Annotated in this window: 52 protein-coding genes, 3 tRNA genes and 1 pseudogene; 33 read left to right on the plus strand and 23 right to left on the minus strand. The window is 62.0% G+C overall.

Features of this window, described 5'->3' with window-relative positions; genetic code table 11:
* Nucleotides 1-218: 218 nt before the first annotated feature.
* Both Bravens_RS10395 and Bravens_RS10695 read right to left on the minus strand, forming a co-directional pair.
* A complete protein-coding gene (locus tag Bravens_RS10395) occupies nt 219-1,076 on the minus strand; it encodes an IS3 family transposase (RefSeq protein WP_244878114.1) in 858 nt (285 codons plus the stop codon).
* Between the two features lie 11 nt (nt 1,077-1,087).
* Complete coding sequence (locus tag Bravens_RS10695; protein ID WP_197456676.1) at nt 1,088-1,390, minus strand: transposase; 303 nt, start codon at nt 1,388-1,390, stop codon at nt 1,088-1,090.
* A 229-nt stretch (nt 1,391-1,619) separates the two neighbouring features.
* On the opposite strand from Bravens_RS10695, the gene Bravens_RS04245 reads away from it, so the two are divergent.
* The 4 genes from Bravens_RS04245 to Bravens_RS04260 all read left to right on the plus strand — a co-directional run bounded on the left by Bravens_RS04245 (nt 1,620) and on the right by Bravens_RS04260 (nt 5,387).
* The gene (locus Bravens_RS04245; RefSeq protein ID WP_062020598.1) at nt 1,620-2,534 is read left to right on the plus strand and encodes a phosphoenolpyruvate carboxykinase domain-containing protein; all 915 of its coding nucleotides are present in this window, start codon (nt 1,620-1,622) and stop codon (nt 2,532-2,534) included.
* Nucleotides 2,535-2,839: 305 nt separating this feature from the next.
* Nucleotides 2,840-3,583 carry a metal ABC transporter ATP-binding protein gene (locus Bravens_RS04250; RefSeq protein WP_062020600.1) on the plus strand — a complete coding sequence of 248 codons (744 nt, stop codon included), beginning with the start codon at nt 2,840-2,842 and terminating at the stop codon, nt 3,581-3,583.
* A gap of 2 nt (nt 3,584-3,585) precedes the next feature.
* Nucleotides 3,586-4,428, plus strand: coding sequence for a metal ABC transporter permease (locus Bravens_RS04255; RefSeq protein ID WP_061942160.1), 843 nt, complete (start codon nt 3,586-3,588; stop codon nt 4,426-4,428).
* Complete coding sequence (locus tag Bravens_RS04260) at nt 4,425-5,387, plus strand: metal ABC transporter solute-binding protein, Zn/Mn family (protein WP_062020602.1); 963 nt, start codon at nt 4,425-4,427, stop codon at nt 5,385-5,387. Before Bravens_RS04255 ends, Bravens_RS04260 begins: the two co-directional genes overlap by 4 nt.
* Nucleotides 5,388-5,411: 24 nt before the next feature.
* Here the strand turns inward: Bravens_RS04260 and Bravens_RS04265 are convergent, their stop codons facing one another.
* Nucleotides 5,412-5,849, minus strand: coding sequence for a hypothetical protein (locus tag Bravens_RS04265; protein ID WP_176745003.1), 438 nt, complete (start codon nt 5,847-5,849; stop codon nt 5,412-5,414).
* A 26-nt stretch (nt 5,850-5,875) separates the two neighbouring features.
* Here Bravens_RS04265 and Bravens_RS04270 point away from each other — a divergent pair, with 26 nt between their 5' ends.
* Nucleotides 5,876-6,751: a metal ABC transporter permease gene (locus Bravens_RS04270; RefSeq protein WP_019175825.1), complete on the plus strand. Its 876-nt coding sequence runs from the start codon at nt 5,876-5,878 to the stop codon at nt 6,749-6,751.
* A gap of 28 nt (nt 6,752-6,779) precedes the next feature.
* Nucleotides 6,780-7,436 (plus strand): metal-dependent transcriptional regulator, encoded by a 657-nt coding sequence (locus Bravens_RS04275; RefSeq protein WP_062020604.1) that lies wholly within the window; start codon nt 6,780-6,782, stop codon nt 7,434-7,436.
* 34 nt (nt 7,437-7,470) lie between these two features.
* Here Bravens_RS04275 and Bravens_RS04280 read toward each other — a convergent pair whose 3' ends face one another.
* Nucleotides 7,471-8,148, minus strand: coding sequence for a metal-dependent transcriptional regulator (locus tag Bravens_RS04280; RefSeq protein WP_062020606.1), 678 nt, complete (start codon nt 8,146-8,148; stop codon nt 7,471-7,473).
* 480 nt (nt 8,149-8,628) lie between these two features.
* On the opposite strand from Bravens_RS04280, the pseudogene mobF reads away from it, so the two are divergent.
* Nucleotides 8,629-12,173, plus strand: a pseudogene (mobF, locus tag Bravens_RS04285) (MobF family relaxase).
* A 116-nt stretch (nt 12,174-12,289) separates the two neighbouring features.
* Here the strand turns inward: mobF and Bravens_RS04290 are convergent.
* Complete coding sequence (locus tag Bravens_RS04290; protein WP_062020688.1) at nt 12,290-13,480, minus strand: integrase catalytic domain-containing protein; 1,191 nt, start codon at nt 13,478-13,480, stop codon at nt 12,290-12,292.
* A 383-nt stretch (nt 13,481-13,863) separates the two neighbouring features.
* Between Bravens_RS04290 and Bravens_RS10900 the strand changes: the two genes are divergently transcribed.
* On the plus strand, nt 13,864-14,100 hold the full coding sequence (locus tag Bravens_RS10900; protein ID WP_425304149.1) for a hypothetical protein: 237 nt from the start codon (nt 13,864-13,866) through the stop codon (nt 14,098-14,100).
* A 73-nt stretch (nt 14,101-14,173) separates the two neighbouring features.
* On the opposite strand, the gene Bravens_RS04300 is transcribed toward Bravens_RS10900, so the two are convergent.
* The 4 genes from Bravens_RS04300 to Bravens_RS04310 form a co-directional block, all read right to left on the minus strand.
* Nucleotides 14,174-15,190, minus strand: a complete 1,017-nt coding sequence (locus tag Bravens_RS04300) for a DNA-processing protein DprA (protein ID WP_062020692.1) — start codon at nt 15,188-15,190, stop codon at nt 14,174-14,176.
* A 50-nt stretch (nt 15,191-15,240) separates the two neighbouring features.
* The gene (locus tag Bravens_RS10870; protein ID WP_338076245.1) at nt 15,241-15,765 is read right to left on the minus strand and encodes a helix-turn-helix domain-containing protein; all 525 of its coding nucleotides are present in this window, start codon (nt 15,763-15,765) and stop codon (nt 15,241-15,243) included.
* Nucleotides 15,766-15,894: 129 nt separating this feature from the next.
* On the minus strand, nt 15,895-16,296 hold the full coding sequence (locus Bravens_RS04305; RefSeq protein ID WP_062020608.1) for a DoxX family protein: 402 nt from the start codon (nt 16,294-16,296) through the stop codon (nt 15,895-15,897).
* A gap of 278 nt (nt 16,297-16,574) precedes the next feature.
* On the minus strand, nt 16,575-16,844 hold the full coding sequence (locus Bravens_RS04310; protein WP_062020610.1) for a hypothetical protein: 270 nt from the start codon (nt 16,842-16,844) through the stop codon (nt 16,575-16,577).
* A 71-nt stretch (nt 16,845-16,915) separates the two neighbouring features.
* Between Bravens_RS04310 and Bravens_RS04315 the strand changes: the two genes are divergently transcribed.
* The 4 genes from Bravens_RS04315 to Bravens_RS04330 all read left to right on the plus strand — a co-directional run bounded on the left by Bravens_RS04315 (nt 16,916) and on the right by Bravens_RS04330 (nt 20,429).
* Nucleotides 16,916-17,626: a hypothetical protein gene (locus Bravens_RS04315; protein WP_062020612.1), complete on the plus strand. Its 711-nt coding sequence runs from the start codon at nt 16,916-16,918 to the stop codon at nt 17,624-17,626.
* Between the two features lie 134 nt (nt 17,627-17,760).
* The gene (locus tag Bravens_RS04320) at nt 17,761-17,979 is read left to right on the plus strand and encodes a hypothetical protein (protein ID WP_062020614.1); all 219 of its coding nucleotides are present in this window, start codon (nt 17,761-17,763) and stop codon (nt 17,977-17,979) included.
* Nucleotides 17,980-18,100: 121 nt separating this feature from the next.
* The gene (locus tag Bravens_RS04325) at nt 18,101-18,619 is read left to right on the plus strand and encodes a ferritin (RefSeq protein WP_062020616.1); all 519 of its coding nucleotides are present in this window, start codon (nt 18,101-18,103) and stop codon (nt 18,617-18,619) included.
* Between the two features lie 151 nt (nt 18,620-18,770).
* The gene (locus tag Bravens_RS04330) at nt 18,771-20,429 is read left to right on the plus strand and encodes a long-chain-fatty-acid--CoA ligase (RefSeq protein ID WP_062020618.1); all 1,659 of its coding nucleotides are present in this window, start codon (nt 18,771-18,773) and stop codon (nt 20,427-20,429) included.
* Nucleotides 20,430-20,587: 158 nt separating this feature from the next.
* Here Bravens_RS04330 and Bravens_RS04335 read toward each other — a convergent pair whose 3' ends face one another.
* Nucleotides 20,588-22,129, minus strand: a complete 1,542-nt coding sequence (locus tag Bravens_RS04335) for an AMP-binding protein (protein WP_244878115.1) — start codon at nt 22,127-22,129, stop codon at nt 20,588-20,590.
* Between the two features lie 144 nt (nt 22,130-22,273).
* On the opposite strand from Bravens_RS04335, the gene Bravens_RS04340 reads away from it, so the two are divergent.
* Together Bravens_RS04340 and Bravens_RS04345 are read left to right on the plus strand one after the other, a co-directional pair.
* Nucleotides 22,274-22,885 carry a PH domain-containing protein gene (locus Bravens_RS04340; protein ID WP_062020622.1) on the plus strand — a complete coding sequence of 204 codons (612 nt, stop codon included), beginning with the start codon at nt 22,274-22,276 and terminating at the stop codon, nt 22,883-22,885.
* A gap of 68 nt (nt 22,886-22,953) precedes the next feature.
* Nucleotides 22,954-23,181, plus strand: coding sequence for an amphi-Trp domain-containing protein (locus Bravens_RS04345; RefSeq protein ID WP_019175837.1), 228 nt, complete (start codon nt 22,954-22,956; stop codon nt 23,179-23,181).
* Between the two features lie 102 nt (nt 23,182-23,283).
* On the opposite strand, the gene Bravens_RS04350 is transcribed toward Bravens_RS04345, so the two are convergent.
* The 7 genes from Bravens_RS04350 to Bravens_RS04380 all read right to left on the minus strand — a co-directional run bounded on the left by Bravens_RS04350 (nt 23,284) and on the right by Bravens_RS04380 (nt 31,670).
* Nucleotides 23,284-25,050 (minus strand): dipeptide ABC transporter ATP-binding protein, encoded by a 1,767-nt coding sequence (locus Bravens_RS04350; RefSeq protein WP_062020624.1) that lies wholly within the window; start codon nt 25,048-25,050, stop codon nt 23,284-23,286.
* Complete coding sequence (locus Bravens_RS04355; RefSeq protein ID WP_062020626.1) at nt 25,047-25,979, minus strand: ABC transporter permease; 933 nt, start codon at nt 25,977-25,979, stop codon at nt 25,047-25,049. Before Bravens_RS04355 ends, Bravens_RS04350 begins: the two co-directional genes overlap by 4 nt.
* Before the next feature lie 3 nt (nt 25,980-25,982).
* Nucleotides 25,983-26,912: an ABC transporter permease gene (locus Bravens_RS04360; protein ID WP_062020627.1), complete on the minus strand. Its 930-nt coding sequence runs from the start codon at nt 26,910-26,912 to the stop codon at nt 25,983-25,985.
* A gap of 130 nt (nt 26,913-27,042) precedes the next feature.
* Nucleotides 27,043-28,680, minus strand: coding sequence for an ABC transporter substrate-binding protein (locus Bravens_RS04365; protein WP_062020695.1), 1,638 nt, complete (start codon nt 28,678-28,680; stop codon nt 27,043-27,045).
* Nucleotides 28,681-28,840: 160 nt separating this feature from the next.
* On the minus strand, nt 28,841-30,148 hold the full coding sequence (locus Bravens_RS04370) for a TRAP transporter large permease (protein ID WP_062020629.1): 1,308 nt from the start codon (nt 30,146-30,148) through the stop codon (nt 28,841-28,843).
* Nucleotides 30,145-30,624 carry a TRAP transporter small permease gene (locus Bravens_RS04375; protein ID WP_062020632.1) on the minus strand — a complete coding sequence of 160 codons (480 nt, stop codon included), beginning with the start codon at nt 30,622-30,624 and terminating at the stop codon, nt 30,145-30,147. The genes Bravens_RS04370 and Bravens_RS04375 overlap by 4 nt, the downstream gene beginning before the upstream one ends.
* Complete coding sequence (locus Bravens_RS04380; protein WP_062020635.1) at nt 30,621-31,670, minus strand: TRAP transporter substrate-binding protein; 1,050 nt, start codon at nt 31,668-31,670, stop codon at nt 30,621-30,623. Before Bravens_RS04380 ends, Bravens_RS04375 begins: the two co-directional genes overlap by 4 nt.
* Nucleotides 31,671-31,932: 262 nt before the next feature.
* Between Bravens_RS04380 and Bravens_RS04385 the strand changes: the two genes are divergently transcribed.
* Nucleotides 31,933-32,703, plus strand: a complete 771-nt coding sequence (locus Bravens_RS04385; RefSeq protein ID WP_062020638.1) for an enoyl-CoA hydratase — start codon at nt 31,933-31,935, stop codon at nt 32,701-32,703.
* A 130-nt stretch (nt 32,704-32,833) separates the two neighbouring features.
* On the opposite strand, the gene Bravens_RS04390 is transcribed toward Bravens_RS04385, so the two are convergent.
* Together Bravens_RS04390 and Bravens_RS04395 are read right to left on the minus strand one after the other, a co-directional pair.
* A complete protein-coding gene (locus Bravens_RS04390; RefSeq protein WP_244878117.1) occupies nt 32,834-34,111 on the minus strand; it encodes an MFS transporter in 1,278 nt (425 codons plus the stop codon).
* A 281-nt stretch (nt 34,112-34,392) separates the two neighbouring features.
* Entirely contained in the window at nt 34,393-35,400 is a 1,008-nt protein-coding gene (locus Bravens_RS04395; protein WP_157452703.1) for a hypothetical protein, read from the minus strand.
* 49 nt (nt 35,401-35,449) lie between these two features.
* Between Bravens_RS04395 and Bravens_RS04400 the strand changes: the two genes are divergently transcribed.
* The 3 genes from Bravens_RS04400 to Bravens_RS04410 all read left to right on the plus strand — a co-directional run bounded on the left by Bravens_RS04400 (nt 35,450) and on the right by Bravens_RS04410 (nt 37,876).
* Nucleotides 35,450-36,046 carry a hypothetical protein gene (locus Bravens_RS04400; RefSeq protein ID WP_061941660.1) on the plus strand — a complete coding sequence of 199 codons (597 nt, stop codon included), beginning with the start codon at nt 35,450-35,452 and terminating at the stop codon, nt 36,044-36,046.
* A gap of 184 nt (nt 36,047-36,230) precedes the next feature.
* The gene (locus Bravens_RS04405; protein ID WP_061941657.1) at nt 36,231-36,845 is read left to right on the plus strand and encodes a hypothetical protein; all 615 of its coding nucleotides are present in this window, start codon (nt 36,231-36,233) and stop codon (nt 36,843-36,845) included.
* Nucleotides 36,846-36,847: 2 nt separating this feature from the next.
* Nucleotides 36,848-37,876: an inorganic phosphate transporter gene (locus Bravens_RS04410; RefSeq protein WP_062020645.1), complete on the plus strand. Its 1,029-nt coding sequence runs from the start codon at nt 36,848-36,850 to the stop codon at nt 37,874-37,876.
* Between the two features lie 31 nt (nt 37,877-37,907).
* Here Bravens_RS04410 and Bravens_RS04415 read toward each other — a convergent pair whose 3' ends face one another.
* Nucleotides 37,908-38,549, minus strand: a complete 642-nt coding sequence (locus Bravens_RS04415) for a YitT family protein (RefSeq protein ID WP_231863979.1) — start codon at nt 38,547-38,549, stop codon at nt 37,908-37,910.
* 18 nt (nt 38,550-38,567) lie between these two features.
* Between Bravens_RS04415 and Bravens_RS04420 the strand changes: the two genes are divergently transcribed.
* From Bravens_RS04420 to Bravens_RS04475, 12 genes are all read left to right on the plus strand, one after another.
* Entirely contained in the window at nt 38,568-39,767 is a 1,200-nt protein-coding gene (locus Bravens_RS04420) for an MFS transporter (RefSeq protein ID WP_062020648.1), read from the plus strand.
* Between the two features lie 64 nt (nt 39,768-39,831).
* Complete coding sequence (locus Bravens_RS04425) at nt 39,832-40,650, plus strand: (Fe-S)-binding protein (RefSeq protein WP_062020651.1); 819 nt, start codon at nt 39,832-39,834, stop codon at nt 40,648-40,650.
* On the plus strand, nt 40,647-42,155 hold the full coding sequence (locus tag Bravens_RS04430; RefSeq protein ID WP_062020654.1) for a lactate utilization protein B: 1,509 nt from the start codon (nt 40,647-40,649) through the stop codon (nt 42,153-42,155). Before Bravens_RS04425 ends, Bravens_RS04430 begins: the two co-directional genes overlap by 4 nt.
* Nucleotides 42,152-42,805 carry a LutC/YkgG family protein gene (locus Bravens_RS04435; protein WP_062020656.1) on the plus strand — a complete coding sequence of 218 codons (654 nt, stop codon included), beginning with the start codon at nt 42,152-42,154 and terminating at the stop codon, nt 42,803-42,805. The genes Bravens_RS04430 and Bravens_RS04435 overlap by 4 nt, the downstream gene beginning before the upstream one ends.
* Nucleotides 42,806-43,047: 242 nt before the next feature.
* Nucleotides 43,048-44,340 (plus strand): MFS transporter, encoded by a 1,293-nt coding sequence (locus tag Bravens_RS04440; protein WP_062020698.1) that lies wholly within the window; start codon nt 43,048-43,050, stop codon nt 44,338-44,340.
* 258 nt (nt 44,341-44,598) lie between these two features.
* Entirely contained in the window at nt 44,599-45,387 is a 789-nt protein-coding gene (locus Bravens_RS04445) for an ABC transporter substrate-binding protein (RefSeq protein ID WP_062020659.1), read from the plus strand.
* A gap of 134 nt (nt 45,388-45,521) precedes the next feature.
* Nucleotides 45,522-46,337, plus strand: coding sequence for an ABC transporter substrate-binding protein (locus Bravens_RS04450; protein WP_062020662.1), 816 nt, complete (start codon nt 45,522-45,524; stop codon nt 46,335-46,337).
* Nucleotides 46,338-46,426: 89 nt separating this feature from the next.
* Complete coding sequence (locus tag Bravens_RS04455; protein WP_062020666.1) at nt 46,427-47,221, plus strand: amino acid ABC transporter permease; 795 nt, start codon at nt 46,427-46,429, stop codon at nt 47,219-47,221.
* 1 nt (nt 47,222) lies between these two features.
* Nucleotides 47,223-47,996, plus strand: a complete 774-nt coding sequence (locus tag Bravens_RS04460; protein WP_062020675.1) for an amino acid ABC transporter ATP-binding protein — start codon at nt 47,223-47,225, stop codon at nt 47,994-47,996.
* A 26-nt stretch (nt 47,997-48,022) separates the two neighbouring features.
* The gene (locus Bravens_RS04465) at nt 48,023-49,699 is read left to right on the plus strand and encodes an amidohydrolase (protein ID WP_062020679.1); all 1,677 of its coding nucleotides are present in this window, start codon (nt 48,023-48,025) and stop codon (nt 49,697-49,699) included.
* Between the two features lie 28 nt (nt 49,700-49,727).
* Entirely contained in the window at nt 49,728-50,963 is a 1,236-nt protein-coding gene (locus tag Bravens_RS04470) for a M20 family metallo-hydrolase (protein ID WP_019175862.1), read from the plus strand.
* Nucleotides 50,964-50,965: 2 nt separating this feature from the next.
* The gene (locus tag Bravens_RS04475; RefSeq protein ID WP_082791030.1) at nt 50,966-51,637 is read left to right on the plus strand and encodes a YigZ family protein; all 672 of its coding nucleotides are present in this window, start codon (nt 50,966-50,968) and stop codon (nt 51,635-51,637) included.
* 46 nt (nt 51,638-51,683) lie between these two features.
* Here the strand turns inward: Bravens_RS04475 and ybaK are convergent, their stop codons facing one another.
* The 3 genes from ybaK to Bravens_RS04490 form a co-directional block, all read right to left on the minus strand.
* Nucleotides 51,684-52,172 carry a Cys-tRNA(Pro) deacylase gene (gene ybaK, locus Bravens_RS04480; RefSeq protein ID WP_062020682.1) on the minus strand — a complete coding sequence of 163 codons (489 nt, stop codon included), beginning with the start codon at nt 52,170-52,172 and terminating at the stop codon, nt 51,684-51,686.
* 195 nt (nt 52,173-52,367) lie between these two features.
* On the minus strand, nt 52,368-52,742 hold the full coding sequence (gene trxA / locus Bravens_RS04485) for a thioredoxin (RefSeq protein ID WP_019175865.1): 375 nt from the start codon (nt 52,740-52,742) through the stop codon (nt 52,368-52,370).
* Between the two features lie 116 nt (nt 52,743-52,858).
* Nucleotides 52,859-53,212 carry a metallopeptidase family protein gene (locus Bravens_RS04490; RefSeq protein WP_019175866.1) on the minus strand — a complete coding sequence of 118 codons (354 nt, stop codon included), beginning with the start codon at nt 53,210-53,212 and terminating at the stop codon, nt 52,859-52,861.
* Nucleotides 53,213-53,389: 177 nt separating this feature from the next.
* On the opposite strand from Bravens_RS04490, the gene Bravens_RS04495 reads away from it, so the two are divergent.
* The 3 genes from Bravens_RS04495 (at nt 53,390) to Bravens_RS04505 (ending at nt 53,703) form a co-directional block, all read left to right on the plus strand.
* Nucleotides 53,390-53,462: transfer RNA gene (locus Bravens_RS04495), tRNA-Glu, on the plus strand.
* Nucleotides 53,463-53,494: 32 nt separating this feature from the next.
* Nucleotides 53,495-53,568, plus strand: a tRNA-Asp gene (locus Bravens_RS04500).
* 62 nt (nt 53,569-53,630) lie between these two features.
* Nucleotides 53,631-53,703, plus strand: a tRNA-Phe gene (locus Bravens_RS04505).
* Nucleotides 53,704-53,953: the final 250 nt, after the last annotated feature.

Here is a 53,953-nt window from a genome sequence, read left to right on the forward strand (position 1 = left end):
CCAGGTTCGCGGCTTCACGCCGATACTCCGGCGTGTACTTCTTGCGCTGTTGACTCACAATGAACATCCTCTCCTACGGACACAAGATCCGCACTAATAGGGTGTCCACTAAACGAGGGTAACCTCACTTGTTTTGCGCCGAGCACTGATTGGACTCGGTACCAGACTTCGGGGCCGACGAGTGTGGTGGACTTGCCCCCGTTTGTTGGACTTTGATTTTACTTTGGTTGGGGTTGTAGCGCTTGGTGGCGCTTTTCGGTTGGGGTTTGGCCTTTGAATTGGGTCTGTAGTCGTTGGGTGTTGTACCAGGTGATGTAGCTGTCGATTGCTTGTTCGAGCTGTTCGAAGCTGCTGAATTTCTGGTTGTAGTACATCTCGGTCTTCAGCTGGCCGAAGAAGTTTTCCATGACCGCGTTGTCAAAGCAGTTGCCCTTACGTGACATGGATTGTTCAGCGCCTGCTTGTGTGATGAGGTCGCGCCAGCTGGAGTGTTGGTAGTGCAGTCCCTGGTCGGTGTGGACCATCAGCCCCGGTGCTGGCTGGTGTTCCTTGATAGCCCTGTCCAGGGTTTGGGCAGTCATTGTTGTTGTGGGGGCTTTCGCGATGGTATGGACCAGGATCACCCGGTCGTGTAAGTCCATAATCGGTGAGAGATACAGTTTCTGGCCTGCCACATGAAACTCGGTGATATCGCTGACCCATGCGCTATTCGGTGAGTCCTGACGGAAGTTCCGTGCCAGCAGGTTCTCAGCGATATGGCTGGGCCTGCCCGGATGCGAGCTGTACTTCTTCGATCTTCTGATCACAGCCTTCAGGCCCATACGGTCCATCAGTTTGTACACCAGTTTGTGGTTGACGACCCAGCCTGCTTTGCGCAGTTCTAGAAGCACACGACGGTACCCATACCGGTGCTTGTTCCTATGGAACACTTCCACAATCGCTTGCTTGAGCACAGCATGCTTCTCACGCTGTGTGGGATCCAGCAGGCGCTTCTGGTGGTAGAAGTAGGTTGAGCGAGCCAGACCCGCAGCTTCCAGCAGGTCATCCAGGCGATGCTCTGACTTAAGGGCGAACACAGCTTCGGCTCTTACCTGCGTCCTTGGTTCCTTAAGTCCCTCAATTTTTTTAGATACGCGACCTCTGCCCGCAGCTTCTCAAGTTCACGTTTCATCTGATACGTCTCAGCCTCGGACAACGGTGCAGCCTTTTTCCTTGGTACGGCTTCCTCACCATCACGCTTACGCGCTTGTCGCACCCAATCCCTGACGATCTCGACACCGCTTAGATCGAACTCCTGAGCCAACTGCATCGCTGTCTCACCAGCGACGTAACGGGCAACGACTTCCTGCTTGACCTCATCCGGAACCCTGGGCCTTTTTCTCTTTTCCACAAGACACAGCCTGCCACGAACACGCCACCGCGTATGCAACAACGACACACTCCCAAAAGGCACATCCAGCTTCCGCGCCGCCTCTGTGGCACTGTAACCAGCCTCGAATAAATCAACACACGCCTCACGTTGCTGAACCGTCAACAAACTCGTCGCACGCATAAGAAAGTCCTCATCAGAAACAGAACTGAAACCACAGTCCAACTAATGGGGAGCAGTCCACTACGGCATGAACCCCGAAAACGGGATCTTTGGTGTCGCGAAAGACACCAACGAAACCACGAACCCTGTAGCTGTCGATGCAATGGGCCCCGGAAGCGGTGCGATCTTCACGAACGTCGCCCGCCACGACCTCACCGGGGAGGTGTGGTGGGAAGGCAAAACCCCAGAGCCGCCAACGCAGATCGAAGGATGGCGCGACTGGGCCGGTCACCTCATCACCGACCGCGACGAGCGCACGAGAAATGACCCCTGGGCGCACCCGAACAGTAGATTCGCGACCGCACTCACCAACATCCCCACGCTCGCTCCTGCCGCTGACCATCCCGCCGGAGTACCAATTGACGCGATCATCTTTGGTGGACGCACCAGTGACCGTGAACCCCTGATCCGCGCGATCACCGACCCCGCGGAGGGTGTCTACGACGGACTCACCTTGGGTGCCGAGGCCACCTTCGCAGCCGAGGGCCTCGACGGGCAATTGCGCTATGACCCGATGTCCATGCGACCCTTCCTCTCCTACCCGGAAGGGGACTATGCCCAGCACTGGCTCTCCATCCTCGGCAACCTTGCCCACCCGCCAATCTTCGCTCACGTCAATTGGTTCCAGCGAGATCCAGACGATGGCCGCTACCTCTGGCCGGGGTACCGTGACAACCTCCGTGCTCTCCTTTGGCTTATCGACCACCATCACGGACGCGCGACCGGGCAGCACACCCCGGTCGGTATTCTCCCCACAGCTGACGAACTCGACCTCGACGGACTCAACCTCCAAGCGGGCGATCTCGACCGGCTGCTTCATATCGACCGTGCGCGATGGGGTGCTGAGATGGGCCACCGTAGCGAGCATCTCGCCCAATTCCCGAACCTCCCCAAACCTATTCGTGACGTACACAAACGCATCACCACGCAACTTGAGGAGTAGTAAGTTCAGCGACCTTGAGAACAGAGTCGGGGCGACGTGACCAAAAAACACGATTGCTATGCTTTTCAACTACGGCATTCCAAACATATAAGTTTGGAAATCAAGAGAAAGATGTTCAATGCGCACTCAATCACGATTGGTGACCGGCTTGGGAGTCATGGCGGCAGCTACGCTCCTTAGCGGGCAGAGGGGTCTGCCTCAGAGGATCTCGTGCGCCCGTGTGTTTCGCGATTTAACGGGTGAAAGCGGAGGGTTTACGGTAGGAGCATCCAAAAAGTTCGGTGCACTAAACTTAAGGATTCTTCATGGCTAATCTCTCTGTGCCTGACCCGGTGGTCCGGGTTCGCGGGCTCCACGCCGGCTACCGCAATAACCCAGTACTTACTGACGTCTCCTTCGAGGTGCCCCGCGGTGTCGTGCTCGGCATTGTGGGTCCCAATGGTGCCGGGAAATCAACACTCCTCAAAGCCATGCTCGGCCTCCTGCCCGGCACCACCGGCGAGGTGCGGTTTCTCGATCACCCACTGTCACGGGTGCGCGCCCGCGTGGCGTACATGCCACAGTCCCTCACCCTCGACCCGAGCTTTCCGGTCACGGTGCGAGACGTTGTGCTCATGGGCACCTACGCCGGGCTCGGCTGGGTGAAACGCCCCGGCAAAACCGAGCGGGCACGCGCCGCCACCGCTCTCGACACCGTGAAGCTCACCCACCTCGCCGAACGACCCATCGGGGAGCTCTCAGGCGGACAACGCCAACGGGTGCTCCTCGCACGCGCGCTCGCAGGGCAACCCGAGCTCCTCGTCATGGATGAACCCTTTCAGGGGGTTGACGCAACAAGCGAAACCACGATTGTTGAAACGCTACGAGAATTGCGTGCCCAGGGGGTCACCATCCTCATGGTGCACCACGACCTCATGACGGTGCTCGACTACTGCGACTGGGTCGCCCTCGTCAACCACGGGGTGGCACGCATCGGGCCCGCGAAAGAAACCTTCACCGCAAAAAACCTCGAGACCGTGTTCGGCATTCCACACCTAGGGGCGGCATAACCATGCAGTTCTTCACCGACCTTTTCGCCTACGACTTTCTCCAAAAAGCGCTCATCGTCTCCGTGCTCACCGGCATCATCAGCGGGGTCATCGGGAGCCTCGTCATGCTCCGCGGCCTCGCACTCATGGGCGACGCGATCTCACACGCCGTCGTGCCCGGCGTCGCCGTCTCCTACCTGCTCGGCATCAACTTCTTCTGGGGCGCCATCGCGGCAGGCCTCCTCTCGGCGTTTGGCGTGGGGTTCATCCAAAACCGCACCACCGTGAAACAGGATGCGGCGATGGGCATCATCCTCGCAACCATGTTCTCGATCGGGATCGTGCTCATCGCGAAAGCACAAAGCGCGATCGACCTCACCAAAATCCTGTTCGGCAACATCCTCGCGGTAAAAACGGAAGACATGATCCTCTCAATCATCGTCGGCGCCGTCGTCATCGCGGTAGTCGCACTGCTCTACAAAGAGCTTGTCATTTCAAGTTTTGATGAGGCGAGTGCTGAAGTGTACGGCTTCAAAACCCGCAACCTGCAATACCTGGTGCTCGTGCTCCTCACCCTCGTCACGGTCACCTCGATGCAAACCGTCGGAGTGGTGCTCGTCATCGCGCTACTCGTCACCCCTGCGGCGACCGCATTTTTGCTCGTGAAACGCCTCACCCCGATGCTCATCATCGCCGCGGCCTGCGGGGCGGTGAGCTCCTTTGTGGGCATGGTCGTGAGCTTTGCGACGAACCTCCCCTCTGGGCCCGTCATCGCGATCATCGCCGCCGTACTGTTTGTGCTTGCCATGCTGTTTTCACCCCGCCAGGGGCTCCTCATCCCACACAGAAAGGTACAACCTCAATGACCCATCACCCTCGCCGCAGGGCCCGGCTCACCGCGGCTGCAGCCCTCATCACCGTTTCACTGCTCCTGGGTGCCTGCACCCAAGCTGCCGATAACGGTGAGCCACCCGCCTCGGGCGAGGAGCCACTGCGGGTGGTCACCTCGTTCACCATTTTGGAAAACATGGCCGAAGAGATCGGCGGTGACCTCATCGAGGTGCACAACCTCGTACCCACCGGCACCGACCCGCACGAATACGAGCCCCTCCCCGAAGACACAAAAGCGGTAGCAGACGCTGACCTACTCATCATGAACGGGCTGAACCTCGAGGGAGGAGACGCGGGATGGTTTGCGCGGCTCACCGAGTCAGTCGGCACCGACCCAGACACCGTGATCATCGCCTCTCACGAGGTGGAGCCGATGATGATCGGCGAGGGCACCGCCGAGAGTGAGATCAACCCGCACGCCTTCATCGACCCAACGGTCGGCATCATGATGGCGGAGGCGATACGCGACGGACTCATCGCCCACGAACCGGAACACGAGGCGGAATACACGGAGCGGGCGAACGTCTACCTCGATGAACTCGAAAAGATTGAGGCGGAGTACCGGGAAGGGCTGGACGCGATCCCCGAGGATCAGCGTGTGCTCGTGACGAGTGAGCGCGCCTTCCAATATCTTGCCGACCGCTACGACCTCACCGAATACTATATTTGGGAGATCGACACGGAAGAAAACGGTTCGGCTGAGCAACTCACCCGGCTCATCTCAAAGCTGAAAGAGGTTGAGGTGCCGTACCTCATTGTTGAATCCAACGTTGATACTCGACCGATGGAAAAGATCTCAGAAGAGACGGGGATCCCCATTTTTGAAGACCCCATCTACTCCGATGAGATTGGTGACGCCGAACATCCGGAGGCCAACACCTACGCGAAGTACCTTGAATACAATCTCAGGGTGCTCACCGCCGCGCTCGGGTAACTGCTGGAGTAGCTAACCGAGTAGCTATGCGGCGGCGCTCTCGCGGGCCCGGGTGATCGCGTCAAGCACCCGCACCCGCAGGGCGTTGCCGCGCTCCATGAAGCCGCGCTGCATTGCGGCATACTCGCTTTTACCCTCGGGCGTTTCAATTTTCACGGGCGGGAGACCGTACTCGCTCACGTCGTAGGGCGAGGCCTGCATGTCGACCCGCCCAATATCGAGCGCGAGATCAAAGGTGTCGAGGAGGAGTTCACCGGGCACGAGCGGGCCGAGCTTCATTGTCCACTTGTAAATATCCATTCCGGCGTGCAGGCACCGATCGCATTCGGCAACATACCCACTGGGCCACTGATCGTGCTCACCCTGTTCGCGATCTTCGTAGTTTCTCTGCTGTTTTCCCCGCGCCGCAGCATCATCACCCGTGTCTTCTCGCGCAGACGCGCACGCGCGATGCTGAAGCATGAACTCCTCATGGAAAGGACCGTGCAATGAGTTTCGCCATTGGCACCATGCTGCTCGCCGTCGTCACCGCCGTCGCCTGTGCGCTCCCCGGCACTTTCGTGGTGCTGCGTCGCGGGTCGATGCTCGTCGACGTGATCGCCCACTCGGTACTCCCTGGCATCGTTGTCGGCTACTTCATCACCCGCAACTTCGACTCACCCCTCCTCATCATCGGATCTGCCCTCGCAGGCCTGCTAGTGGTCCTTGGCGCAGAATGGCTCACCCGCACCGGCCTCTTCACCGGAGATGCCCCGCAGGGGCTCATCTTCCCGGCACTGTTCAGCGGCGGGGTGATCTTGGTGAGCATAAACTTCGCGAACATCCACCTCGACACTCACATGGTGCTCGCAGGGGACCTCAACATCGCCGCGTTCCGGCACCTGATCATCGGCGGTGTCTCGCTGGGCCCGTCTTACATGTACGTGATGCTCGCGGTCCTGCTCGTGAACGTCACCTTCCTCACCGTGTTCTACTCGAAACTCAAAGTCATGACGTTCGATCCCGAGTTCGCGGGCAGCCTCGGCATTCGTACCGGGCTCATCAACACCGCGTTCATGTTCCTCGTCTCGGTGACGTTCAACGCATCGGGCGCGATCCTCGTGATCGCACTCGTTGTCGTGCCGCCCGTGACTGCCTACCTGCTCAGCACGCGCCTTCCCGTGATGATGACGCTCACCGTGATCATCGCCATTGTTGGTGCGGTGGCAGGTTTTTGGGTCGCGTACGTTCTCGACGCCGCCACGAGTGCCGGGATGGCCGTGTTCTACGGGCTCATGTTCGCTGCCGTGCTGGCAGGCACACGGCTTGCACAACGCCGAAGAAAACTCGCACACCACGAGATTTCAGCACTAGCCTCCGCGTAAACCGGGCCTCCCGACGTGACATCAGACCATGCAGGAGAGCACCGCGATTCAATACTTGAAAGCAATTTGGCATCTGCAGGAGCACCACCATGCCTCCGTCAGCGTCACCGCCCTCACCCACCGTCTCGCCAGAGCCCCGGCCACGGTCTCGCAGGCCATCAAGCGACTGGGCGAGGCGAGCCTCGTTTACCACGAACGATACGGCCCCATCGATCTGACCGACAAGGGACGCAGTACCGCGCTCCTCGCAATCCGACACGAACGGATAGCGCGCGCATTTCTCTGCAACGTGCTCGGCATACCCTGGCCAAATATTGCAGAGGAGGCCTCAGGAATCAGTCTTGCCCTCACTAACACCCTCGCAGAGCGTATGTTCCAGAAGGCCGGATCACCGACTGTCGACCCGTACGGGCACCCCATCCCAGATATCACCGGCCACCTCAGTAAGGTTTCCGATGCCGCACTGAGAAGCCACCCCGTAGCAGTAGATCTGCGTATCACACGGGTGGTGGAAGGTGATCGCGAACTCCTCGAACGTTTCCAGATGCTGGGACTCACCCCCAACTCGCCAGCGCAAATCACACATATCGATCACGCAATCGGTGTCATTGAGCTGGACACCTCGACCGGGAAAGCAAGCCTGGGACTTACCGTCGCTGGTCAGATACATACCGTCACAGCCTAAGCGGCAACAGATCGGCTCACCCCGACGCACACCACTATTCGAGCATTGCCACCCAGACCGCATCCGTCGCAGAACGTCCAAGCGGCAGCACTGCCCCGTGTTCCACGACAGCCACCCCGAGCGTGTCCGTATAGGGAGCCGCGGCTCTCGTCTCCAGAACGGTCCCGTATACGATGCCATGATCCGCGAAAAACTGCAGCAGCTCCGAGTCATCGTCAGAGATCCGCTCTACCCGAACCCGTGCCCCCGCGCCGACGCTCGTGAGCAGCACCGCATCGGGCCTCGTCACCGTCCCGTCCGCCGCAGGAATCGGGTCACCGTGTGGGTCGCGCTCTGGATGTCCGAGAAGCTCATCGATGCGGTCGATCATGAAATCCGACACGGCATGCTCAAGCATGTCCGCCTCTTCATGCACCTGATCCCACCGATACCGCAACACCTCGACCAGAAACGACTCGATCAGTCGATGCCGACGCACCATCGTTACCGCATGCGAGCGGCCCTCCGGCGTCAAGCTCACCGCACTGTAGCGGGCATGCTCCAGCAGGCCCTGTGTACTGAGCTTCCGGATCGCATCCGATGCCGTCGACAACGCTACCCCCGTGCGTGCCGCGACCATCGACGCGGTCACCGGAACATCGGACCACTCCCCAAGGCTCCACACCGCCTTGAGATAGTTCTGAGTACTCTCCGACAACGTAGACACCGACATAACCGCAGTTTATCAAACATCAAACTACGGCACGACGAAACTTTTCTGACCGACCCAGCGGCGTTGATGCCACTGTCGATCTCATCGGTGAAAATGCCGGTGGCACATAGGGGAGGTTTTTCTCGGAATCAGGTACCGAGCATCCGAGCCTCGCTACAGCCTCGATCATCATTCCCAAATCGGTGAACGCTCATTGTGCGGCGGTATTTAACTTTCTAAAGAACGTTGATAGTCGCCATGAGGCCACATCTTCGGGCCACCAGGAAGGTACGGTGAACATCTCCGGTTGCTCCTTACCTCTGTGGGCATATTTCGTGGTCGAGAGCGGGCCGAGCACGTTCTCGACGATCACCTGTCTGGGTCCCAACACGAGCCGCCACGCGTCTTGCAGAAGAGGCGCGAGCCCGCGAATCAACCCTGAGCTGACGCGGCAGTCGGAGCGGTCTCTGAGGCTTACCTGTCGTTCAGGAGGTAGGAGCGATGACGGTTTCGGTGCGGGTGATGTCCGCCGGGGACGGCTACAAATATCTGCTGCGCACCGTGGCCGCCGGTGATGGAGATTGGTCGCTCTCGACTCCCTTGACCCGCTACTACGCCGAGCAGGGATCACCACCCGGGCGCTGGATCGGGCAAGGCCTCGCCGGGATCGGAGCAGGACAACTCAGCACCGGTGACCAGGTATCCGAAGCGCAACTCCAGCTGCTTGTTGGGATGGGCCGTGACCCGATCACCGGTGACCCCCTCGGCCGTGCATATCAGTCCTTTACGCCCGTTTCGGAGCGCATCGAGCACCGAGTATCAGAGCTGGATGCGTCATTGTCGCCCGCCGCCCGTGCGAAACAATTCGCACAGATCGAAGCCGAGGAAATCGAGCGGGGTACCCGTCGTGCCGTAGCTGGATTTGATTACACGTTCTCGATACCGAAGTCCGCGTCGGTGTTGTGGGCAGTTGCCGATGCAGGGACGCAAGCGCTGATCGCGCAAGCGCACCATGCGGCGATTGCGGAGGTGGTTGCATTCATCGAGCGTGAGGTTGCAGCCACGCGAGTCGGTGCAACCGGGCCGGATGGTGCCGCAGCTCAAGTCGATGTCACTGGGGTGATCGCCACCGCATTCGATCACTACGACTCCCGTGCCGGTGACCCGCACTTGCACACGCACGTCGTGATCTCCAACAAGGTCCAGACCGCGCAAGACGGCAAGTGGCGCTCCCTTGACGGCAGGCCGATGCACGCCGCCGTCGTCGCACTTTCAGAACTCCACGAGGCGGTGTTTGCCGATCACATGACCCGCACGTTCGGTATCGAATGGGAAGCCCGGGATATGGGTCGTGATCGTAACCCGGCATGGGCAATCACCGCTGTGCCTGAGGAATTGGTGTCGGAGTTCTCGACTCGTTCCCACCATATTGAGGTCGAGAAGAACCGCCTCATCGACGCCTATATCGACAAGCACGGCAAGCAGCCGTCCACGGCGACGATTCTCAAGCTCCGAGCCCAGGCAACCCTCGCAACCCGACCCGAAAAACAGGTGCGATCCCTGGCAGAACTCACCTCAGATTGGCGCACCCGCGCAACTCGCCTGCTCGGTGAAGATGCAACCCGGTGGGCGCAAGACGTTGCAGTGAACGCGTCCGCGATGCTGTTGCGTGCTGACGATGTACCCCTCGATGTGACTGCTGAGATCGGGCAGAACATCGTGGATGTAGTGGGTGAGAAACGGTCGACGTGGCGGCGCTGGAACCTGCACGCCGAAGCATCCCGTCAACTCATGGGATGGCGCTTCGCCTCCATGTTGGATCGTGAAGCCATCACCGGGCTTGTGGTTGATGCAGCTGAGAACGCGTCCCTCAGGTTGACGCCACCCGAATTGGCATCAAGCCCGGTCGTATTCCAACGAGATGATGGCACGAGCAGATTCCGACCGAAGCACTCCACCGTGTATTCCTCCGAAACCCTGCTGGAAGCAGAAGACCGCCTCCTGCAACGTTCCCGTTCAACGGCGTCACCTACTGTGGAGCTTACGACGGTCGAGCAGATCACCCGTCGTCCCGATGCTGATGGGCGGATGCTGAGCGATGATCAAGCGACCGCACTCGCGTCGATCGCTGTGTCGGGCAGGACTATCGACGTGCTTGTGGGGCAGCCGGTGCTGGCAAGACCACCGCGATGAACGCGCTCCGCCGTGCGTGGGAACACGAACACGGAGCCGGTTCGGTTGTCGGCCTCGCACCGTCCGCTGTCGCCGCAGAAGTTCTCGCTGAAGATCTCGGTATCACGACAGAGAACACTGCGAAGTGGTGGCACAACCACCTCACCCACGGCACCGCGTTCACGGCCGGTCAATTGGTGATCATTGACGAAGCGAGCCTTGCCGGTACTCATTCACTCGATCGCATCACAGGACTTGCCGAAATGGCAGGCGCGAAGGTACTGCTCGTGGGCGACTATGCGCAACTGCAATCCGTAGACGCAGGCGGCGCGTTCGCACTGCTGGCCGGTGACCGGGACGACGCACCCGAACTGATCGATATTCACCGGTTCAGCAATGAGTGGGAAAAGACCGCATCCCTTGAACTTCGGCACGGCCGCACCGACATCATCGACACCTACCTCGATCATGGCCGCATCCATGACGGTGGCGAAGACACGATGACAGACGCCGCATATGCTGCCTGGCGTGAAGACACCGCGGCGGGCACTTCATCGGTGTTGATCGCGGAGACCAATGAGACCGTCACCGCACTCAACAACCGTGCCCGTACCGATCTGATTCTTGACGGTGCTCTACACCCGAGTCGTGAGGTGGAACTCAATGACGGGTCGTTGGCGGGTGTCGGGGACACGATTATTACTCGACGCAACGACCGGCGACTGCGCACGAAAGACACATGGGTGCGCAACGGTGCACGTTGGCACATCACCCAGGTCCGTGACGACGGCTCACTCACCGTACGAGCCATCGGGCGTCGTTTCGGAGGCGCGATCGTGCTGCCTGCCGCGTACGTGTCCGAGCATGTTGATCTCGGCTACGCCGTCACCGCCCACAGAGCACAAGGCATCACCACCGACACCGCACATACAGTTGTGACTACGACAACGACACGGGAGAACTTCTACGTCGCGATGACCCGCGGCCGCAACGCCAACCACGCTTATGTCGCCGTAGACAAACCCGATGATGCGCACAGCCAGCCCCACCCCGGTGATAACAGTGATGCCACTGCCAGATCCGTGCTCTACGGAGTCATGCAACACGTCGGCGCTGAACTCTCCGCCCACGAAACCATCACGGCGGAGCAGGAACTGTGGGGCTCGATCGCGCAGCTCGCGGCCGAGTACGAGACGATCGCGCAAGCAGCACAATACGACCGCTGGGCGACCTTGCTACATGCGAGTGGCCTCACACCTGAACAGGCTGAAGACGCGCTTACCTCCGATGCGTATGGTGCACTATCGGCGGAGTTGCGACGAGCGGAAGCGAATCACCACGATGTGGATCGGCTCCTGCCACGCCTCGTACAGGCACGCAGCGTCGAGGATGCCGATGACATCGCATCGGTACTGCACGCGCGACTCGTCAAAGCCACTGCTCGTCCAGCCGGGTCAGGACGGACGCGAAAACAGCCACGCCTGATCGCAGGACTTATCCCACACGCCGAAGGAACCATGAGTCCAGAAATGCGGCAGGCACTCAATGAGCGGCGCGAGCTGATCGAGCAACGCGCCGATGCACTCGTTGACCACGCTGTCGATGAAGCAGCCGATTGGGTGCAGCCGCTCTTCCCACAACGTCAGAACGAGCACATGATGACTGGTTGGCGGCGGCGTGCACGCGTCATCGCTGCCTACCGCGACCGGTACCAGGTCAGCAGCAGTGATCCACTTGGCCCAGTGCCGGAGCGTACTGCGCAGAAGATTGACTATGCACGAGCCCAAGCAGCGGTCATACAATTTCGTCCATCGACTCAACCACCTTCACACCGTGAACAGCAGCGACAGGTCATTCACGCCCTCGGACTCTGAGGCCAAGAAGGTCTCGGGCCGTGATGCCTCATGTCAAGACCTCCGGATGAGTTGATCGTTGCCTCAGGTGCCGATCTCCGGGGGTGGTGGGTCGTTGACTCAGCTATTTCCTCCGGTTACCCCGTGAGCTGACCGGCTCGGGCTTGTTGGTTGTGGCGGGTGCGGCCCTTGGCTTGGGCGAGGGTCTCGAGGCGCCTGGTGAGGTCGAGGATCTGGCGTTGTAGTGCGCCGAGGCGTAGTCGCTTGAAGCGGGCGTTCATGGTGATTACGGGCCGTTTGCGGATCGCGGGGTGGGCGCGGGCGCGCTGGTGTGGGGTGGCGGCCTGGTGGTACTTCTTGACGACTTTGGCCCCGTCGCGGTGCTTGGAGGCGAGCTTGAGGCTGGGCAGAAAGTAGTTCGCGAAGGCGTCATCGGCCTCCCAGATCTGGTTGAGCACATCCAGCTCGTCGCCGGTGTCGTAGCGGTAGTGGCCGACCAGCTCGCGCACCCGGGCCCAGTTCTTCTGTTCCACGTAGCAGCCGTCGTTCTTCTTGCCCGCCCGCCCGCGGGTGAAGGTGATCTCGCGCTGCTCGCAGTAGGCCAGCAGGTGGTGGTTGATGAACTCCGATCCGTTGTCGGAGTCGATCCCGCGGATCGGAAACGGGAACATCGCCGCAGCGTGGTCGATCGCCTCGATCACCCACACCCGTGCCCGGTTGGGCACTGAGCGGTTGAGGGTCCAGCCGGTGGCGATGTCGGTCATGGTCAGGGTGTAGCAGTACTCCCCGGCCGCCACACCGCCGTCATGGGCGACCAGGTCGATCTCCACAAACCCGGGCTCGGCGTCGTTCCAGTCAGCGAAGGTGCGGATCGGGATCTGGTGCTTGAGCAGCGAACCGGGCTTGGTGCGCGAACGTCCCCGCAGAGTCATCCGTTGCCGTTCGGTCTTGAGCATTCGGTCGATCGTGGCCGCCGAGACCCCGCTGAGCAGCTCGGCCTGGGCATCGGTGACCTTGATCTCGCCCTCGGCGCGCAGCAGCGGCACCAGTACCGGCATGAATGGGGCCATGATCTTGCCGGCAGGGGCCCGCAGCAGCACCCAACAGCGGATCAGCGCCGGCAACAGATCATCGCCATAGATCCGTGGGCGCGCCTTGCGTGGCTTCACCTCCCGGATCACCAGCGCCTGGCGCAGCGCTGCCCGCGCATAGTCCCGGTGCCAGCCAGTCAGTTCGACCAGCTCATCCAAGATCCGAGACTTATCCGCCCGGTCCGCGCTGCGGTAGGCCAGCGCCTTCTTCTTCGTCACGGCCTTGCGTTGACTCATCGTCAGCTCCATCCACGATGGTGCTCACGCGAAGTTCCTTACCTGAGGCAACGACCCCGCACAAGCGGAGGTTTCCGATGAGTCAACTCGCGGGCTTCCCTCCTGTCAGTGCTTCGTCGTATCCTGGTCACAGAGGCGGATACTCCTTCCAACGCGCCACTTGTGGCAGACCCTCCTGGTCACTCTTCAACGCATCGCCTCGTCGGAGTTGTTTGTGCGATGGAGAGGAACGAGATCGTGATCCGCTTGCTCTGGACTGGAAGCGTCCATACCCGAAATTTTCTGCGTCGGTACATGCCGACCAATATCCTGCTTGATGCGATCCGCACCCCACGCGGTCTCAAATGGGGTGTGCCAGCGATGCTGTTGGCGACCCATATTTCTTGATCGCGGCAATCCTGGTACAGGTCATCAAGGATGGCGGCCCAGCTTGGCTTAATGTGCTCGTCCTCTTGAGCATTTGGAACGGACTCAAGATGTTGTGGATTGGCCCGTTGAGTCTGGTGCTGCTTGTGCGTCTCCAGGTCAACCGGATGAAGGCCAAGCCCAGGAATCAGCAGATGACCCAGCATGTGTTTGGCGAAGGTGCTGAGTATCGTGATTTGGAAACGGCGCGCTGATCCGCGTCATTATCTACACACGCATCACAAGACCAAACGATCCGTACGGCGATCGTTGATCTCGTAGGTTCCATCAGAGATCACGGTGAACTGAATGAGCGGCACGAACATGTGCCGAGTAGCTGTCCATACGGAATGCTTCGGCGCTGAGTTGCGACATCGAGCCGGAAGACGGCTGTTTCTCGGAAAGCGCCCTCACGTCGTTGGCATTAGTCACGACACTGGCGATGCCCTGGGCAATGAGCCGATGCGGGCCAAAGCTCGTGGCACTTGTCACCGGCCCCGGAACCGCACCGACGCTGCGCCCCAGCGAGTATGCCTGTTGAGCCACCAGCAGCGAGCCCGACCGTGAACCGGCTTCAATGATCGTCGTTGAACACGAAAGTGCAGCTTCGATGCGGGCGCGGACCATGAACCGTGCTCGTGTCGGCGTGGCTCCCGGTGGCTGCTCGCTCACCAGCAGTCCGACATCGCTCACACGTTCGAGCAAATCTCGATGACCCGCTGGGTATGGACGGTCAATTCCACCGGCCATCACCGCAATCGTATGACCCGCAACCGCCAACGCAGACCGGTGTACTTCACCATCTATGCCGTATGCGCCACCAGCGACAATGACTTTCCCGTCACTGGCAAGGTCAGCAGAGATCTCGTTCGCGACCTGGACGCCGTAGCTGGTTGCCGCGCGTGCACCCGTGATCGTAAAGCGATCGCTCACTGGCATTGCGAGTAGTGACTCCTCGCCTTTGACCCAGAGGACATAGGGAGCATCGTCGCCGAGATCGTGGAGCGACGCCGGATAGTTGTCATCGCTGGGAATAAGCGTCTTGAAGCTACCGTGCTCGGTGAGGTCGAGTGCTTCTTGGATCAGTCGTGGTTCCACCCGGGGCAGCAAGCGTTTACGCCATAGCTGAGCTTCCACGTTATCCAAACCGGGTACCGGTGCGTCATCGGCAAGCATCGTGACAGTGTTGACTGCGCCGTGAACTGCAAGGAGATGCCCTGTTGTTGCATCAGTGGGGTCCGTGATCATGGTCAGGGCGATCCGTGCCGCACGTTCGTCCGTCATGAATGTCAAGAGCGTGTCCATGTTCCCGGTCCCTTCGTCGTTGAAGGGAAGGTGAGCATTCGACGCCCGAGTCAAGCATTCATTCGACGGCGGCCTTTGGGTCGAATCGTGCCCCCATTCGCTACCACGGCCGAGCGAACGGCTTCGTCGCCGATGCCCAACTGCACTGCTACTTGACTGAGCGTGAAACCCTCAGCGTAGAGGCGTGCCGCCTCACTTCGTAGCTGTTGTGAATGTTCTGGGGCTCTGCTCGGATGACCCGCTCGCCGAGCAATCTCTCGCACCGTCGCGCGATGGATATTGAACCTTGCTGCCAGTTCCTGAACCGGCACCCCCTCGGCGTACCCAACGAGGAGTTCTTCACGATTCGAGGCACTCAAACGGGTTTGAGACTGACTCGAATTTTCACGTAGCGGCCCCCTAGAATCTGTCGTGTGAGGGGTGCCAGTGCGCTGTCGCTGTGTCTTCGATCCCTTGAGAACACGCGAAATCAACGTTCTTCGCGGCTTACTGGGGTTTGAGAAGTACCTACGAAGGCCCACTTTTTTATGCCCTTTACGCCCTGCACGAATAGTCGTGCAAGCCGTTTCGCACACCCCTTAGCCGGAATACACCCGTTAGCAGTGCGCACACTCCCTGTAGCCGGTTTCTGCGGCTTAGAAGCTGCTGCTAAGCCGCAGATTCCGGCTACAGGGTGGGCAGGCGTACGGACGGGTCTCGGCGTCTTACTTCTTTGCGCCCACAACGGCCAGCAGGCCGCCGACGATGGCCGCGTTCTTGTAGAACTGCGTCTTCTGTGCCGCTCTCTGGCCTTCGTCCTCTTCCTTCCAGAATGCGTGGCCTGCAAGCGTGGTGGGAATGAGCGAACCGGCGAGCACAGCGGCCGAAGTCTTCGGGAAGAAGCCCAGGCCCAGCGTCAGGCCGGCTGCAGCCTGGATGCCGCCGTTGATGCGCACCACAAGCTCATTGTCATTCGGGATCGCCGGAACGTACTCGCGCATAGTCTCGAGCGTCGAGGCTGCCATCTGGGGGCGGGGGCCCGGCGCCTTGGCGGCGGCGAGTCCGTTGACGACGAACAGCGGGGCAATGGCCAGACGACCGGCAGCGCGGGCAAAAGCGTTGAACATGCATCTTCTTTCAGTTGGGTGCAATGTACTTGCACTTTCAACCCTACGCCCAGGTAAGCCGCATTGGTCACGGCCATACCCGTCAGCCCGAATACACCTGTCAGCAGTGTTCGCACTCCCCTAAGCCGCAGAATCCGGCTCTAGTGCGGCAGGTTGTGCGGAACGTGTGGGCAAAATGTGGGCGCATAAGACCCTTCACAGCGTCAGCCGTGAAGGGTCTTCTTACGAGGTGCCGCTGAAGCCTGCCAAGCAACCTCAGCTATGCAAAAACGCTCCTGTCACTCCGGGCGGAGGGCGAAGCGCTCCACCGCGTGCACAATGGCTGCGCCAATTGCCGCAGCCAGCGCAAACAGCGCGCCCGTGGCGATGTCCATGAGGATTCCCCTCGACAGGTTCCACGGGGTGAACAGCGCGTAGTAGACCGACAATAGAATAGGCGCGCCGAGTACAGCGATCGCGTGGCGAGCCCAGCCGCCCTCACCTGACCACAGGTGCACAGCTGCGGCTGCAACACCTGCCAGGAGAGGACACAGGAAGTTGAGGAACATCAACGACCCGAACGGCAGGACCAGCCCTAGGATGAAGTCAACGGCGACGAATACGACTGCGCCGACAACCCATGCGCGGAGAATCCGGCCAGGTGTCGATCGCCGTGGTCCTCACATCGCTCGCGGTCATCGGCGCTGCGTTTGCATTCACCGTCTTGGCAGAAGCCGTCGACGTGCGCTCGAGCACCCAGAAGGGGGCCGACTCCGCGGCCACCGCAGCCGCCGAACAGGCCCGCGACCAGTGGATCGAAACCTGGCTTCGGGCGCAGAAGGCCAGCCCTAAAAAAGACCCCCGGGAGGACATAGACGAAGACCTCCCCGAGGGCGAAAAGCCGAAGGACGACAAAGACGAAAAAGACGAGGACAAGTTGCCCGTCGAACACTTCTATTCCCCACCCGAGCCCTTCTGGGCGGGTGCGGCGATCGCGGCCCAGCCGGCGGCAGCCGCCTACGCGCAGAAGAACGACGGCGGCATTCTCACCAAGTACGTCCCCAGCGGCGGCAACCGCATCACTGTTGACGTCTTCCGAGCCAAAGACACCAAGAGTCCGCAGGGCAAAAAGTATGTTCCCGCTATTGCCGGGGATTCAACCGCCACCGCGCAGGTTGTCACCCCGCCCGGTCTTTTCTGCGCGCCCCTGCCGCACGGCACGTGGGAGTCCTGGACCCTGGAATGCATCAGCGCGAAGGGCACAGCCTCAGCTCACTACGCCAAGGGCGTGCTCGTCACCTGGGACAAGCCGGCATTCCGCAAGATGTACACCATCCGGCTGGACCGCTGAACTGATCCGTTCTCCCTGGGCCCAACAGCGGTCAGACCGATGGGCACAACAACCGGCCCCTGGGCCCTGGGAGAGAGCGGAACTGCGAAATATTTGGATCGTAAGCACAACAGCAATTCCGAAAGGAACCTCCCATGACTGCTCTGCTCAAGATGTCCAACGAAATCCGCAACCGCGCTGAAGCTCTGCAGGACCGCGTTAACGAAAAGGGCGCCGTGTCCATCGAATACCTGGCAATTGCCCTTGTTGTTGCCGTGGTTCTCGGTGTTGTCATCACCGCAGCAGGCACCATCGGGGAGGACCTTGGTACCAAGTTCAAGGAAGCTGTCGCCGAAATCTTCACCCAGGGCTGACCTCCTGATTCAGCTAAGCTGGGGCTCGGAAGCGCACGCTTCCGAGCCCCGCTTGTTTTCTCCTGGTGTTTTCCACCACTGCTCTCTTCAAATACACAGGTGGCAGGCCTAGAGTGGAAACATGACACTCACACCAGAACTCGAAGCGAAGTTCAACGACCAGATCACCCTCGAATTCGAAGCCAACATGGTCTACCGCCAGCTGGCCATCGAAGCTGACAAACAGGACCTTTCAGGCTTCGCCAACTGGCTGCGCGCACAGGCTGACGAAGAAATCGAGCACGCCAACAAGTTCATCAACCACCTGCTGGCCCGCGACGGTTCGCCCATCATCGGCGCCCTATCGGCACCCAGCGTGGCAGCTGATCCGTCGGCTCTGACCATCTTCCAGGCCGCTCTCGACCACGAAAAGAAGGTCTCGGAAGCCATCCGCGAGCTCTACCGCGCTGCGGAAGCAGCCGGTGACATCGATGCTCGCCCCATCCTCAACTGGTTCGTCGACGAACAGCTTGAAGAAGAAGACACCGTCGGCGAAATCGTCGGCCAGCTCGAACTGATCGACGGTGACGGCTCCGGTCTGCTGCGCCTGGACAGCGAACTGGGCGCCCGCACCAGCGCGGGAACCGAAGACGACGACTGAGCCTGACCCCACCTCGGGCACGGACCTGAATTCTCACGGGCCGGCCGCTGCACTCGCAGCGGTCGGCCTGTTACATTTTCACCCCCGCGCTGCCAGGTCACGTGGTTGTGTTGGTCCCAACACACAGCACACCGCAGATGAAGGAGACCACGTGCAGCCCTGGATCACGCAGCTGACCCCGCTGTCGTTCCTCGAACGCTCAGCGGAGGTCTTCCCGGACAGCCCTGCCATTGACTACAAGGGCACCGTCTGGACATTCGCCGAGCTGAAAGAAGCCGCGGAGAAGCGCGCACGCATGTTCCTCGACTTGGGAATCCAGCCGGGCGACAGGGTGGCCTACATGCTTCCGAACGTGCCGGAAATGCTCGCCGCCCACTATGCTGTGCCGCTCATCGACGGCGTGCTCGTGGCGATCAACACTCGCCTGGCGCAGGAGGAAGTCCGCTACATCCTCGACCACTCCGGTGCGAAGGCACTCATCATCGACGCCGAGTTCCTGCCGACCATCGCGGACATCGCCGACGAACTCGAAACCGTCACCACGATCGGCGTCGTCACCGACCCGCATGCCGACAGCCCAGCAGACAGCCCAGCCGGCACCTCGCCCCTTGAAGTGGGAACGCCTTTCGAAGACCTGCTGGCCGCAAGCGAAGCCAAGGCAGAGCCAGCCGCCCTCGACTGGAGCGTCGATGATGAGAACCGGCACATCTGCCTCAACTACACATCCGGCACCACCGGCAAGCCGAAGGGCGTTCTCTACACGCACCGCGGCAGCTACCTCAATGCGCTCAACCAGATCACCCACCTGGGGCTGAACCACAGCAGTCGCTACCTGTGGACGCTGCCGATGTTCCACTGCAACGGCTGGACGAATCCGTGGGCGCTCGTGGCCGCCGGCAGCCTCCAAGTGGGCCTGCGGGCTGTGCGCAGCGACGAAGTATGGCGGTTGATCGAACACCACCGTCTGACCCATCTGTGCGCAGCCCCCACCGTCATCCGCACCATCACCCACGCACCCGAGGCGCACCAGCTGACCCACCCGCTGACAATCACCTCGGCGGCGGCCCCGCTGAGTCCCACCACGCTGTCGGAAGTCGAAGAACTCGGCTTCACCGTCCTGCACGTGTACGGGCTGACCGAAACCTACGGGCCGTACACGGTGTGCGAACCGCAGACCGAATGGGCCCAGCTGCCCACGCCGCACCGCGCCCGCTTCCAAGCCCGGCAGGGTGTTGCCCAGGTGCTGTCCGACCCCATTCGCGTGGTCGAGGCCTCCCCCGATGCTGACGGCCGCCTGGTCGATGTGCCGCGTGACGGTGTCACTGTCGGTGAGATCGTCATGCGCGGCAACACCGTCATGGCCGGGTACTTCCGCGACCAAGAAGCAACCGACAAGGCCTTTGCCGGCGGCTGGTTCCACTCCGGGGACCTCGCCGTGTGGCACGAGGACGGCTACGTTGAAATCCGCGACCGCGCCAAAGACGTCGTCATATCCGGCGGGGAGAACATTTCGACCATCGAAGTCGAACACGCCGTCGGCTCCCACCCGGCTGTCAGCGAAGTCGCGGTGATCGGCATTCCCGACAAAGACTGGGGCGAGCGCCCCGCCGCGATCGTCGTGCTGCGCCCGGGCCAGGAAGCGCAGCCGCAGGAGATCATCGAACACGTGCGCGGACACATTGCGCGCTACAAAGTCCCGAAGGTCGTCGAAATCGTCGACGAACTGCCCAAAACCTCCACCGGCAAAATCCAGAAGTTCCAGCTGCGCAATACCGCCTGGCAGGGCCACGACGGCAGCGTCCAGGGCTGATCTGCTGACAAGGCTCACGAGGTGCCGGTCCTGCGCCGGTGGGCCACACCCGAGGTGCCGGCCTCGGGAAACCAGCGGCACCTCGGGAGCGGGGTCACCTGAACAGAAGTGCCCGGGTGGGAGTTTTCCTCCCACCCGGGCACTGTCATGCTGCTGACTCAGCCTTCGTATTCTTTGAGCTTGTAGCGCTGGGTCTTGCCTGACGGGGTCTTGGGAAGTTCGTCCACAAAGTGGAAGCGGCGCGGGTAGGCGTGGGCGGAATAGCCTTCGCGGACTGCCTGCTGCAGTTCCTTCGCAAGTTCGTCGCCGCCGGTCCAACCGGAGCGCAGGACGATGAACGCCTCGGCGATTTCACCTCGCACACCTTCGGGGTCGGGCCTGCCGACGACTGCGACGTCAGCCACGGCGTCGTGTTCCACCAGCACGGATTCAACGTCGAACGGGCTGATGCGGTAGCCGGCCATAAGGATGAGGTCGTCATCACGGCTGGCGAAGAAGACGTCGCCGTCTTCGTCAATCCGGCCGAGGTCGCCCGTGAGGTACCAACGGCCGTCATCGGAGTAGCGGACCGCGGTGCGCTCGGGTTCATTGTGGTAGCCCATGAACCAGAAGTTCGGGCTGTTCTGGGTGTCGATCGCAATGACGCCCTCGATGACGTCAGCCACGATGCCCGGCATGGGGCGGCCCATCGAGCCCTTTTTGACCGGCTGACGGTAGCCGTCGGCCCAGTGGCTGCAGATGACCATGCCCAGTTCTGTCTGTCCGTACTGGTCGCGAACCTCGCAGCCCAGAGCGTCCGGCGACCAGGCGAGGATGTCCGCCGTCAGCGGCTCACCGGCCGAGGATGCCCTGCGCAGGTTGGCCTTCTGATCCGTGTCGGCCTTCGCCAAAGTGCGGTAGAGCGTCGGAGCGCCGGCGAAGTTCGTCACACCCAGTTCCGTCAGCACGCGCAGAGTGTCCTCCGGACCGGCCTTGCCGGTGTAGAGGATGTTCGGCACGCCGATGGCCAGCGGGCCGACAACGCCGTAGTACAGGCCGTACGCCCAGCCGGGGTCGGCTGCGTTCCAGAAGACGTCGTCATCGCGCACATCGAGGCTGATCCTCATGTAGGTCTTGAAGGCCGCCAGTGCGCGGACGGGAACCGGCACTCCCTTGGGCGCACCCGTGGTGCCCGAGGTGTACAGCTGCAGGAACGGGTGATCCGGTGCGGCAAGGTAGTTCTCGGTGACCGGTTCTGCGGTTTCCAACGCGCGCTGGTATTCCTCACCCGCCATGAACACCGGAAGACCCAGCGGTTCAACCTTGAACAGCTGCGAGTCCTCCGTCACGACGAGCTTCGCATCGGAGGCCTTCATGCGCATTTCCACCGCCGGGGTGGCAAAAGCGGTGAACAGCGGAATGTACACCGCGCCCAAACGGACGAGGGCAACAAGAGTCACCACGAGCTCTTCGCGCTTGGTCAGCAGAACACCCACGCGGTCGCCTTCGCCGATGCCCTGGGCTTTGAAATGGCCGGCAAGCTTGCGGCTGCGTTCCTTTAGCTGACCGTAGGTGAGCTTTGCAACGTTGAGGTCGTGGTCGACGAAAGTGAAGGCGACAGCATCCTGCGGGTGGCTATCGCACAGCTTCGCGGCGGCATCGACATCACCGGCCAGCACTTCTTCCAGCCACGTATCGACCGTTGTCTGATCAATTGCCATGGTGACTCCCATCTCTGTGTGTGATTCAGGTCATCGTATCGAGCGGGCGATGCAGGCCGCGCAGGGGTCTCTTTTCATAAGACACGCCGCTGCGCGGCCACGGCACGATACGGCGCGAGCACCCCACCGCATAGGCTTAAGGGCATGCCTGACTCCGATTCTCCCGCCGACCGCAGCGTCCGGCTGACCCGCTCCAGGGCAGCCGCCGTGTGGACGGCCGTCCTCGGCGTACTGGTGCTGCTTGCAGTGATCGACTGTGCGGCCCGCGGCTGGTTCATAATCGCCACGGCAGTCTTCTTCGGAGGCGCCGCTCTGTGCTGGCTCTCACTGAACCTGTTCGTGTTCCCCGCCCTCATCGCACACCGGGACGGGCTGGAAGTCCGCAATCCGCTGCGCACCGTTTTCCTGCCGTGGGGCTCCCTTGCCCAGGCGGGGGGCCGCTATTTTGCCGAACTGACCGACACTGCCGGCGAAGTCACGCGCGTATGGGCCGCTCCCCTGTCCGCTGTGCGCACCCACAAGCAGAAGCTGCGCAAAAAGGCCGCCGATGCTGACCTTCTGGCTTCCGGCATCGGCCCGAAGGCCGTTCCCGACCACGCACAGCCGGGCACAGTCGACCTGATCCGCCGCACAATCGCCGAACACAGCGCTGACACCAGCGCACCCGGACAGGTGCGCCGAACCTGGAACACCACCTCGTGGCTCGTCTTCACAGGCCTCGCCGCAGCCTCCATCGTTCTCACCGTCATCGCTTGACCCTGCCGCCGCTCAAGCCGCCGGCCGCCGCTCACCGCGCGTTCATATTCCGCTGTTTGAATGGCCGCATGAGCGAACTCTTTGAACACGAAACCGAAGAAACCATGACCCGCGAACAGGCCGCAGAGCGCCTGCGCGAACTCGCCGACGCCCTGGCTCGCCAGAACAAGGTCCGCGTCACTGACGGCGAACACGACGTCACCGTCGACGTCCCCGACACCGTGACCTACGAATACGAAATCGAGGTCAAAGAAGGCGGCAAATCCGAAATCGAAATCGCCATCACCTGGAAGTGACCGCGGCAGCCGCCGCAGCCGAACAGCCCACACAAAAACGAGGTGCCGGTGCAGAATTCTGCACCGGCACCTCGTGTGTTTCTTGAGCCCGAAACCGGGAAGTCACAGTCCCAGCAGGAACTTGCCTCCCGGGATGGCGTCGAGAAGGTCCTTCGTGTACTGCTCGCGGGGGTTGTCGAACACCTCGTCCGTTGTGGCCTGCTCGACCAGCCGGCCATCCCGCATAACCGCCACGTGGTCAGCAACCATCCGCACAACCGCGAGGTCGTGCGTGATGAACATGTAGGTCAGGCCCAGTTCGTTCTGCAGCTGAGCCAGCAGGTCAAGCACCTGCCCCTGCACCAGAACGTCGAGGGCCGAAACGGCCTCGTCCAACACAAGAACCTCGGGCTTAAGAGCCAGCGCGCGTGCAATCGCAATGCGCTGACGCTGACCGCCGGACAGTTCGCCCGGATAGCGGTTGGCCGTCGCCTTCGGCAGGGACACCTGGTTCAGCAGCTCCTCGACCATCGCGTGCCGGGTGCGCGGATTGCCGATCTTGTGGGTAACAAGCGGCTCGGCAATCGACGTGCCGATCGAACGCATGGGGTCCAGGGTTCCGTAGGGGTCCTGGAACACCGGCTGCACGCGACGGCGGAACTCAAGCAGACGGCGCTTGGGCCAGGTGGCGACGTCCTCGCCGTCGAACATCATCGAACCGGACGTGATGTCCTCAAGTTTGAGGAACATCTTCGCGATCGTCGACTTGCCGGAACCGGATTCGCCCACGATCCCTAGGGTGCTGCCCTTGGGGATTGAGAAGCTGACATCGTCAACGGCCTTGAAGTCGGTGGTCTTCAGACCCTTCTGGCGGATCTTGTAGACCTTGGTGACGTTCTTGACCTCAATGAGAGGAGCTTCATCGGCATCAGTTCCGGAGGCCTTTTCGCGTTCCAGCAGAGCTTGGTCGGCAGCTGATGCGGCCTGCGAATCGCCTTCCTTGACGGCCTGTATGCGGCGCGATGCCAAAGAGGGGGCCGCGCCCACGAGCCGCTTGGTGTACGGGTGCTGGGGATCCTGCAGGATCTCCTGCGAATCGCCGTACTCGACCACCTGGCCCTTGTACATCACCACGAGCTTCTTGGCGCGCTCAGCGGCCAGGCCGAGGTCATGGGTGATGAAGATGACCGAGGTGCCATGCTCCTTGGTCAGGGTGTCAATGTGGTCGAGGATCTTCCGCTGGACCGTGACATCGAGCGCCGAGGTGGGTTCGTCTGCCACCAGTAGGTCCGGACGGGCCGCCATGCCGATGCCGATGAGCACACGCTGGCGCATACCGCCGGAGAACTGGTGCGGGAACTGCTTGAGTCGGCTGCCCGGATCCGGCAGGCCGGCTTCCTTGAGCGCCTCGATTGCCCGCGCCTCCGCTTCTTTGCCGCGCAGCGGTGTGTTCGCTTCGATGGTTTCGCGAACCTGGAAGCCGATGCTCCACACCGGGTTGAGGTTCGACATCGGGTCCTGCGGGACGTAGCCGATCTCCTTACCGCGAACGTCTTCGATTTCCCGGCGCGACAGCTTCGTGAGGTCCTTGCCCTTGAACAGGGCGTGCCCGCCGGTAACTTTGCCGTTCTCGGCGAGCAGACCGAGGATCGCAGTCACCGCGGTCGATTTTCCGGACCCGGATTCGCCGACGATCGCCAGGTTCTCGCCGCGGTAGAGCTCGAAGCTCACACCGCGGACGGCGTTGACCGGACCGGCAAGGGTCGAGAACGTGACTTCGAGGTCTTTCACGTCCAGCAGCGGGGCAGCATCCGCCGAGGTGCCGGCGGGTGCCGTTGTTTTCGCAGCTGCTGCTGCGGTCTTGTCTGTGTGCTGGTTGGCTTCCGTCATCGGCGGGTCCTCGCTTTCGGGTCGAGTGCGTCGCGGACGATGTCGCCCAGCAGCAGGAACGCAAGAACGGTCAGGGCAAGAGCCGCGGCCGGGTAGAACAGCAAGCCGGGCGCGGTGCGGATGACGTTCTGTGCGGTCGAAATGTCATAGCCCCACGAAATGACCGACGGCGGCAATCCGACACCGAGGAACGACAGGGTTGCTTCGGCCACGATGTACGTTCCGAGCGACACTGTCGCGATGACGATGACCGGCGCCAGCGAGTTCGGAATGACGTGGCGGATGAGGTTCTTGGTGCGTGAAACGCCGAGCGCGATTCCCGCTGTCACGAAGTCGGACTGTTTGACCGTGAGCACGGCACCGCGCATGATGCGGGCAACCTGCGGCCAGCCGAACACCGCGAGTGTCAGCGACAGCGTCCAGATGCCGCGGCCGAACGGGGCAACCTGCATCATGACGATAGCGCCGAGCACCGATGGGATGGCGAAGAAGATATCGCCGATGCGGGACACGACGGAGTCGAGCCAGCCGCCGAAGTAGCCGGCGGCCGCACCGATGATGCCGCCCAGCAGTGTTGCCAGTCCGGTCGACAGCAGGCCGACAGCAAGCGAGGCGCGAGTGCCGTAGATGACGCGCGTGTACACGTCACAGCCCTGACGGTCGAAGCCGAAGGGGTGGCCGGGCTCAGCCTTGTTGAGCGATTTGCCGAGGTCGCAGGCCGCACCGGAGGGGTCCCCCGATGTGAGCAGCTGCGGGAAGAGCGCGGCGAACACCACGAGCCCGACGAGTGCCAGGCACACCCAGGTGAGCCAGCGTTTGCGCATGTCGCGCCACGCATCACCCCAGATGCTCGTGGGCTTCGTCGAAACGTCGACCTCGTCGACAGCTGCGAGAGGTGTTTCTTCAATGGGAGCTACATAGCGTTTCATGAGTCACTTCCCGTAGCGAATACGCGGGTCGAGGACAGCGTAGAGAATGTCGACCAGGAGGTTGGCCAACATGAAGATGATGACCATCACCGCGACGAACGACACGACGGTCGGGCCTTCACCGCGAATCACGGCCTGGTAGACGGTGCCGCCGACGCCGGGGATGTTGAAGATGCCTTCTGTGACGATCGCACCGACCATCAGTGCGCCGAGGTCAATACCGAGGTAGGTCACAACCGGGATGAGCGAGTTGCGCAGAATGTGCACCCGGATGACGCGTCCGCGCGACAGGCCCTTGGCGGAAGCCGTGCGGACGAAGTCAGCGCCCATGTTTTCGGCAACGGATGAGCGGGTCAGGCGCAGAATGTTCGCGATCGACACTGATGCAAGAACAAACGCGGGCGCGATGTACGCCGAAATGCCCGCGTTGGCCGACACCGAAGTCGGAATCAGTCGCAGCTCAACACCGAAGATGTACTGGATGAGGAAGCCGACGACGAACGTCGGCACTGAGATGAGAAGCAGCGACACAATGAGCGATACCGTGTCGAACACACCGCCCTTGCGCAGACCGGCCACAAGGCCGACCGTGATGCCGATGATGGCTTCGAAGACAAGCGCCAGAATCGCCAGCTTCGCGGTCAGCGGGAAGGCGCGGGCCATGATGTCGCTGACTGCCTGACCGTTGTAGGCGATGCCGAAGTCGCCGGTAAATACGCCGCCGACCCAGATGAGGTACTGGACGATGAACGGCTTGTCGAGGTTGTACTGCGCGCGGAGGGCGTCGATAACAGCCGGCGGCGGTGTTTTGCCGCCGAAGAGCGCAGCGATTGGGTCGCCGGGGAGTGCGAACACCATGAGGTAGATCAGAAAAGTCGCTCCGAAGAAGACGGGAATCAGCTGGAGCAGCCTTCGGCCGATGTACCAGAGCATAGGAGCCTCTGTTCGTTTCGGTTTTCTAAAGCACCGCGGGCTTTCCGCGGCCGGGGATCAAGACCGAAGAATACCGCGGAGTGCATAAACTTGCACTCCGCGGTATTCAGTCAGTCATCTGTGATGCTGGTCAGCCCTTGGTGACCTGGTCGTACAGCGGGACGGAGTTCCAGCCGAACTTCACGTTCTGCACCTGGTCGTTCCACACGCCGTTGACGTTCTGGTACCACAGCGGCACAACCGGCAGGTCCTTCATGAGGATGCCCTGTGCTTCGGCGAACTTCTCGGTTGCCTTGTCAGCATCAGCTTCGGACGAACCGGCCTTGAGCGCCTCATCGAATTCCTTCGACGAGTAGCGAGCGTAGTTCGAACCGGCCCCGCTCTGGTACAGCGGAGCGAGGAAGTTGACCTGGGCCGGGAAGTCGGCCTGCCATCCGGAGCGGAATGCACCGGTCATCTTGTCCTGCTCTTCGTCGTCAAGCAGTTCGGCAAACGACGGGTAGGCCTGGCCTTCGGCCTTGATGTCGAGGGTTTTGGCGATCGAGTTCGCTGCGGCGGTGACCCACTCTTCGTGACCGCCGTCGTTGTTGTAGGCAATCGTGAAGGTGCCGTCGTACTTGCTGATTTCGTCAGCCTTCTCCCACAGTTCCTTTGCCTTTTCGGCATTGAACTCGGTCACTTCGTTGCCGTCGATGTTCTGACCCCAGTCGTCCCATCCTTCGAGGGTCGGCGAAGTGAAGTCCTTAGCCGGGGTGCGGGTGCCCTGGAAGATCTTGTCGGTGATCTGGTCGCGGTCAAGAGCCATCGAAATGGCCTGGCGGCGCAGCTTGCCTTCCTCGTCCATCTTGAAGTGGTCGAGGTAGGTGGGGATCGTCATGGTCTGGACGATCGCGGCAGCCTGGTTGACGTGAGTTTCCGGGAAGTCGCCCTCGTAGGTCTGGAAGTTCGACGGGTCAACCTGGTCGAGGATGTCGAGGTTGCCCGACTGAACGTCAGAGTAGGCGGTCTTCTGCGATTCGTAGAACTTGATCTCCACGCCGCCGTTCTTGGCTTCGCGCGGACCGGAGTAGTCCTCGTTCTTGACCAGCTTGATGCCCTGCTTGTGGACCCAGGAGTCTTCGGCTTCCAGCTTGTACGGGCCGTTGCCGACGGGCGATTCGCCGAACTTCTTGGTGTCTTCCAGAGCCTCGTCGGTCATCGGCACGAATGCCGAGTAGCCGACGCGCTTGGCGAAGTCAGCTTCCGGGCTGTTGAGGGTGACGGTGAACTCGGTGTCCGACTTCTTTTCCAGACCGGTGAGCTCAGCACCTTCCTTGTCTGCCGAGTAGCCCTTGATGTTTTCGAAGAAGTACTGGCCGCCCTGTGCGTTTGCGGGGTCAGCGCCGTAGTTCCAGGCGTTGATGTAGGAGTCAGCGGTGACGGGGCTGCCGTCGGTGAACTTCGCGTCTTCCTTCAGCTTGACAGTCCACACAGTGGCGTCGTCGTTCGGTTCGACCGATTCGGCCTGGTCCATGCGGACTTCACCGTTTTCGTCGAACGACGTCAGCCCGGAGAACACCAGGTCGATGATCTTGCCGCCGCCGACTTCGGTGGTGTTGGTGGGGATCAGCGGGTTCTGCGGTTCAGTTCCGTTGGTGGTGATGACTGCCGATGAGTCACCGCCGCCGGCGTCGCCATTGTCGCCGCCACCGCCGCCGCAGGCTGTGAGGCCCAGCGCGGCCGTGGTCACCAGCGACAGAGCCGCCAGCAGTTTCCGATTGCTCTTCAATTCAACCTCCGTGAGGGTCAGGTACAGGCTCAACCGCCGCATCCCGCGAGCGGGGTTCGCAGACGCGGATAAGCCTCCGGCGGCGCTGCCAAAATGTGATCAGCACCGCAATTCGGCCACAAGTATAGAGGAAGATGAACAGATGCTGAATATCAGCCGATTATTTGACCGAGATGATTCCCGGGAACCAAGTTGCGATCTCCGGAACAAAGATCATGACAACCATGAGGGCAAGCTCGATGAGCAGATACGGCACCGCACCTCGGATGATGTCCTGGATCGCCAACTGCGGCATCACTGATTTCATGGCGTACAGGTTCAGTCCCACCGGCGGGGTGATGACCGCGGTTTCGAGCACGACAACCAGAATGACGCCCAACCACAGCGGGTCGTAGCCCAGTGCCGTGAAGATCGGCAGCAGAATCGGGGTGGTCACCAGCAGCAGTGAAGCCGCATCGACCAGGCAGCCCAGCCCCATCACGACCAGCAGCAGAAGAACGGCAACGACCCACGACGGGACAGTGAGCGCACCCGCCCACTCGGTAACGTGCTCGGCAAAGCGAACCAGCACCAGCATCTGCGAAAACACAAACGCCGCACCGACGATGATGAGCAGGCCGGCCGAAATCTGCGTGGTCTCGGCGAGGATCTTCTTGATGTTCACCCACGACAGCTGGCGCTCAAAAACACCGACGACCACAATCGCGCCGATGACGCCGACCGCGGCGGCCTCCGTCGCCGTGGCGATGCCGGTGTAGATGGAGCCCAGAACCAGCACAATGAGCACGAGCGAGGGCAGGACCTTCTTCGTCGCCGCCAGCTTCTCCCCCAGCGCCACTTTGGCTTCCGTACGCGGAGCAATATCCGAGCGGACCAGCGCGGTGATCATGACGTACAGAGCCATGAGAGTCGCCAAGAGAAAACCGGGCACAAGACCGCCCGCAAACAGCTCGCCGATGCCCACACCGGAAATCGACGAGTACAGAATGAACATCAGGCTGGGCGGTATGAGCATCGCCAGAGCACCCGAAGCGACAACCAACCCCGTCGCAAAGGACGGCCGGTAACCGCGCTCAAGCATTTCCGGCACGGCCATACGACCGACCACGGCAACCGAAGACAGGGACACGCCCGACATCGCACCGAAAACCGTCGACGAACCGACCGAAGCCACACCCAGACCGCCGGGCAGCCTGCCCAGCCACGCGTTGGCGAAGCGGAAGAACGCCCGACCCAAACCGCCGACGGCCAGGATTTCCCCCATGAGGATGTACATGGGGGCAGCAACCAGCGAATAGCTTTCCAGCTGGGAGACAAAGGCGATCGGCACCTGCTCCAGACCGCGCGGGCCCTCCAACAGAAGCAGACCGATGATCCCCGACGCCGACAGCGCCACAAAGATCGGGGCGCGCAGCGCAATGAGAACTGCCAAGACGAGCAGCGCAAAACAGACGATGACAGCGTTCACCGGGCATCCACCTCGCGAGTCCGCAGGACGTACTGCAGAGGAATCGTGACGGCTGACGTGAGGAAGCCGAACGCCACCAGGAAGTAGTGAATCCACACCGGAATATTGAAATTGCCGGCCGTTTGGATCTGTGCACCGAAGAACGACGCGAACGTGTTCAGCGACACCACACCCGCTGTCAGACACACGGCGAAGGCGGCTGCAGCGACAACCGCATCGGCAATCTTCTGCACACGCGGGCTGAACTGGCGGTAGAAGAGATCCATCGCAATGTGCTCACCGCGAAGGGCGACGTCAGGGATTGCCAACATAATGATCGCAATGAGCCCCACCGAACTGATGGTGATCGACCAGTCCAAAGGCAGAGCGAAAACATAGCGCATGATGACGTCATAGCCGGTGATGAGCACCAACACCACAACAATGACACCGGCCAGCATGCGCAGGGCGTGGGCGATCTTCGACAGCACTGTCACGGGTTCCTCACCTGCTCCAGCGCACGATCGGCAAGATCGTCATCGCCCACCTTGCTCCTCCACCAGTCCTCAACCCATTTCGTCGCATTGCGGAACTGACGAGTCTGACTCTTATCAAGCTCAATGAGCTCAATGCCCGAGCTTTCGAAAACCGGCATGTACTCGTCATCCTGCACGTCTTTGGCCAGCTTCGTGCCGTCAACCGAGAACACGCGACCAGAGTCGTGCACGGCCTCGCGCACCTCCTGCGGCACGCGGTTGAACCAGTCGAGATTGGCGTAGGCATCATAGGTGTACGCACCGAAATGGCCGATCGTGGCATAGCGAAGAACATCCTGCAGTGACCGGGACACAACAGTGCCGGGATAGGACACCATCCCATCGACCGTGCCGCGCTCCAGCGCTTCGTAGACCTCGGCTGACGACAGGGCGACGGGTGCAGCGCCAAGGGCCTTGAGCATCGCACCCTCCACGTGGCCGGACACGCGAATGCGCAGACCCCGAATATCCTCCGGCTTCGTCACCGGACGGTTAACGGTGTAGATCCATTCGGTGGGACACATGATGGTGCCCACACTCATGACGCCCTTCTTGGCAAACTCCGCATTGAAGGTCTTGCGCAGGTCCGAATGCGGGCTCACAGCCTCTTTCAGCGTCGAATAGTCCGCACCGCTGAAGGGAAGTTCAATAGCCCCCAGAATCGGGAAGCTCGTCGACACAAAACTTGAAGTCTGCATAGCAACATCCGCAACGGCACGCAGCAGACCGTTGAGGGTCTGATCGGAGTTCAGCAGCGTGCCGGCGCCGTAGACATCAGCGGTTCCCTCACCCAAGCGCGCATCGACGTTCTTCGCGAACTGCGCAATGGACGGCTCAAGGTCCGTGTAGCTGGGCGTGAGGTAGTGCGACACCCGCACCGTGCCGTCGGGGCGCAGACCGCCGTCAGGAATCAGCGGAGAGCAGCCGGCAAGACTGCCGCCGAGGCCCAAGGCGGCGAGCGCACCGGCGCCGAGGACAGCTCTGCGACTGACAGCAGGTCGTTCCACCGGACCCCTTCCCTTCACGTCGCCCCCGGCCACCGCAATTGCAGCGGCACGGCCGACAGACCCAATGATTCGAGCCTCAACTATACGGTTCCAACCAGTTGGATTCGGGCGCGCATGTCGCTGAATGCAATAAAACCCGCATGCAATAAAACCCGCAGCGGCGCCTGCGCCTGCAATCAAGCGCAACAATTCGCGCAGGCAAAGCGTCACAGCAGCCAGAATTCGCTACAGTGACACCAGCCACAGACTTTCAGGAGAGATTATGAGCGAAGTTCTGACCGCCGTCGACGCCGGGGTGCTGACCATCACCATCAACCGCGAAGACAAAAAGAACGCGCTGACGAACGATATGTACACCGCGCTGGCCGACGCACTTGAAGCCGCAGTCGACAACAGCGATGTTCGCGTGGTCGTCGTCCAGGGCAGCGAACGCGTTTTCAGTGCGGGCAACGACCTCGGCGATTTCCAGAACACACCTGCCGAAGCGGGCCTTTCGCGGCCCGTCTTCCGCTTCCTCCATACTCTTGCCGTGTTCCCCAAGCCGCTGGTCGCAGCCGTGTGCGGACCGGCCGTCGGCATCGGCACAACCATGCTTCTGCACTGCGACCTGGTGTACGCCGGAACCAACGCGAAGCTCAGCCTGCCGTTCGTCAACCTGGGGCTGTGCCCGGAAGCCGCTTCGTCACTGCTGCTTCCCAAGGTCGTCGGGCATGCCCGCGCGGCTGAGCTGCTCATGCTGGGCGAGCCGTTCTCTCCCCAACTGGCTTACGAGGCGGGGCTCGTCAACGCTGTCCTCGAACCTGACGAGGTGCTCCCGAAGGCGCAGGAAACCGCGGCCAAGCTTGCGGCCAAACCCGCAAAGTCGCTGCGCGTGACGAAGGAGCTGCTGCGACCGGAAGTGCTGCGCCAGCAGATCCTGGAGCGCATTGACGACGAAGCTCAGACTTTCAGCGCCATGCTCCACGAACCGGCTGCGCGCGAGGCTTTTGCCGCGTTCATGGAAAAGCGCCGCCCGGACTTCAGCGGCATGTGAGCGCCGTGCCAAAGTCACGCTTAAATGCAGATTCACGCTTTAATGCGCTGCATTTGCGCGTGAATCTGCATTTAAGCGCAAATCTGGGGTATCCCGGCGAATGCGCACAACCGTCGGCACAGCGCACTCTTCAGTCAGCGACGACCTCCCTGCCTGCGCGGCCCAGCACGAAGCCGTCCCTGGCCGCCAGCACCGACACCGCGAACAGCACGGCGTACACGCACAGCAAAGCGATGATCGGCACCGTCCACCCTCCGCTGAAAGAGTGCAGGGCACCCATTCCAATCGGACCGGCGGCTGCCAGAATGTAGCCGAAGCCCTGCGCCATCGTCGACACCTTCGCCGTCATCGGCACCGAAGGCGAGCGCCACACAATGAAGCTCAAGCTCAGTGCCAGCTGCGCACCCTGGGCAAAGCCCAGCAACGTCATCCACACGTAGGGTGCGGCCAGCGGGGCAGTCAGCAGCCCCACACAACTGCTTATGCCCAGCCCGACCACAATCAGCATCGGCAGCCACGTGGGTCGAACCCGCTGGGCGAACACCGGCGCCAGCAGCGAAGTGACAGTTGCCGGGAACACGGTAAACGCCACCATCCACCCGGCTTTGTCCGCAGGCATTCCCGCGGCCATGAAGATCGACGGCACCCACGTGAGCGAGGCGTAGTACGTCATCGACTGAATGCCCATTGTCAGCGTCACCGCGATCGCAACCGGGTCGGTCAGCAGCTCGCGCATTCCCGCGCTCACCTTCACGGCGCGGGAGCCGCTGATGCGGCCCTCCCCCAGCCCCACCTCGTCTGCCGAGGTGCCGCCGGGTTTGGTTCCGGCACCTCGCCGGATTATCTGGGGAACCCAGGTCAGCAACGCGAATACGGCCAGACCGGCCCACGCGGCCAGCGCCCAGCGCCAGCTGCCACCGAAACTGTCCCGCAGCGGCACGGTCAGTCCCGCGCCGAGTGACGCGCCGATGCCGATGAATGTGGAGTACAGGCCCATCATGAGCCCCGACTTTGCGGCGAAATCACTTTTGATAACAGCCGGAATGACTACGTTGCCCACCGCGATGGCAGCACCTACGAGGCACGTGCCGAGGAACAGCAGGGCGAGCCCGGGCATGCTGCGCAGAAGAATGCCCGCGACCAGGACCACCAGAACGAGGCCCAGCAGCCGGTGCATCCCCAAACGCTTCGACAGCCCAGGCACTGCAAAGGCGAAGATGCCGAAGGCGACGACGGGAATCGTGGTCAGAAGCGACGCCGCGGCAGCAGAAAAGCCAAGGTCAGCGCGGATGTCGTCAATCACCGGCCCAATTGAGGACACGGCGGCGCGCAGATTGAGTGAGATTGCCAGCAGACCCACCGCGGTCATCCACGCGGCGGCGGTGCGGGCAGGCCTTGGTCCAGTCATGGAAGCGACTGTATCCAATGCGCCGGCGGCAGCCCATCGCCGCTGGTTGCCCCGTCGCCGCTTGTGCCAGCTCTTCGCCGTTGCAGCCCTTCGCTTCCAGACTCACGCTTTAATGCAGATTTGCGCTGTAATGCGGCGCATTAGCGCGTGAAACTGCATTAAACCGCAAATCCGGCTTGGCCTGGCGGCGCACCGAAGTGCCCGCGCCGAAGTCAGCGCCTCAGACAGGAGCCAGCCGCGGTGGGTGCGAGGCCCGTCAGCCGCGGTGTGTGCGCGGGCCGTCAGCCGCGGTGTGTGCGTGGCCCGTCATCGGCAGTGCCAGACGCGACGCTCGCAGCTTCAGCCTCCGCGCCGTCACTCGCACCTTCATCAAGCTCGGCAATGTCATCGACCATGCTGAGCTCACCCGAAGCAGCAGAATCGGCCGAGTCACCGGAGCCATCGTCGGACTTCTTACGGCGCCCCACGAGCGCACCCAGCTTCTTGAGTGAGCTCAAAATCTTCCGGTCTTCGCGCAGGCTGGTGATCCGAGGGTCGGTTTCGGCAATGAAGTCGTCCGGCATGTCGCCGAAGGCACTCGAGGCGCTTTTGATGACGACGTTCGCCATTGAGCGGTTGACCATAATGCCGACGGCCGCACCCAGCCCGAACGGCAGAATCCGACCGATGGTCGAGCCGATCGTCTTCGTGCTGTAGCGCTTGATCATCTCGTCGCGCATCTTCTTGATAAGTGAGTTCAGGAGGTTCGACGGGATGGACTGCGTGACCATCGACGCCCACGCCCGTCCGGTGCGCTCGACGTTCGTCTGGCCGGCGACCCCGGCGTCTTCTGAGAATTGGCGAACCAGTTTGCGTCCGGCCTTGCCCAGCATGAGGCCCAGCACCAGAGCGTTGGCGCGGGGGCGGTCGACAATCGTCATTCCGTGCAGTTCGGCCATAGCCTGCGCGTACAGCGCGGACGCTTCGAGGAACCCGGCTGTTTCGGCAGCCGAAACCCCCAGGGCGGCAGTTGTGCCCAAACCCGGGAAAACAGCAACAGCGCCGACGGCAGCTCCGGAGCCCATGGCCACGTTGCGGTAGTGCTTGCCGATGATGTCGGCCAGTTCCTGCGGGGATGCGTCCGGATTGCGCCTGCGCATGGTCCGCAGGTAGGCCAGCACCATGGGCCGCTGCACGCTCAGCAGTTTGCTCAGCGAAACTTCCACGGCCGGCTGAAGGGTTCCGTCGCGGCGCACGGCAAAGCCCGCGGCCTTCTGTGCGCCCTTGAGCGCTTTGCTTGTCTTAGACACGAACCCCACTGTAGTAGGCGGTTCTGTGCGGCTCCTTAGACTGGAATCCATGAGCTCCGAACGCCGGTTCCACAAACCCGTGCGCCGCCCGAACCTCGATGGCACCGATTTGCGCCCCGGCCCGGCCGAACAGTCCGAGCTTGCCCACGAGCTTGCGGGCATGGTGATCACCGATCCCTCCCGCACCCGGGATTCTGCCAGTACCGAGCGCTTTGTCCGCTTGGCTGACGAGCACGGTCTGGAACAGATTGCGCAGCTGTGGGCGCGGTCCCCTGCAGTTTCCTTGCCGGGCGCACTGTGGCGCCTGTACGCGCTGCGCACCTGGATCCGCCGCCGAGGTGCCGAGGCCTCCCGCTGGTACCGCACCGGTCTTGCTGACGGGGGTTCCACGGTGGCCGAGGTGATCGCGGGCACCCCTCCCATGCCCACCCCGGAAGAGCTGGCCGATGTTGTCGACGACATTATGCGCGGAGCGTTTCGCGGGGACTTCGCAATCGCGCTCGAACGTGCCGCGGCTTTTGTTGCGATTGTCACCCGCGGACGGGCCGCTGACGATGCCGACAACTCTGGTCTGCGGTCGTTTGCGCAGATGAGCGACGACCTGCGCGCCTGTGCCGAAGAGTTCCGCCGCGGACGTTTGGTTTAGCGGCTCCGCGCAGCTGGTCTTCGCTCCGCTGGGTCGCTTACAGTGGAGGTGTGCTCTTCGGAGCACCGGTGTCGGGCCGCTAGATGCCCCGGGCTCCAACATTTGCCGCTTCGAGCGGCCTTCCGCCGAGAGGCGCACTCGGCCCGACACCACCCCCTACGTGTTGAATAGACGAGGACAGGACATGCCCCGAAAGGCCGCGAGCGCAGTTTTCTTTGATCTGCTCGCCCAACTGTCTTCCGCCATGCAGGAAGCCAACCTCGTCCTGGCTGAACTTTCCGGCATTGACGCCCCACATCGTCGCGAAGCACAAGCACAGCTCGAAATCATCGCGGGCAAAGCCGACGATCACTTCGATGCGCTGACACGCGCTCTGCGCGAGTCCTATCTCACGCCGATCGACCGCGCGCTGCTGTACCGGCTGGCCGCCGCTATGCGCGATTGCTGCTACGAACTGCGCTCGGTGGGCTTCGCCCTGACATCATCTGCTTTTGAAGAGCTCCCAGCGGGCGCACTGGAAATGCTTGCACTGCTGTCGAACTACGCGGACAACACCAAGCGCATGACGCAGCGGCTGCCGGCCAAATTCGACCAGTGGGAGTACACGGCGTCGGTGCACACCCTGTCCAAGCGCGCGCTGGCTCTGCGCCAGCAGCTGTCGGACACCGTGCCGGCTTCGCGCAAAGGATCCGTGTACCTCAGCGCCGCTATCCAGCTGAGTCTGACGTTCCGGGACACCTGCAATGCCTTCCAGGAGGTCGGCCGCATCGTGGCAGAGATTGCTCTGACGGAATCCTGACCGTGGACCCTCTGCTTCTGGCCGCCGGCCTTCTGTGCTTGGCTTTCGGTGTTTCCAACGGCTTCCACGATGCCGGTGTGCAGGTGGGCAATGCGGTGGCCACGCGCACGCTGCGCCCCCGCCAGGCTCTCCTCATGTGTGCGGTATTCAACTTCATCGGCGCGCTGCTGGGGCAGGGACTCCTTCTGGCGCTGACGGGTCACCTGCTCACCGTGGACACCCTGGGGCACGATCTTCTGCTCATCCTGATTCCGGGACTGTTCGCGGCTCTGGTCATCAACACCTCGACGTATTTTCTTGCGGTCCCGATTTCAGCCACGCACTGCCTTTTCGGCGGTCTGCTGGGAGCCGGTTTCATCTACGGTGCGCAGCCGCTCAACACGGACCTGGTCGTGGATTCGCTGTTCCGTCTGGCCATCAGTCCGATTGCCGCGCTTTTCATTGCGTGGCTTGCGCTCACCCTGCTGATGCCGTTTCTGCTCAACCGTTCACCGAAGCCCGTCTTCCGAGTGTTCCGTCAGGGTACAGCCGTGGGAACAGCCGCCCTGTCTGTCGCCCACGGTTCGCAGGACGCGCAGAAAATCGGCGCCGTCTTCATTGCCGCGTGGCTCTCTTCGCGCGGCGACACCAGCATGAACCAGCTGCCGGGCTACGTGCTGTGGATCATCATCGTGCTGAGCGCCCTGGCCATTGCCGGCGGCACGCTCCTGTCCGGATGGCGTGTTGCCGACACCGTCTCAAGGCGCCTGTCGACCCTCGACCCGGTGGGGGCCGGCACCTCGACCATGGTTGCTGCCGTGCTGTCCTACTTGGCGGCGTTCGTTCTCCGCGTGCCGATCTCCATGAGCTTCCTCGTGGTCGGCACCAACATCGGCGCGGGGCTTGCCTCACCGCACAGCAGGTTCGCCTGGCGCAGTCGGAATCGTCTGCGCACCCTGGTGTTCGTGATATCAGTCTGGCTTATGGGCATGCCCGCCAGCGCTCTGCTGGCGGCGGCATCGGCGGTCGTCTTCAAAGCAATCGCCGCCTGAGCGGTCAGCAGCCTGCGAGCCTGCCGCCGTGTCAGTATCCGGTATAGCGGCCGGGCTTGTGGTTGACGGCGAGCACTATGTTGAGCACAACAACGCCGATGACGGAGACCAGCACCGTCTGCCACGGGCTGACGAAGAACGACGCCAACACGATGACGGCATCGAGCGCCATGAGGACCGAACCGGCGTTGAGCCCAGCCCGTTCCTGCAGGATGAGCGCCAGAATATTGAATCCGCCCAAAGATGCTCCGTGGCGGAACAGAATGAGAATGCCGACACCCGCAATCACACTGCCGGTGGGCACCCCGTAGAGAATCGGGAGGTCGTGAAGGCCGAGCATCGCCTCGTTGAAATCAGCCAGCACACCGACAACCGACACTGCCAGAAGGGTCCGCAGGGTGAATCCCCACCCCTTCTTCCAGATGGCCAGTGCGAAGAACGGCAGATTGACCAGCGGGAAAAGCACACCGATCGGCAGGTCGACAACATAGCTGACGAGCAGCGCCAGACCAGCCGTCCCGCCGGTGACCGCCTGCGCTGAGTGCAGAATGGCCAAGCCGATGGACGTCAGGTAGCTGCCGGTGATGAATCCCAGCATGTTTTCGTACCAGCGGTGGCGCACCGGGGCGGGAAAAGCCGGCGGTGACACTGGGTTTTCAGCAGAATTCGGCACTGAGCAATAATAACCAGCATGCCCCAGCAGCACTCGCGCGGAAGAATCATCGCGGCCATCACCGCTCTGGCGGTCGGCACCTTCGGCATTGGGACAACCGAATTCGCCACAATGGGTCTGCTTCCGAACATTGCGGAAGCGTTTTCGACGTCGATCACCCACGCCGGTTCCGCTGTCACCCTGTACGCGCTCGGTGTTGTCATCGGCGCCCCGGTCATCACGGCACTCGGGGCGAAGCTCAACCGCAAAATGCTGCTGGTGGTCCTGGCCGCCATCTTCACCCTCGGCAATGTCGCAGTCGCGGCAGCTCCCACAATGCCGATCCTGCTGGCCGCCCGCTTCTTCACGGGTCTGCCGCACGGAGCCTATTTCGGCCTTGCCGCGGTCGCCGCTGCCGGAATCGTCCAGGAGGGAAGACGCGCTCGCGCCATGGCCGCCGTCGGTTTGGGGCTCACAGTTGCCGCAATCCTCGGTGTTCCCGCGGCAACCGCTGTTGGGTCCCACCTCGACTGGCGACTCGCCTATCTGCTGATTGCCGCGATTGGCGCAGTTACCGTCGTGGCAATCATCCTCATCGTCCCCGCGGTGCAGCCGACGGTCCCGCCGTCGGTCCGCGGTGAGGTGCGCTCCCTGGCGAACCCGCAGGTCATCTTCACCCTGCTGGCCGGAGCAGTCGGATTCGGCGGCATGTTCGCCGTCTACACCTACATCGCACCCGTCGTCACAGACCTGGCCCACCTTCCCGGTTCGGCCGTGCCGTGGATCCTTGTGACATACGGGGCAGGCATGACGGTCGGCCAGATGATTGCGGGGCCTTTGGCTGATGCCTCTATCGAACGAGGTGCCGTCACCGGGGCCTCTCTCATGGGGTCTTCCCTGGTTGTCTTCGCGTTCACGGCTCACCTTCCCGTGATGCTTTTCCTGTGCGTGTTCACACTGGGGATCTCCGGGTCTGTTTTCGTCACCGCCCTGCAGATGCGGCTGCTGCGCGACTCACACGATGCCCCGAACCTGTCAGCAGCTATGAACCACGCCGCGTTCAACACCGCCAATGCGGCGGGCGCGTGGCTTGGCGGGATTGTTCTGGCCGCCGGGTACGGCCTGCGGTCGCCCGCTATTGTCGGCATCGGCCTCAATGTGGTCGGCCTGGCGCTTCTGCTGACCGCCATTGCACTGCATCGCAGATCACGCGCTTCACGCCAAGTCCTGTCGCTGTAATTCCGCTAGGCTGAAACTGTGAGCAGTGCCATGCCGCGCACTGCCGAACACGAGAGGAGCAGCCATGCGGATTGCCCTGTTCGCCACGTGCATTGTGGACGCGATGTACCCGGAAACGGCGAAAGCAACCGTCGCGATCCTGGAGCGTTTGGGCCACACCGTGATCTTTCCCCGCAAGCAGGCGTGCTGCGGACAGATGCACATCAACTCCGGTGCTTTCGCCCAGGCCTACCCGGTCGTGAAGAACCACGTCGAAGCATTCGAATCAGAAGAATGGGATTGGGCGGTCGCCCCGTCGGGGTCTTGTGTCGCTTCGCTGGGCCACCAGCACGGCATGATCGCCGAATCGCAGAACGACGAATCCCTCAAGTCCCGTGCCGACGACATCGCCGGGCGCACTCTTGAACTCGCGCAGTTCCTCACGGATGTTGCCGGGGTGACGAACTCGGCTGAGGATCTCGGCTCCTACTTCCCCCACACGATTGCCTACCACCCGTCGTGCCACGGTATGCGCCTGCTGCGCTTGGGCGACCGGCAGGAGCGTCTGCTTTCGACCGTGGAGGGCGCGACCGTCGTTGCGCCGCAGAACCAAGACTCGTGCTGCGGCTTCGGCGGCACGTTCTCCGTGAAGAACCCGCAGGTGTCCACCGCGATGCTCCAGGACAAGGTCGAAGCCCTCGTCTCGACCGGCGCTTCGGTGTGCTCCGGCGGCGATGCCAGCTGCCTCATGCACATAGGGGGCGGCCTGCAGCGGCAGGAGGAGCTCATGCCGGCCATGGGCGAACCTCCCGCGACCGTGCACATGGCCCGCATTCTCGCCTCGACAAAGGACAATCCGCTCGTGCTCGACCGCAGCATGGTCACAGGAGGTTCCCTGCGATGACTCAGACATTCCTCGGCATCCCATCCGTTCCACCGCCGGGCAAGGGCTTCCTCACGGAGGCCACCCCGTTTCCAGAAGTAGCTGAACACGAACTGACGAACGCGCAGCTGCGCGCGTCGCTGACCAACGCCACCGGAACCATCCGCCACAAGCGGAACCTGCGGATCAGCGAAATGCCGGACTGGGAAGCACTGCGCACCGCCGGCTCTGCCACTAAGGCCCACGTCATGAAGAACCTGCCGGAGCTGCTGCAGCAGTTCGAGGAGGCTTTCACCGCTGCCGGCGGCACGGTTCACTGGGCACGCGATGCTGATGAAGCCAACAAGATCGTCGAAGATCTCGTTGTCGAAAACGCTCCCGTACTCGAAGACGGCCGCCGCGAGGTCATCAAGGTCAAGTCGATGGCCACGCAGGAAATCGGCCTCAACGAGTACCTTGCCGAGCACGACATTGACGCTCTCGAAACTGACCTGGCCGAGCTCATCGTCCAGTTGGGTGACGACCGTCCCAGCCACATCCTCGTGCCGGCCATCCACCGCAACCGCAATGAGATCCGCGAGATCTTCAAGCGCGGCATGCCGGATGTTCCCGACGACCTGTCGAACAACCCCGAAGACCTTGCGGAAGCCGCGCGAAAGCACCTGCGCCGCAAGTTCCTCGAAACCAAGGTCGCGATCTCCGGTGCGAACTTCGGCATTGCCGAAACCGGCACACTGTCAGTTGTCGAATCCGAAGGCAACGGCCGCATGTGCCTGACCCTTCCGGAAACCCTCATCACGGTGATGGGAATTGAAAAGCTCCTGCCGAGCTTCGACGATTTCAGCGTGTTCATGCAGCTGCTCCCCCGCTCTTCGACCGGCGAACGCATGAACCCGTACTCGTCGCTGTGGACCGGCAGTGCTGACGGCGACGGCCCGCAGAATGTTCACGTGATCCTGCTGGACAACGGGCGGTCCCGCGTGCTGTCTGACGAAGCCAGCCGCGAAACCCTGCACTGCATCCGCTGTTCGGCGTGCATGAACGTCTGCCCCGTGTATGAACGCGCCGGCGGCCACGCATACGGTTCGGTTTATCCCGGCCCGATCGGCTCAATCCTCACCCCGCTGCTGACGGGAGTCGAGGAGGCGGCCAACGGCTCGCTGCCCTACGCATCGAGCCTGTGCGGCGCCTGCTACGACGCCTGCCCGGTGAAGATCAACATCCCCGAGCACCTGGTGCGCCTGCGCAATCAGGACGTCGAGGCAAAGGAAAAGAAGAAGCCGGTCAAGGTGCCCACCAACCAGCTCGATGCCGCTCTCAGTGCGGCCAGCTGGCTGATGAGTGACGGCGACCGCTTCGGCAAAGCGCAGAAGGCCCTGCCGCTGGCGAACCTCGTCTCGCCCAAGACCGGTGTGAAGGCACTGCCCGGTGTTGCCGGCAAGTGGACGCACTCGCGCACCATTCCCACTCCGCCCAAGCAGTCGTTCCGCGAATGGTGGAAGCAAGAACGAGGAGACAACGCATGAACGCCAAGCACGCAATCCTCGACCGCCTGGCCTCAGCGCTGGGCAGGCCCGTCACGGAGGGCAACACCGAACCCATCAGCAGCTCGGACATTCCCCGCGAGTACCGGACGACGGCTGATATGGGCGAGGCCGAGCGCATCGAGTTGCTCACCGACCGCCTGGTTGACTACGACGCCGGAGTTCACGAGGTGCCGCTCACGCAGGTGCCGCAGAAGGTCGCCGAACTGCTGGGGGATGCTGGCAGCATCGTCGTTCCGCACGACCTCGACTCGGGCTGGGCTGACAAGACCGATGCAAAGGTTCTTCAGGACTCGCGGGACGAGCCGCTGTCGATCGACGAACTCGACTCCGTCGACGCGGTCGTCACGGGTGCGACGGTCGCAATTGCCGACACCGGCACCATCTGCCTGGCTGGTGAGAACACCGGCCGCCGCGCAATCACGCTGGTGCCCGATCACCACATCATCGTGCTCAAGAAGAAAGACATCTGCACAATCGTCCCCGAGGGCGTTGCCGTGCTCGAAGAACGAGGGCTGACCACCTCCCCGCAGACGTGGGTTTCGGGTCCGTCCGCGAGTGTCGACATTGAGTTCCAGCGCGTGGCCGGCGTGCACGGACCGCGCACTCTCGACGTCATCATCACCGACTGATACAGCGTTTCCGCCGATCAGGGCTGCAGAACCACTGGGTTCTGCAGCCCTGATCGCGTTGTGGTCACTCGCCGCGCACAGCCTTCCTGTGCGCGGCGGGTGAACTTGGCGTGAGCAGGCTGAGAGTTTAGGCTGAGGAGCCAATCTGTAGTCCGCGCCACAGTCGGCGCTGCACACCGGGAGGCTCTGTGAGCACCACTCAGCCGTCAGGCGGCAATATGCGAACCGCCGCAATTTCCTCAATGACACCGGAACAACAGGAAAGAACGGCACGCAGGGCCGCAACCGCGGCCCTCGTCGGCACCGCCATGGAGTGGTACGACTTCTTCCTGTTCTCCACGGCCGCGGCCATTGTCTTCAACATCCACTTCTTCGCCTCCGACGACAAGGTCACCGCTCTGCTGGCCTCCTTCGGTACGATGGCGGTCGGCTTCATCGCCCGCCCCATCGGCGGCATCATCTTCGGCCACCTGGCTGACAAGGCCGGCCGCAAACTCGTCCTCATCGTCACCGTCACCGGCATCGGCCTGGCCACCGGCCTCATCGGCATCCTGCCGACGTTCGCCACCATCGGCGTGTGGGCACCCACCCTGCTGATCGTGCTGCGCATTGTGCAGGGCCTTGCCGTCGGCGGTGAGTGGGGCTCAGCCGTCACGGCGGCAGTTGAATCCGCTCCACCGGAGAAACGCGCACGCTACGCCGTCATGCCGCAGGTCGGTTCGCCCATCGGCACCATCCTGTCGTCCGGCGCCTTCTTCGTCATCGGCGTGCTCCTGCCGCCTGAAAGCTTTGAAGCCTGGGGCTGGCGCATCCCGTTCATCGCCGCCATCCCGCTGCTGCTCGTAGCTCTCTTCATCCGCCAGCACCTGGATGAAACCCCTGAGTTCCAGAAGCTCATTGCCGAAGGCGAAAAGGAATCGGTTCCGTTCTTCAAGCTGCTGAAGGAAGCACCGCTGGGCATCATCGTAGGCTTCATGACCACTCTGCTGGGTGTGGCGGGCTTCTTCGTCGTGACGACGTTCGCAGTGTCCTACGGGAAGAACTTCCTGGGACTTCCGGCCAACCTTATGCTCGCAGCAACCATGATCGGCGCCGTTCTGCAGATCATCGTCATGATCTTCTACGGCCGCGTGGGCGAGAAGATCGGCTCGGCGCGCGCTTCGATGATCGGCGGTCTGCTGACCATGGCGTTCGCCTTCCCCATGTTCTGGCTGGTCGAAACCAAGATCTCCGTACTCGTCATCTGCGGTGTTGCCGCGGGCATCACGAGCGTGTCGCTGTCCTACGCGGTCAACGGCTCGGTCATCACGGCCCTGTTCAAACCGGAATACCGCACCTCGGGTGTTTCGCTCTGCTCGAACCTCGCCGCGATCGTGGCAGGCTTCATGCCGATGCTCGCAACACTGTTCCTCGGCATGGTCGACGGCGCATGGTGGCCGGCACCCCTCATGCTCATGACGCTCGCTGCGATCACCGCGCTCGGCTCCGTGCTGGCACCGAAGGTCAGCCTGCAGATTGAGGGATACCGCCACTGAGCGGAATTTTCATACATCCAGTCAGCAGCAGCTGACAGCACGAAAAGCCGGGCCCCGCATTGCCGGGGCCCGGCTTTTTGCTGTCCTGGCACCTCGGCCCAGGTGTCGCAGAGAATTCGAGCCCCGCACGGGGCGTGACCGGCACCTCACCCGCAATGAGTTATTATTCTTAACAATGCATATTCATTAGTGGAGGCTCGAGCCACCCACCCGCACCACCACGGGCAGATTCCTGCCCCCGCACCCCTAGGAGCAGCCGTGAAGAAGATCCTCACCGCACTGACCGCCGTGACCGCACTGACCTTGACCGCATGCGGAGGAGGCGACGCCGACGACAGCGGCCTGGTCCAAAGCGGCAAACTCACCGTCTGCGCAACCGTCCCCTACGAACCCTTTGAGTTCGTCAAGGACGGCAAGACCGTCGGCTTCGACATCGACCTGGCCGACAAGCTCGCCGAACGCCTCGACGTGGAAACCGAAGTTCTGAGCACCCCCTTCGAGGGCATCCAGTCGGGAACTTCGCTCGACACCGGCAAGTGCGACATCGCAATCTCCGGTATCTCCATCACCGATGAACGCAAGACGAAAATGGATTTCACCGACCCGTACCTCAACGACAACCTCGGGCTGGCCGCCGCCAAGTCGGACGGCTTCGCGAGCCTGAAGGACGTCAAGGACAAGAAGGTCGGCGTGCAGGCAGCAACCTCGGGCGAAACCTACGCGCAGGACGAGGGCATCAACCCGGTGCAGTACGAAAACGGCGGGATGCTCACGCAGGCCCTTATGGCCGGCAAGATCGACGCCGCAATCGGCAACATCTCGGTCATCTCAGCAGCAACCAAGGCTGACGACAAACTCGAACTCGTCGAAACCTACTCCAACGGCGAGCAGCTTGGCGCGGCCGTCAAGAAGGACAACACGGAGCTCACCGAAGAGTTCAACGCAATGCTGAAGGAAATGACTGAGAGCGGCGAATACACAGAGCTCATTAAGCAGTGGTTCGGCGAAGAAGTCGCAGACAGCCTCAGCGTTGCCAAGGATTCCTGACCGCGCGGCAGGTAACGATTTCGCACTGCGGAGAAATATCTGCCGAAGAATTCCCCCAATGTGACCCGCGACACTGTATGGTCTGTTCCCATGGAGCGGCACGAATGGGCCTGCCGCGCTATTAAGGAGACATCGTGAAGAAAGCACTCTCGATCACCGCCTTCGCGGCGGCAGCATCCTTTGTTCTCGCCGGCTGCGGCGGTGGCGGTGACAGCACCGCAGAAGCCGGAGATCTCGATCTGGTGCAGAGCGGCAAGCTCACCGTCTGCTCTGACATCCCCTACGAACCTTTTGAGTTCGTCAAGGATGGCAAGACCGTCGGCTTCGACATCGACCTGGCAGACAAGCTGGCAGAGCGTCTGGAACTCGAAACCGAAGTGCTCACGACTCCGTTCGAAGGAATCCAGTCGGGAACTTCGCTCGACACCGGCAAGTGCGACATCGCCATCTCCGGTATTTCAATCACCGACGACCGCAAGACCAAGATGGAGTTCACCGACCCGTACCTCAACGACAACCTCGGTTTGGCCGCGGCGAAGTCGGACGGCTTCAAGAGCCTCGACGACGTCAAGGACAAGAAGGTCGGCGTGCAGGCTGCGACCACCGGCGAAACCTACGCCAAGGACAAGGGCATTTCGCCCGTGCAGTACGAAACCGGCGGCATGATGACCCAGGCTCTCATGGCCGGCAAGGTCGATGCCGCAGTCGGCAACATCTCGGTCATCTCGGCAGCAACCAAGGCTGACGACAAACTCGAACTCGTCGAAACCTATGACACCGGGGAACAGCTTGGTGCAGCCGCTAAGAAGGACAACACCAAGCTGACCGAAGAGTTCAACTCCATGCTGAAGGAAATGCTGGAGAACGGCGAATACGACGAACTCGTCCAGCAGTGGTTCGGCGATGAAGTCGCCGAAAGCCTCAGCGTGGCCGAAGGCTCCGAAGGCTGACATTCCAACCGAGGGGTGCCGCTCACCACGGGTGAGCGGCACCCTTTACCGAGCAGATTCCCCTCTTCCATCCCTGACCAGGAGGCACCGTGGCTCTGAGCATGAAGCAGCGCCGGCGCACATCCCTGACGATCCAGTACGCGATCTTCTTCATCGTTGTCATCATTCTGGCCGTCACAATCGACTGGCCGAATATCGTCGACAAGTTCTTCAACTTCCGGATCATGGCCCAGCAGTTCCCGGAAGTGATCACCACCGCGCTGAAGAACACGATCATCTACACGGCCCTGGGCTTTGTGTTCGCCATGGCGCTGGGCATCCTGCTGGCGCTCATGAAGCTGTCCTCGGTGGGCCCGTACCGCTGGGTCGCAACGGCGTACATCGAATTCTTCCGCGGCGTCCCCGCACTTCTTGTATTCCTCGCCTTCGGATTCGGCATCCCGACCGCATTCAAGGTCAACCTCGACAACTACCTCACGGTCATGCTGGCGCTGGGAATCGTCGGCTCTGCCTACATTGCCGAAACTCTGCGCGCTGGTCTGCAGGCTGTGCCGAAAGGACAGTACGAGGCGGCGCGTTCGCTGGGCATGAGCCACTCTCGGGCCATGATTTCGGTGGTCATTCCGCAGGCGTTCAAGATCATCCTGCCGCCGCTGACCAACGAAATCATCATCATGACGAAGGACTCGTCGCTGATCTACCTGCTGGGCCTGCTGCCCAGTCAGTTCGAACTGGCGCTGTTCGGCAAGAACGCCATCGCCGCACCGGAAGCCGGCCTGACGCCGCTCGTGGTAGCAGGTGCCTGCTACCTCGTCATCACACTGCCCCTGGGCTGGCTGGCCCGCAAGTTCGAATCCCGCCAGCAGAAAGCGAATGGAGCCTGACATGACTGCTGAACAGACCGCAGCCGTCACACCGGCTGTCAAAATCACCGATCTGCACAAGTCCTACGGCGACGTCGAAGTCCTCAAGGGCATCAACGTCGAGGTGCTGCCAGGCGAAGTCGTCTGCCTCATCGGCCCGTCTGGTTCCGGCAAGTCGACTCTTCTGCGCTGCATTAACGTGCTTGAACAGTCCAACAGCGGAACCATCGAGGTCGCGGGCTTCACCGCCACGGACCCCGACACCGACCTCAATGTCATGCGCCAGCACGTGGGAATGGTGTTCCAGAGCTTCAACCTGTTCTCCCACAAGACAGTTCTGGAGAACTGCACGATCGCGCAGATCCGGGTAGCCAAGCGCGCACCCGAAGAAGCACAGAAGATCGCCGTGGAGAACCTCAAGATCGTCGGCCTGGACCACCTCGCAGATCGCTACCCGGACCAGCTGTCCGGCGGTCAGCAGCAGCGTGTGGCAATCGCGCGTGCGCTGTGCATGAATCCCGACCTCATGCTGTTCGACGAACCGACCTCGGCGCTCGACCCCGAAACCGTCGGCGACGTTCTGCACGCCATGCGCCGCTTGGCAAGCCAGGGCATGACGATGGTCGTGGTCACCCACGAAATGAACTTCGCGAGCGAAGTCGCCGACAAGGTCGTCTTCATGGACGGCGGGGTCGTCGTCGAAATGGGTCCGCCGGAGGACGTCATCGGCAACCCGCAGCACAAGCGCACGCAGAGCTTCCTCAAGCGCGTTCTCGACCCTGACCACATGGAATAGGAAACCGTCCGACGTAGTATCGAAGCATGCGCCTTGATCTGAGAATCGACAATGCCAATATTCTGACGATGGAGCCCGCCGGCGACGCCGACCCCTACGGCACGCGCGCTCGGCTGGGCTCCATCGGCGTCATCGGGGACAGGATTGTGGCAGTGGGCGACGAAGCCCACGACGCCGCAGCCGATCGCGTTCTCGACGCCGACGGACGCTTCCTCGCCCCGGGCTTCAACGACGTCCACTGCCACACCGCCTGGTACGGCATGACCCTGTTGGACGTCAGCGTTGAAAAACTCGGCACGATGGACGCCGTGTACGCGGCACTCGAAGCCGCCGCAAAGGAAAAGGCTCCCGGCGAATGGGTGACCGCCACCGGCTTTTCGCAGAACGACTACGACGGTCAGTACCCGGACATTCAGGTACTCGACCGGATTGCGGACGGCCGCCCCATGTTCATCCGCCAGGTGTCCGGCCACGCTGCCATCGCCAACACGGAAGCGCTCGAACGCGCAGGTGTTTTCCGCGATGATTTCGAAACTCCCGAGGGCGGCAAGATTGTCCGCGACGAGCACGGCAAGCCCACCGGACTCATTGAAGAAACAGCGCAGGCCCTCGTGCAGGACCTCATCCGCCCCTATTCGCGATCGCTTCTGGTTGATGCGATTGATGCGGCCACTGAGTCGTATGCCCAGCAGGGGTTGACCAGCTTCGGTGATGCGGGCATTGCCGCCGGCTGGATCGGGCACTCTCCCACCGAGCTCGGCGCCTACCAGGAAGCCCGGCAGAACGGCCGCCTGCACGCGCGCGGCCAGCTCATGCCGATGGCCGATGCTCTGCGCCCCCTGCACGCTCACGACGACGATCAGAACGGGCTGGGGCTTGACCTGGGCGTCGTCAGCGGCTTCGGCGATCCCATGCTCCGCCTGGGCCCGATCAAGATCTTCATGGACGGCGCTATGAGCTCTGAGACCGCCGCCATGTACGAAAACTACGAGGGCTCAGACACGCCCGGTTACTTCCAGGACGACCCCGAGGTGCTGCGCGCCCGGGTCCTCGACACCTACCGGGCCGGGTGGTCGCTGGCGGTGCACGCGATCGGTGACAAGGCCGTCGCGAAGGCCATCGAATTCATCTGCGAAGCCCAGGACACCTACGGCTTCCCCGCCCAGCGCCAGCCGGGACACACGATTCCCAATCGCATTGAACACGCTGCCATGGTCAGCGACTCCCAGCTGAAGACCCTGCGCGACTACGGCATTGTGGTCACTCCGCAGGCGGCTTTTGCCGATGCGATCGGTGATGCTCAGAACGCGTCCCTGGGCGAGGCCCGCCGACCCTTGCTCTACCGAGCCAAGGCGTTCTTCGACAGCGGGGTTCTCCTGCCCGGTTCGTCCGACCGCCCGTGTGCTGACGGCACTCCCCTGCGCGGCATCCAGGCATTTGTTGACCGCCGCACCCGCTCCGGCGATGTCATGGGCTCGGCTGATGAGTGTCTCACTCCCGAACAGGCGCTGACCGCATACACCTCGATCGCGGCGGAAGCCTCCGGCGACCTCGCCGACAAGGGAACACTCAGCCGCGGCAAACTGGCCGACATCGTCTTCCTCGACGAAAACCCGGTTGCGGTTGACCCCACCACGATCAAAGACATCAACGTTGCGGCCACCATGCTCGGCGGCCGCTTCACACACGGAAATCTCGACTGACCCCGTCCACAGCATGAAAGGAGCTGCAGTGTCCACAGACGCGCACGCCCAGGAATTCCTCACAGACTTCGCCACCATGAGCAGCTTCGGGCAGACCGCCCGCGGCGGTGTGGACCGAGAGGCAATGACCGAAGCCGACGTCGACCAGCGCAACTGGCTTGGCGGCTGGCTGGAAGAGCGCGGCTTCAGCGTTGAAGTCGACAGGGTCGGAAACCAGTTCGGCCTGTACCGCTTCACCCCTGATGCGCCGTTCGTCCTGTTCGGTTCGCACATGGACTCCCAGCCGACCGCCGGTCGCTTCGACGGCGCCTACGGTGTGCTTGCGGCAGCGCACGCCGCCCACCGCGTGATCGAAGCCCACAAGGCTGCCGGAACCACCCCGAAGTACAACATCGGCGTGGTCAACTGGTTCAACGAAGAAGGCTCGCGCTTCGAACCTTCGATGATGGGCTCGGGCGTCTACACCGGCAAACTCGACGCTGACACGGTGCTCAAGACCGAAGACCTCGACGGAACGTCAGTCGAAGATGCCCTGCGCGCCGGCGGCTACCTCGGCACGGGCGAAGGCCCACAGGCTGCCGCGTACGGCGAGATCCACGTGGAGCAGGGGCGCCTCATGGAGGACGCCGGCAAGCAGATTGGGCTCGTGGAGGCCACGTGGGCCGCCCACAAGTACCACCTGATCGTCCACGGCGAGCAGGCCCACACCGGCTCGACTGTCATTGCTGACCGTCACGACGCCCTGCTGGGCGCGTCGCACCTGGTGATTGCGGCACGCGAAATCGCCGATGAGTTCGGCATCCACTCCTCGGTCGGGCAGATGGTCGTCCTGCCGAACTCGCCGGTCGTGGTGCCCAGCGAGGTGCGCATGCACATGGACTTCCGCTCCCCCAGCCAGGAAAAGGTCGAACAGGCCGATGCCAAGCTCAAGGAGCGCATCAAGCAGATCGAAGAGACCGCAGCGGTCCGCATTGAAGAGGGCACGGCGCACGCTTGGGACAAGCAGGCCTACCACGAATCCGGTGTCGAGCTCAGCCGTCAGGCAGCCGAAGACCTGGGCCTGTCGCACATGAACATCATGACCGTCGCCGGCCACGACTCAACGAACATGAAGGACATCGTGCCGACCGTCATGCTGTTCGTGCCCTCCGTTGAGGGCGTCAGCCACAACGAAGAGGAGTTCACCACCGACGAAGACATGGTCGCCGGTGTCGAACACTTCACCGAGGTTGTCCGTCGCATGGCCGACGGGGCTCTCGACTGAGCGTGAACGCTGAAGACTCTGCCGCACAGCTGCGGGAGGCTCTCGCGGAATTCCCCGTGGAAGCCTTCCGCACTGTTGCGGGTGCCGGCGAGGCGACGCTGGAGATCAAAAAGTCCGAGTTCATCGGCGTCATCGCCCCGGCAGCCACGGAAGAAGAGGCCCGGCGGATCATCGACGAACAGAAGCAGCTGCACCCGAAAGCCCGCCACTGGTGCACCGCCTACGTGCTGGGCCCGGACGCTCGCACGCAGCGTTCTAACGACGACGGCGAACCTGCGGGAACCGCGGGAGCACCGATCCTCGATGTTCTGGGCGGCAGCGGCCTGACGGATGTTGTTGCAGTTGTGACCCGCTATTTCGGCGGGGTTCTGCTGGGAGCGGGCGGGCTTGTCCGCGCATACGGTTCTGCCGCCTCTGAAGCTCTTGCGCAGACAAAGATCATCACCCGCAGTCTCATTGTCCCGGTCAGCGCACGCTTGGACTATTCAACGGCAGACACCGTGCGAGCACGCGCAGAGCAGCGCGGGTGGAAGATCATCGATGCCGAATACGCAGCGGATGTCACGATGCACGCGGGAGTTCCTGCGGACGATGTCGATGACTACGCGCGCATGCTGGCTGATATCAGCGCCGTTTCTGCACAGCCGATCATCGGCACACCCCGCGACGTGTAGCGGGCGGCGGACGCTGAGCCTAAAAGAAGCCGTCCCAGGATTTCAGTCAGTCGAGGGTCGCGATCCGACCGACTTTGGCCTGGGTGAGCGACACGACGTCGTCTGGCTGCATTTCCACCTGAAGGCCGCGTTTGCCTGCTGACACGAACACCGTCGGGTGGTCTGCAATCGTCTTGTCGGCAATGACGGGGTGCTGACGGCGCTGTCCGAACGGGCTCACTCCCCCGGTGGTGAATCCGGTGCGGCGTTCAGTTTCCGCCACTCCCGCCAGCTGGGCTTTGCGACCGCCGGCTGCACTCGCCGCGGCTTTCAGGTCGAGCTGCCCCGATACCGGCACCAGTGCGATCACCGGTTTCCCGTCGACGAGGATCATCAGGGTTTTGAAGACTCTGCCGTATTCGACTCCCAGTTTGTCCGCCGCTTCTGTTCCGTAGCGGCGGGCCGCCGGATCGTGCTCGAATTCGTGCAGGGAATAGGAAACTCCCTTGACGTTGAGCACTTTGAGTGCGGTTGTCGATGCGGTCTGGGTCTTCACGCGTCTTCCTCCTGCACGGCGGGCGTGCGGGCTCTTATCCGTTTGGTCTGCCGTCCACCATATGAAAACCCGCTCCCTCGTACCAATTCGCGATGATTCGCTCACTCCCGCTCTCCCCTTGCCGACAAACGCACGAGGTGGTGCGCACCCGGGTGCGCACCACCTCGTGAGCGGTGTGTATGGGAGGAGTCTGCGTCAGTTCTGTTCTTCTGCTTCGGCTTCTGCAATGGTGCGGCGGACTTCGTCCATGTCGAGGTCTTTGACCTGGCCGATGAGGTCGTCAAGGGCCGAACCGGGCAGGGCACCGGCCTGGCGGAACACGAGCACTCCGTCGCGGAAGGCCATGAGCGTGGGGATCGAGGTGATCCCGGCCTGCGCGGCCAGCTGCTGTTCTTCTTCCGTATTGACTTTTGCAAAGGTCACGTCGGAGTGCGTTTCCGAGGCTTTTTCGAAGACCGGCGCGAACTGGCGGCAGGGGCCGCACCAGGATGCCCAGAAGTCAAGAAGCACAATGCCGTCGGTCAGGACGGTCTCTTCGAACTTTTCTGCTGTCAGGTCGATGGTGGCCATGGCAGTCCTCCTTGTTGTAAGTCTCTGCTGCGGGTTTCTGCCTGCACAACGTACACACCGGGCCCGTTCATTCCAGGCTTGTTCCGGCCCACGCCAGCAGGCCCGAGCCGGGAAGTTCAGGCCCAGCCGAGTTCGTGCAGGCGGTCGTCGTCGATTCCGAAGTGGTGGGCGATTTCGTGGATGACGGTGACGTAGATCTGGTCGCGCAGATCGTCGTCGTCCAAAGCAAAGTCGATGAGGTTGTTCTTATACAGGCTGATGGTGTCCGGCGGAACGAAGCCATAAGCCGAGTCGCGCTCTGTGAGCGCTATGCCCTCGTAGAGCCCCAGCAGGTCGGGTTCGTCTTCCGGGGCGTCGTCCTCAATGAAGATGACGACGTTGTCCATGGCTTCGCGCAGCTCATCCGGAAGGTCGCTGAGCGCAAGTTCGACAACCTCGTTGAACTCGTCGTCCGAAATGCTCTTCTCCACGCTTCCCTCCACGGTCCAGTCTAAGTCTGCACCGGGCGTCGGCCCAGAGCCGGGAAGACACGGATAAGCCACAGTGGCAAAGGTCACTCAGCAGATCTCCACTCGGTTTTGCATTCTCTCAGAGCGGCCTATATAGTTATCTCTGTTGCTCACCGCGAAAGCGGTCAGAAACACCAGGCCCCCATCGTCTAGCGGCCTAGGATTCCGCCCTTTCACGGCGGCGACACGGGTTCGAATCCCGTTGGGGGTACTCGAAACTTCAGTTTCGACCTAAAAGAATAAGGCCCTGTGGCGCAGTTGGTCAGCGCGCCGCCCTGTCACGGCGGAGGTCGCGGGTTCAAGTCCCGTCAGGGTCGCGGAGCACAAGGCTCTTCTGCTTCAGAAGAGCCTTTGTTCTATCAACTGCCTGACAGTTGATGGCTCTGTAGCTCAGTTGGTAGAGCGTTCGACTGAAAATCGAAAGGTCACCGGATCGACGCCGGTCGGAGCCACAGTCACGAAAACCCCCGGAAAACCGGGGGTTTTCTTTTTCTAACAGTCGGCCGCGCCGTAGAAACCCCACACTTTCGAATCAGGCCTTACAGCTGACCCGCATGACTCCGCCAACCCTCGTGCCCCGTTACATTCATTCATAGGTCCTCACCAGAGGATCTGGTCGCTGGTCCTGGTATGGCTTTCTTGCCCTGTCACTGATGATCCGGGGGGTGTTGCCGCCAGGAGTCCAGGACGCGCGTTGACTGC

The sequence above is a fragment of the Brevibacterium ravenspurgense genome (assembly GCF_001584615.1).
Classification (GTDB): Bacteria; Actinomycetota; Actinomycetes; order Actinomycetales; family Brevibacteriaceae; genus Brevibacterium; species Brevibacterium ravenspurgense.

Bases quoted from the DNA above. Each gene is read 5' to 3' on its own strand.
- Bravens_RS04315 (WP_062020612.1), top strand. From the start codon at position 16,916: ATGCGCGGAGAATCCGGCCAGGTGTCGATCGCCGTGGTCCTCACATCG.
- Bravens_RS04390 (WP_244878117.1), bottom strand. From the start codon at position 34,111: ATGACTGGACCAAGGCCTGCCCGCACCGCCGCCGCGTGGATGACCGCG.
- Bravens_RS04290 (WP_062020688.1), bottom strand. From the start codon at position 13,480: ATGAGTCAACGCAAGGCCGTGACGAAGAAGAAGGCGCTGGCCTACCGC.
- Bravens_RS04420 (WP_062020648.1), top strand. From the start codon at position 38,568: ATGCCCCAGCAGCACTCGCGCGGAAGAATCATCGCGGCCATCACCGCT.
- Bravens_RS04275 (WP_062020604.1), top strand. From the start codon at position 6,780: ATGCAGGAGAGCACCGCGATTCAATACTTGAAAGCAATTTGGCATCTG.
- Bravens_RS04260 (WP_062020602.1), top strand. From the start codon at position 4,425: ATGACCCATCACCCTCGCCGCAGGGCCCGGCTCACCGCGGCTGCAGCC.
- Bravens_RS04305 (WP_062020608.1), bottom strand. From the start codon at position 16,296: ATGTTCAACGCTTTTGCCCGCGCTGCCGGTCGTCTGGCCATTGCCCCG.
- Bravens_RS04325 (WP_062020616.1), top strand. From the start codon at position 18,101: ATGACACTCACACCAGAACTCGAAGCGAAGTTCAACGACCAGATCACC.
- Bravens_RS04360 (WP_062020627.1), bottom strand. From the start codon at position 26,912: ATGCTCTGGTACATCGGCCGAAGGCTGCTCCAGCTGATTCCCGTCTTC.
- Bravens_RS04460 (WP_062020675.1), top strand. From the start codon at position 47,223: ATGACTGCTGAACAGACCGCAGCCGTCACACCGGCTGTCAAAATCACC.
- Bravens_RS04310 (WP_062020610.1), bottom strand. From the start codon at position 16,844: ATGTTCCTCAACTTCCTGTGTCCTCTCCTGGCAGGTGTTGCAGCCGCA.
- Bravens_RS04335 (WP_244878115.1), bottom strand. From the start codon at position 22,129: ATGGCAATTGATCAGACAACGGTCGATACGTGGCTGGAAGAAGTGCTG.
- trxA (WP_019175865.1), bottom strand. From the start codon at position 52,742: ATGGCCACCATCGACCTGACAGCAGAAAAGTTCGAAGAGACCGTCCTG.
- Bravens_RS04425 (WP_062020651.1), top strand. From the start codon at position 39,832: ATGCGGATTGCCCTGTTCGCCACGTGCATTGTGGACGCGATGTACCCG.
- Bravens_RS04245 (WP_062020598.1), top strand. From the start codon at position 1,620: ATGAACCCCGAAAACGGGATCTTTGGTGTCGCGAAAGACACCAACGAA.
- Bravens_RS04345 (WP_019175837.1), top strand. From the start codon at position 22,954: ATGAGCGAACTCTTTGAACACGAAACCGAAGAAACCATGACCCGCGAA.
- Bravens_RS04405 (WP_061941657.1), top strand. From the start codon at position 36,231: ATGCCCCGAAAGGCCGCGAGCGCAGTTTTCTTTGATCTGCTCGCCCAA.
- Bravens_RS04465 (WP_062020679.1), top strand. From the start codon at position 48,023: ATGCGCCTTGATCTGAGAATCGACAATGCCAATATTCTGACGATGGAG.
- Bravens_RS04280 (WP_062020606.1), bottom strand. From the start codon at position 8,148: ATGTCGGTGTCTACGTTGTCGGAGAGTACTCAGAACTATCTCAAGGCG.
- Bravens_RS04400 (WP_061941660.1), top strand. From the start codon at position 35,450: ATGAGCTCCGAACGCCGGTTCCACAAACCCGTGCGCCGCCCGAACCTC.
- Bravens_RS04435 (WP_062020656.1), top strand. From the start codon at position 42,152: ATGAACGCCAAGCACGCAATCCTCGACCGCCTGGCCTCAGCGCTGGGC.
- Bravens_RS04350 (WP_062020624.1), bottom strand. From the start codon at position 25,050: ATGACGGAAGCCAACCAGCACACAGACAAGACCGCAGCAGCAGCTGCG.
- Bravens_RS04265 (WP_176745003.1), bottom strand. From the start codon at position 5,849: ATGCTTCAGCATCGCGCGTGCGCGTCTGCGCGAGAAGACACGGGTGAT.
- Bravens_RS04430 (WP_062020654.1), top strand. From the start codon at position 40,647: ATGACTCAGACATTCCTCGGCATCCCATCCGTTCCACCGCCGGGCAAG.
- Bravens_RS04340 (WP_062020622.1), top strand. From the start codon at position 22,274: ATGCCTGACTCCGATTCTCCCGCCGACCGCAGCGTCCGGCTGACCCGC.
- Bravens_RS04250 (WP_062020600.1), top strand. From the start codon at position 2,840: ATGGCTAATCTCTCTGTGCCTGACCCGGTGGTCCGGGTTCGCGGGCTC.
- Bravens_RS04320 (WP_062020614.1), top strand. From the start codon at position 17,761: ATGACTGCTCTGCTCAAGATGTCCAACGAAATCCGCAACCGCGCTGAA.
- Bravens_RS04270 (WP_019175825.1), top strand. From the start codon at position 5,876: ATGAGTTTCGCCATTGGCACCATGCTGCTCGCCGTCGTCACCGCCGTC.
- Bravens_RS04255 (WP_061942160.1), top strand. From the start codon at position 3,586: ATGCAGTTCTTCACCGACCTTTTCGCCTACGACTTTCTCCAAAAAGCG.
- Bravens_RS04385 (WP_062020638.1), top strand. From the start codon at position 31,933: ATGAGCGAAGTTCTGACCGCCGTCGACGCCGGGGTGCTGACCATCACC.
- Bravens_RS04355 (WP_062020626.1), bottom strand. From the start codon at position 25,979: ATGAAACGCTATGTAGCTCCCATTGAAGAAACACCTCTCGCAGCTGTC.
- Bravens_RS04440 (WP_062020698.1), top strand. From the start codon at position 43,048: ATGACACCGGAACAACAGGAAAGAACGGCACGCAGGGCCGCAACCGCG.
- Bravens_RS04300 (WP_062020692.1), bottom strand. From the start codon at position 15,190: ATGGACACGCTCTTGACATTCATGACGGACGAACGTGCGGCACGGATC.